At 68.3% G+C, this 55,685-nt stretch carries 53 protein-coding genes (2 of these 53 cut by a window edge); 29 read left to right on the forward strand and 24 right to left on the reverse strand.

The window, feature by feature from the left end:
• The 10 genes from ACPEH1_RS00225 to ACPEH1_RS00270 all read left to right on the forward strand — a co-directional run.
• Positions 1 to 605, forward strand: partial view of an ATP-binding cassette domain-containing protein gene (locus ACPEH1_RS00225; RefSeq protein WP_136006043.1) — the 3' portion only. 142 nt of this gene lie to the left of the window's left edge; 605 of the gene's 747 nt are visible here — the last part of the coding sequence; its start codon lies off the left edge, out of view; its stop codon occupies positions 603 to 605.
• Positions 602 to 1,786 (forward strand): ABC transporter permease, encoded by a 1,185-nt coding sequence (locus tag ACPEH1_RS00230; protein ID WP_017357116.1) that lies wholly within the window; start codon positions 602 to 604, stop codon positions 1,784 to 1,786. Before ACPEH1_RS00225 ends, ACPEH1_RS00230 begins: the two co-directional genes overlap by 4 nt.
• A 247-nt stretch (positions 1,787 to 2,033) precedes the next feature.
• A complete protein-coding gene (locus tag ACPEH1_RS00235) occupies positions 2,034 to 2,879 on the forward strand; it encodes a hypothetical protein (protein ID WP_423715033.1) in 846 nt (281 codons plus the stop codon).
• On the forward strand, positions 2,876 to 5,590 hold the full coding sequence (locus tag ACPEH1_RS00240; RefSeq protein ID WP_423715035.1) for a T6SS effector BTH_I2691 family protein: 2,715 nt from the start codon (positions 2,876 to 2,878) through the stop codon (positions 5,588 to 5,590). The genes ACPEH1_RS00235 and ACPEH1_RS00240 overlap by 4 nt, the downstream gene beginning before the upstream one ends.
• Before the next feature lie 118 nt (positions 5,591 to 5,708).
• On the forward strand, positions 5,709 to 6,587 hold the full coding sequence (locus ACPEH1_RS00245; RefSeq protein WP_423715036.1) for a DUF6708 domain-containing protein: 879 nt from the start codon (positions 5,709 to 5,711) through the stop codon (positions 6,585 to 6,587).
• Between the two features lie 40 nt (positions 6,588 to 6,627).
• Positions 6,628 to 7,623 carry a DUF6708 domain-containing protein gene (locus tag ACPEH1_RS00250; protein WP_423715037.1) on the forward strand — a complete coding sequence of 332 codons (996 nt, stop codon included), beginning with the start codon at positions 6,628 to 6,630 and terminating at the stop codon, positions 7,621 to 7,623.
• A gap of 40 nt (positions 7,624 to 7,663) precedes the next feature.
• Positions 7,664 to 8,659 carry a DUF6708 domain-containing protein gene (locus tag ACPEH1_RS00255; protein ID WP_423715038.1) on the forward strand — a complete coding sequence of 332 codons (996 nt, stop codon included), beginning with the start codon at positions 7,664 to 7,666 and terminating at the stop codon, positions 8,657 to 8,659.
• 40 nt (positions 8,660 to 8,699) lie between these two features.
• Entirely contained in the window at positions 8,700 to 9,695 is a 996-nt protein-coding gene (locus ACPEH1_RS00260; RefSeq protein ID WP_423715039.1) for a DUF6708 domain-containing protein, read from the forward strand.
• The gene (locus ACPEH1_RS00265; protein ID WP_423715040.1) at positions 9,692 to 9,901 is read left to right on the forward strand and encodes a hypothetical protein; all 210 of its coding nucleotides are present in this window, start codon (positions 9,692 to 9,694) and stop codon (positions 9,899 to 9,901) included. The genes ACPEH1_RS00260 and ACPEH1_RS00265 overlap by 4 nt, the downstream gene beginning before the upstream one ends.
• A 46-nt stretch (positions 9,902 to 9,947) precedes the next feature.
• Positions 9,948 to 10,895 carry a DUF6708 domain-containing protein gene (locus ACPEH1_RS00270; RefSeq protein WP_423715041.1) on the forward strand — a complete coding sequence of 316 codons (948 nt, stop codon included), beginning with the start codon at positions 9,948 to 9,950 and terminating at the stop codon, positions 10,893 to 10,895.
• A 100-nt stretch (positions 10,896 to 10,995) separates the two neighbouring features.
• Here the strand turns inward: ACPEH1_RS00270 and ACPEH1_RS00275 are convergent, their stop codons facing one another.
• The gene (locus ACPEH1_RS00275; protein ID WP_017355901.1) at positions 10,996 to 12,009 is read right to left on the reverse strand and encodes an energy transducer TonB; all 1,014 of its coding nucleotides are present in this window, start codon (positions 12,007 to 12,009) and stop codon (positions 10,996 to 10,998) included.
• Between the two features lie 186 nt (positions 12,010 to 12,195).
• Positions 12,196 to 12,807 (reverse strand): TIGR00645 family protein, encoded by a 612-nt coding sequence (locus tag ACPEH1_RS00280; protein WP_017355902.1) that lies wholly within the window; start codon positions 12,805 to 12,807, stop codon positions 12,196 to 12,198.
• 107 nt (positions 12,808 to 12,914) lie between these two features.
• Here ACPEH1_RS00280 and ACPEH1_RS00285 point away from each other — a divergent pair, with 107 nt between their 5' ends.
• From ACPEH1_RS00285 to ACPEH1_RS00300, 4 genes are all read left to right on the forward strand, one after another.
• The gene (locus tag ACPEH1_RS00285) at positions 12,915 to 13,604 is read left to right on the forward strand and encodes a glutathione S-transferase N-terminal domain-containing protein (RefSeq protein ID WP_423715043.1); all 690 of its coding nucleotides are present in this window, start codon (positions 12,915 to 12,917) and stop codon (positions 13,602 to 13,604) included.
• Positions 13,605 to 13,728: 124 nt separating this feature from the next.
• A complete protein-coding gene (locus tag ACPEH1_RS00290; protein ID WP_017355904.1) occupies positions 13,729 to 15,957 on the forward strand; it encodes a S9 family peptidase in 2,229 nt (742 codons plus the stop codon).
• 39 nt (positions 15,958 to 15,996) lie between these two features.
• Positions 15,997 to 16,542: a cytochrome c oxidase assembly factor Coa1 family protein gene (locus ACPEH1_RS00295; protein WP_166473559.1), complete on the forward strand. Its 546-nt coding sequence runs from the start codon at positions 15,997 to 15,999 to the stop codon at positions 16,540 to 16,542.
• An 80-nt stretch (positions 16,543 to 16,622) separates the two neighbouring features.
• Positions 16,623 to 18,425 (forward strand): DUF885 domain-containing protein, encoded by a 1,803-nt coding sequence (locus tag ACPEH1_RS00300; protein WP_423715044.1) that lies wholly within the window; start codon positions 16,623 to 16,625, stop codon positions 18,423 to 18,425.
• Between the two features lie 45 nt (positions 18,426 to 18,470).
• Here ACPEH1_RS00300 and ACPEH1_RS00305 read toward each other — a convergent pair whose 3' ends face one another.
• On the reverse strand, positions 18,471 to 18,929 hold the full coding sequence (locus ACPEH1_RS00305) for a hypothetical protein (RefSeq protein WP_423715045.1): 459 nt from the start codon (positions 18,927 to 18,929) through the stop codon (positions 18,471 to 18,473).
• Between the two features lie 205 nt (positions 18,930 to 19,134).
• Here ACPEH1_RS00305 and ACPEH1_RS00310 point away from each other — a divergent pair, with 205 nt between their 5' ends.
• The 4 genes from ACPEH1_RS00310 (at position 19,135) to ACPEH1_RS00325 (ending at position 21,761) form a co-directional block, all read left to right on the forward strand.
• On the forward strand, positions 19,135 to 19,383 hold the full coding sequence (locus ACPEH1_RS00310) for a hypothetical protein (RefSeq protein ID WP_017354360.1): 249 nt from the start codon (positions 19,135 to 19,137) through the stop codon (positions 19,381 to 19,383).
• Between the two features lie 139 nt (positions 19,384 to 19,522).
• The gene (locus tag ACPEH1_RS00315; RefSeq protein WP_313160179.1) at positions 19,523 to 20,440 is read left to right on the forward strand and encodes a bestrophin family protein; all 918 of its coding nucleotides are present in this window, start codon (positions 19,523 to 19,525) and stop codon (positions 20,438 to 20,440) included.
• Between the two features lie 27 nt (positions 20,441 to 20,467).
• Positions 20,468 to 21,457 (forward strand): porphobilinogen synthase, encoded by a 990-nt coding sequence (gene hemB, locus ACPEH1_RS00320; protein ID WP_017354362.1) that lies wholly within the window; start codon positions 20,468 to 20,470, stop codon positions 21,455 to 21,457.
• A 31-nt stretch (positions 21,458 to 21,488) separates the two neighbouring features.
• Complete coding sequence (locus ACPEH1_RS00325) at positions 21,489 to 21,761, forward strand: SHOCT domain-containing protein (protein WP_017354363.1); 273 nt, start codon at positions 21,489 to 21,491, stop codon at positions 21,759 to 21,761.
• Positions 21,762 to 21,800: 39 nt separating this feature from the next.
• On the opposite strand, the gene ACPEH1_RS00330 is transcribed toward ACPEH1_RS00325, so the two are convergent.
• Complete coding sequence (locus ACPEH1_RS00330; RefSeq protein ID WP_017354364.1) at positions 21,801 to 22,667, reverse strand: PD40 domain-containing protein; 867 nt, start codon at positions 22,665 to 22,667, stop codon at positions 21,801 to 21,803.
• A gap of 54 nt (positions 22,668 to 22,721) precedes the next feature.
• Here ACPEH1_RS00330 and aroE point away from each other — a divergent pair, with 54 nt between their 5' ends.
• The 3 genes from aroE to dinG all read left to right on the forward strand — a co-directional run bounded on the left by aroE (position 22,722) and on the right by dinG (position 26,151).
• The gene (gene aroE, locus ACPEH1_RS00335; protein WP_017354365.1) at positions 22,722 to 23,567 is read left to right on the forward strand and encodes a shikimate dehydrogenase; all 846 of its coding nucleotides are present in this window, start codon (positions 22,722 to 22,724) and stop codon (positions 23,565 to 23,567) included.
• Between the two features lie 18 nt (positions 23,568 to 23,585).
• Positions 23,586 to 23,921, forward strand: coding sequence for a hypothetical protein (locus tag ACPEH1_RS00340; RefSeq protein WP_312707787.1), 336 nt, complete (start codon positions 23,586 to 23,588; stop codon positions 23,919 to 23,921).
• A gap of 127 nt (positions 23,922 to 24,048) precedes the next feature.
• Positions 24,049 to 26,151, forward strand: coding sequence for an ATP-dependent DNA helicase DinG (gene dinG / locus ACPEH1_RS00345; protein ID WP_017354367.1), 2,103 nt, complete (start codon positions 24,049 to 24,051; stop codon positions 26,149 to 26,151).
• 100 nt (positions 26,152 to 26,251) lie between these two features.
• Here dinG and ilvD read toward each other — a convergent pair whose 3' ends face one another.
• A complete protein-coding gene (gene ilvD / locus ACPEH1_RS00350; RefSeq protein WP_017354368.1) occupies positions 26,252 to 28,090 on the reverse strand; it encodes a dihydroxy-acid dehydratase in 1,839 nt (612 codons plus the stop codon).
• Positions 28,091 to 28,305: 215 nt separating this feature from the next.
• On the opposite strand from ilvD, the gene ACPEH1_RS00355 reads away from it, so the two are divergent.
• The 3 genes from ACPEH1_RS00355 to ACPEH1_RS00365 are packed head-to-tail and all read left to right on the forward strand — an operon-like array spanning position 28,306 to position 30,719.
• Positions 28,306 to 28,869, forward strand: a complete 564-nt coding sequence (locus ACPEH1_RS00355) for a DUF1190 domain-containing protein (protein ID WP_017354369.1) — start codon at positions 28,306 to 28,308, stop codon at positions 28,867 to 28,869.
• Positions 28,870 to 28,872: 3 nt separating this feature from the next.
• The gene (locus ACPEH1_RS00360; protein ID WP_136006023.1) at positions 28,873 to 30,051 is read left to right on the forward strand and encodes a glutathionylspermidine synthase family protein; all 1,179 of its coding nucleotides are present in this window, start codon (positions 28,873 to 28,875) and stop codon (positions 30,049 to 30,051) included.
• Complete coding sequence (locus ACPEH1_RS00365; RefSeq protein WP_017354371.1) at positions 30,051 to 30,719, forward strand: hypothetical protein; 669 nt, start codon at positions 30,051 to 30,053, stop codon at positions 30,717 to 30,719. Before ACPEH1_RS00360 ends, ACPEH1_RS00365 begins: the two co-directional genes overlap by 1 nt.
• Positions 30,720 to 30,731: 12 nt before the next feature.
• On the opposite strand, the gene ACPEH1_RS00370 is transcribed toward ACPEH1_RS00365, so the two are convergent.
• The 9 genes from ACPEH1_RS00370 to ACPEH1_RS00410 all read right to left on the reverse strand — a co-directional run bounded on the left by ACPEH1_RS00370 (position 30,732) and on the right by ACPEH1_RS00410 (position 41,244).
• Entirely contained in the window at positions 30,732 to 32,030 is a 1,299-nt protein-coding gene (locus ACPEH1_RS00370; RefSeq protein WP_017354372.1) for a DUF58 domain-containing protein, read from the reverse strand.
• Positions 32,027 to 33,040, reverse strand: a complete 1,014-nt coding sequence (locus ACPEH1_RS00375; RefSeq protein WP_313241628.1) for a MoxR family ATPase — start codon at positions 33,038 to 33,040, stop codon at positions 32,027 to 32,029. The genes ACPEH1_RS00370 and ACPEH1_RS00375 overlap by 4 nt, the downstream gene beginning before the upstream one ends.
• Positions 33,037 to 34,200, reverse strand: a complete 1,164-nt coding sequence (locus ACPEH1_RS00380; protein WP_136006018.1) for a DUF4350 domain-containing protein — start codon at positions 34,198 to 34,200, stop codon at positions 33,037 to 33,039. Before ACPEH1_RS00380 ends, ACPEH1_RS00375 begins: the two co-directional genes overlap by 4 nt.
• Entirely contained in the window at positions 34,197 to 35,846 is a 1,650-nt protein-coding gene (locus ACPEH1_RS00385) for a DUF4129 domain-containing protein (RefSeq protein ID WP_423715048.1), read from the reverse strand. The genes ACPEH1_RS00380 and ACPEH1_RS00385 overlap by 4 nt, the downstream gene beginning before the upstream one ends.
• On the reverse strand, positions 35,836 to 36,828 hold the full coding sequence (locus tag ACPEH1_RS00390) for a stage II sporulation protein M (RefSeq protein WP_017354376.1): 993 nt from the start codon (positions 36,826 to 36,828) through the stop codon (positions 35,836 to 35,838). Before ACPEH1_RS00390 ends, ACPEH1_RS00385 begins: the two co-directional genes overlap by 11 nt.
• Complete coding sequence (locus tag ACPEH1_RS00395; RefSeq protein ID WP_017354377.1) at positions 36,825 to 37,514, reverse strand: RDD family protein; 690 nt, start codon at positions 37,512 to 37,514, stop codon at positions 36,825 to 36,827. The genes ACPEH1_RS00390 and ACPEH1_RS00395 overlap by 4 nt, the downstream gene beginning before the upstream one ends.
• A gap of 192 nt (positions 37,515 to 37,706) precedes the next feature.
• The gene (locus ACPEH1_RS00400; RefSeq protein WP_017354378.1) at positions 37,707 to 38,237 is read right to left on the reverse strand and encodes a gamma carbonic anhydrase family protein; all 531 of its coding nucleotides are present in this window, start codon (positions 38,235 to 38,237) and stop codon (positions 37,707 to 37,709) included.
• A gap of 91 nt (positions 38,238 to 38,328) precedes the next feature.
• The gene (gene mnmG, locus ACPEH1_RS00405; protein WP_017354379.1) at positions 38,329 to 40,218 is read right to left on the reverse strand and encodes a tRNA uridine-5-carboxymethylaminomethyl(34) synthesis enzyme MnmG; all 1,890 of its coding nucleotides are present in this window, start codon (positions 40,216 to 40,218) and stop codon (positions 38,329 to 38,331) included.
• Positions 40,219 to 40,713: 495 nt separating this feature from the next.
• Positions 40,714 to 41,244, reverse strand: coding sequence for a hypothetical protein (locus tag ACPEH1_RS00410; RefSeq protein ID WP_153165080.1), 531 nt, complete (start codon positions 41,242 to 41,244; stop codon positions 40,714 to 40,716).
• 146 nt (positions 41,245 to 41,390) lie between these two features.
• Between ACPEH1_RS00410 and ACPEH1_RS00415 the strand changes: the two genes are divergently transcribed.
• Both ACPEH1_RS00415 and ACPEH1_RS00420 read left to right on the forward strand, forming a co-directional pair.
• Positions 41,391 to 42,350 (forward strand): pyridoxal-phosphate dependent enzyme, encoded by a 960-nt coding sequence (locus ACPEH1_RS00415; protein ID WP_017355746.1) that lies wholly within the window; start codon positions 41,391 to 41,393, stop codon positions 42,348 to 42,350.
• Positions 42,335 to 42,955 carry a YdcF family protein gene (locus ACPEH1_RS00420; protein WP_017355745.1) on the forward strand — a complete coding sequence of 207 codons (621 nt, stop codon included), beginning with the start codon at positions 42,335 to 42,337 and terminating at the stop codon, positions 42,953 to 42,955. The genes ACPEH1_RS00415 and ACPEH1_RS00420 overlap by 16 nt, the downstream gene beginning before the upstream one ends.
• Before the next feature lie 33 nt (positions 42,956 to 42,988).
• On the opposite strand, the gene bioC is transcribed toward ACPEH1_RS00420, so the two are convergent.
• The 5 genes from bioC to bioB form a co-directional block, all read right to left on the reverse strand.
• Positions 42,989 to 43,873 carry a malonyl-ACP O-methyltransferase BioC gene (gene bioC / locus ACPEH1_RS00425; protein WP_166473551.1) on the reverse strand — a complete coding sequence of 295 codons (885 nt, stop codon included), beginning with the start codon at positions 43,871 to 43,873 and terminating at the stop codon, positions 42,989 to 42,991.
• A gap of 36 nt (positions 43,874 to 43,909) precedes the next feature.
• A complete protein-coding gene (locus ACPEH1_RS00430) occupies positions 43,910 to 44,692 on the reverse strand; it encodes an SDR family oxidoreductase (RefSeq protein ID WP_423715050.1) in 783 nt (260 codons plus the stop codon).
• Between the two features lie 58 nt (positions 44,693 to 44,750).
• Positions 44,751 to 45,512 carry a pimeloyl-ACP methyl ester esterase BioH gene (gene bioH, locus ACPEH1_RS00435; RefSeq protein WP_153165077.1) on the reverse strand — a complete coding sequence of 254 codons (762 nt, stop codon included), beginning with the start codon at positions 45,510 to 45,512 and terminating at the stop codon, positions 44,751 to 44,753.
• A gap of 16 nt (positions 45,513 to 45,528) precedes the next feature.
• Positions 45,529 to 46,731, reverse strand: coding sequence for an 8-amino-7-oxononanoate synthase (bioF, locus tag ACPEH1_RS00440; protein ID WP_017355741.1), 1,203 nt, complete (start codon positions 46,729 to 46,731; stop codon positions 45,529 to 45,531).
• Between the two features lie 95 nt (positions 46,732 to 46,826).
• Positions 46,827 to 47,861: a biotin synthase BioB gene (bioB, locus tag ACPEH1_RS00445; RefSeq protein WP_312708917.1), complete on the reverse strand. Its 1,035-nt coding sequence runs from the start codon at positions 47,859 to 47,861 to the stop codon at positions 46,827 to 46,829.
• Positions 47,862 to 47,931: 70 nt separating this feature from the next.
• On the opposite strand from bioB, the gene ACPEH1_RS00450 reads away from it, so the two are divergent.
• From ACPEH1_RS00450 to ACPEH1_RS00460, 3 genes are all read left to right on the forward strand, one after another.
• Positions 47,932 to 48,633 (forward strand): ComF family protein, encoded by a 702-nt coding sequence (locus ACPEH1_RS00450; RefSeq protein WP_423715052.1) that lies wholly within the window; start codon positions 47,932 to 47,934, stop codon positions 48,631 to 48,633.
• A gap of 62 nt (positions 48,634 to 48,695) precedes the next feature.
• Positions 48,696 to 49,244: an HdeD family acid-resistance protein gene (locus ACPEH1_RS00455; RefSeq protein ID WP_017355738.1), complete on the forward strand. Its 549-nt coding sequence runs from the start codon at positions 48,696 to 48,698 to the stop codon at positions 49,242 to 49,244.
• Positions 49,245 to 49,290: 46 nt separating this feature from the next.
• Positions 49,291 to 49,785: a SecDF P1 head subdomain-containing protein gene (locus ACPEH1_RS00460; RefSeq protein WP_136005996.1), complete on the forward strand. Its 495-nt coding sequence runs from the start codon at positions 49,291 to 49,293 to the stop codon at positions 49,783 to 49,785.
• Between the two features lie 23 nt (positions 49,786 to 49,808).
• Here the strand turns inward: ACPEH1_RS00460 and ACPEH1_RS00465 are convergent, their stop codons facing one another.
• The 5 genes in view from ACPEH1_RS00465 to ACPEH1_RS00485 are tightly spaced (at most 52 nt apart) and all read right to left on the reverse strand, a layout consistent with a single transcriptional unit that may run on beyond the window.
• A complete protein-coding gene (locus tag ACPEH1_RS00465; RefSeq protein ID WP_017355736.1) occupies positions 49,809 to 51,608 on the reverse strand; it encodes an MFS transporter in 1,800 nt (599 codons plus the stop codon).
• A gap of 52 nt (positions 51,609 to 51,660) precedes the next feature.
• Positions 51,661 to 52,776, reverse strand: coding sequence for an N-acetylglucosamine-6-phosphate deacetylase (locus ACPEH1_RS00470; RefSeq protein ID WP_017355735.1), 1,116 nt, complete (start codon positions 52,774 to 52,776; stop codon positions 51,661 to 51,663).
• Positions 52,773 to 53,549 carry a DeoR family transcriptional regulator gene (locus tag ACPEH1_RS00475; RefSeq protein WP_017355734.1) on the reverse strand — a complete coding sequence of 259 codons (777 nt, stop codon included), beginning with the start codon at positions 53,547 to 53,549 and terminating at the stop codon, positions 52,773 to 52,775. Before ACPEH1_RS00475 ends, ACPEH1_RS00470 begins: the two co-directional genes overlap by 4 nt.
• A gap of 34 nt (positions 53,550 to 53,583) precedes the next feature.
• Positions 53,584 to 54,879: a D-tagatose-bisphosphate aldolase, class II, non-catalytic subunit gene (locus tag ACPEH1_RS00480; RefSeq protein ID WP_423715053.1), complete on the reverse strand. Its 1,296-nt coding sequence runs from the start codon at positions 54,877 to 54,879 to the stop codon at positions 53,584 to 53,586.
• A gap of 20 nt (positions 54,880 to 54,899) precedes the next feature.
• On the reverse strand, positions 54,900 to 55,685 hold the 3' portion of the coding sequence (locus tag ACPEH1_RS00485; RefSeq protein ID WP_262072137.1) for an ROK family protein. 141 nt of this gene lie beyond the right edge of the window; the window shows 786 of its 927 coding nt (coding positions 142-927); the start codon falls outside the window, past its right edge; the stop codon is at positions 54,900 to 54,902.

A 55,685-nucleotide genomic window follows, 5' to 3' on the forward strand; every position in this document is an offset into this window, starting at 1 on the left:
TGCGCATGCTGTACACGCTGATGACGCCGGACCAGGGCCGGGTGATGGTCGATGGCATCGATGCGGCCAAGGACCCGGTGGCCGTGCGCCGCCAGCTGGGCGTGCTGCCCGATGCGCGCGGTGTCTACAAGCGTCTGACCGCCCGCGAGAACATCGCCTACTTCGGCCAGCTGCACGGCATGAGTGCCGCGCAGATCCGCGACCGCACCAGGGTGCTGTCGCAGGCGCTGGACATGGAAGACATCCTGGACCGTCAGACCGACGGTTTCTCGCAGGGCCAGCGCACCAAGACCGCCATCGCACGCGCGCTGGTACACGACCCCCGCAACGTCATCCTCGACGAACCCACCAACGGGCTGGATGTGATGACCACCCGGGCACTGCGCGGATTCCTGCGCGGCCTGCGCGAAGAGGGCCGCTGCGTGATCTTCTCCAGCCACATCATGCAGGAGGTGGCCGCGCTCTGCGATCACATTGTGATCATCGCCAAGGGGACGGTCATGGCGGCCGGCAGCGCCGATGAGCTGCGCGCACAGACCGGGGAAACCAACCTGGAAGATGCCTTCGTCAAGGCGATCGGTTCGGAAGAGGGGTTGCACGCATGAGTTCGTTTGCTACGTTGTGGATCGTGATGCGCAAGGAACTGCGCGACCTCTCGCGCGACCGTCGCACGCTTGCGCTGACCCTGCTGCTGGGACCGCTGCTGTACCCGCTGCTGTTCCTGGGCATGGGCAAACTGGCCGAAAGCCGGGTCAAATCGCAGATCGACAAACCGCTGGAGATCGCCACGATCGGTGCCGAACATGCCCCGAATCTGGTGCGATTCCTGGCGTCCCAGGGACTCAACACGGTGGCCGCACCGGACGACCTCACCACCGCCATCCGCGACCAGAAGATCGACGTCGCCCTGCGCATCTCGCCCGGATTCGCCAAGGACTGGCAGGAAGGCCGCCCGGCGCTGGTGGAGATCGTCAAGGACAGCACGCGTCGCAGTGCCGACATTCCCAGCTCGCGGCTGGAAGCCGCATTGGGCGGGTACAGCCAGCAGGTGGGCGCGTTGCGTCTGCTTGCCCGTGGTATCGATGCCCAGGTCGCACGACCGCTGGACATCGCCACCCAGGACATGGCCACAGCCGAAGCCAAGCGTGGTCTCCTGCTGTCGGTGCTGCTGCCGCTGCTGCTGATCATCACGTCATTCCTGGGCGGCGCCTACCTGGTGATGGACACCACCGCCGGTGAGCGCGAGCGGCAGTCGCTGGAGCCGTTGCTGGCCACGCCGGCATCGCGCAGCGCCATCGTCAGCGGCAAGATCACCGCCGCCTGCGCGGTGGGCATGGCCTCGCTGCTGCTCACGCTGCTCGCGTTCAAGCTCAGCGCGCAACTGTCCACCACCGGGCCCGGGCGCCAGCTCAACATGGGCTTTCTGCCGATGGTGCAGATGCTGCTGATCATGACGCCGATGCTGTTCATCGGCACCTCGCTGCTGACCTTCCTCTCGGCAGCGGCCAAGAGCATGAAGGAAGCGCAGAGCCACATGACCTGGCTGATGCTGCTGCCGATGCTGCCCAGCTATGCGTTGATGGTGTACCCGCTGAAGAGCGAGCTGTGGCAGTTCGCCGTGCCGTTCCTGGCGCAGAACCAGATGCTGCTCAAGATCATCCGCCAGGAAAGCATCAGTGCGCAGATGTGGGGCGTGTACCTGGCGGCCGGATTTGGCCTGGCGGCTGTGCTCTGGTTTGCGGCCGTGCGCCGCTACCACCAGGAGCGGTTGGCGATTTCGGGCTGACCGTGAAGGGCGCGGTGCGATGGCGGCAACGCCATCGCACCGGCCGCAATCATGTTCTGTACGTGCCGGTCGGCCCACAGCGGTGGTCCGGTTACGCTTGCAATAGGCGGCGTCGATTTGAGTCGCGCACTTGTCTCAATATCGCAATGATTGAAGTGTGACGTCCTCGAGCGGATGTCGGTTCTGGCTCTATTCTCCCGGACGTGCCGTTCCTAGCCTTGGAGGACGCCATCGACATCGCTCTTTCATGGACCTGGATTCTCCCGCCGCAGCTCCCATCGCGCTGTGGCACCGCGTGTTCCTCGCGCAGACCCACGCGCTGATCGATCCACGCCACGTCGCACCGTCCGAGTTCGCCGACCTTCCCACCCACGTACTTCAGCCGGAACGGCTGGCAGGTCGTGTGCGCCATCCGCCGCTGCTGGTCACGCTGGAGGCGCTCGCGCGGGACCGTCGGCTGCAACTGCTCGATCAGGCTGACGCGCATCTGCGCGAGTACGGCCGCCCGCTGTTCTGCGCGCTGCTGACCTGCGACGACGCTCCCGCCGTGCGTAGTCACCTGCAGCGCGTGATGCGGCTCGTGCAACCCGGCGTCGGGCCGGGATGGCTGCGCCTGCACGATCCCGGCGTGTTCCGCCACCTGCGCTGGTTGCTGACGCCGGCACAGATGGCCTGCGTCATGGGGCCGGTGGCAACGTGGCTCTGGCAGGAGCCGGTGAGCGTCACCTGGCGCGCACATGCGCGACCGGCGGTGCCGCCCACGCCACGCGTGCTGCTGCAACCGGGCCAGTGGCAGGATCTGGCCGAGGTGGGCGTGCTCAACCGCTGCCTGCGTGATCTGGCCGACGCTGGCGAAGGCGCGGGGGAGGGCGCGCTGCGTGCGCTCCTGGATGGCATCCAGGAGGCGCGCGCGGCGGGCCTGGGCGACCCGGCCGACCTGCGGCGGTATGCCTGCCAGCGTCTGCGCCACGGCAGCGGCTTCCAGCAGCGTCCGGAGGTGAGCAGGCGTCTGGCCCACGTCCGGGGGCGGGGCATGTCCTATGTCATGGCGTGCCAGTACGAACGTCGCGCCACCCTCGGGACGGCCGCATGACCGACCCGGTGAACGACCCCGCCTACTGCCCGAACTGCATCACTTTCGGCTTTCCCATCCTGCTGGCGCGCTACGCGGTGGCACGCGCCGATCAGGAGGTCCGCCGGCCCGCACCAGCCCTGGTGGCGCCGTTCGGGGCCGGTGTGCAGGAGATCGCGTTGCCGGCCGGTGACGCGCACTACACGCTGCGTCTGCTGCGCAGCGGCTACGTCTATGCCTACAACGAAGCACGCGACGAATGGCTGGCGTGGCAGGTCAACGAGCACGGTGACCTGTCCGCGTTCGACATCCGCGACGCTCACCCGCCGCCGCAGAGCGATGACGCCCCGGCGCGCTGCTCGCGGCATGGCAGCACGTTGTTCGCCAAGTGCATCGTTGTCCCGGATGCCGCCTTCGGCGCCGCGCTGTGGCTGGCGTTCAGCACCGCACCGTGGACGCCACGGGTGTGGCGGCGGCACCGGGATGCGACCTATCGGGCCCGCACCATGCGACGTATCGATGTCGGCCAGTGGGCGGCGTCGACCGCGGCCCAGCCGCACGTGGCTGCCCTGTACCAGACACTGGACCAGGTGGCCGAGTTCCACGCCGCGGTGGCCGACCGGCCGGTCCCGCACACGCCGGACCTGACCAACCTGCCGACCGTCACCGTGCTGCCCGGCGTCCAGGCATTTGAGCACAGCCTGTGCCAGCCCATTCACTACGGGCGCGCGCAGATCGATCTGCTGAGCGCGCAGGCTCGTCTGGCGGCGCGCCAGGTGACCCCCGGGCATGCGCTGGCCGTGGCCCCCGCGCTGGTGGCGCTGGACGACCCGGTCGGCATCATCGCCGACCTCAATCAGCTCGCCATCGCCCGGATACTGGAATGGGAGAACGAGCCCGAGCGGCAGGAAAAGCGCCAGTCGGCCGCCGCGATCTCCGCGCTGCAGGCGGCGATCCGCCAGGGCGCGCTCGAAGATGAAGCGCACCGGCGCGGACGCAACGCGCGGCTGGGCAGGGGCGTGGTAACCGTACTGGGCGGCAGCACCGCGTCGGATCAGCTGGCCCGACCCCTGCCTGCCTGGACCGACGACGTGTTCGCGGTCCAGGACGAGGCGGAGGTTGTCGCGCTTGGCCAGGCATCGTGGAAGAAGTACGGCAGGCACCTTCGCGACGACGACGGACACGCGCGGTGGCTCACGCAGACCTACGCCGTGGAGCAGCAGAGGTTCTACGAACAGAACATCGCGGCACTCGATGACGCCTACATCGCCTGGCTGTCCGCCACGCCCTTCAGACTCCATATGACGGGCCATTTCGACAGCGCCAACACCACCAGTGGCGTCCTCTACCAGGAAGTGGTGACCACGCTGCTGCGGGATGCGACTGCGCGCGGCAAGGTCTTCCGGTACGTGCTGGACTGCCTCACCCACGGCGATCCGCTCGACCCCAACGCGATCGTGCTGCGTGCCCAGATGTGGAATCAGGACACCTTGATCGCGGTGTGGAAGGACACCTTGGCCAGTACCTCCACCGCACCGGGCGCGCGCGACTGGCTGGTGGCCGCCAATGGAGTGTCCAACGCCCTCAAGAGCCTGCTGGACGCCGAAACGGCCGCCAAGCTCGGCGGCATGTTCCAAGGCATGGCCCGGCTGGTGGAGCAGATCTCCGGCCCGATATCGCGCATCATCGGCAACGAGATCGGCAGCATGATCGCCCATGATGTCGGCAAGCTACCCGCTCGCTGGCAGGTGGGGCTGCTCACGGCGCTGGCACAGGCGGCTTCGCCCGGGACCGAGCTGGTCGATCTGGTCGGGCACACCACGCCCAAACGGGCCCGCAAGGCGCTGGCGATGCAACTGGCGGCGCGCGCCGGTCTGAACAGTGCGCAGCAGGCCGCGGCGGCAGCGGCCGAAGTGATTGAGACCACCGACGTCGATATCCGCGATGGCAGGTTCCGGTTTGGCATGGTCGCGCTGGTGGACGCCGATCAGCTGACGCTGTTCAAGGCGCTCAACGCCAAGGCCGTCATCACCGGCCCGGGGCGCCAGGCCGAGCTGATGCGCACCCTGACCGTGCTGGACCTGCACGACGCGATGCGCGCCAGCCTGTCCAACCTGGGCAGCACTTCGCTCGGTTACGGCGTGGCCGGCCTGGTGCTGGCATCGGCCAGCCTGGGGCAGCTCCACAAACAGTTGGCCACCGCCTCGGCCGGCACGCGCGGGCTGCTCGCGGCCAACTTCAGCGCGGGTGTGGCGGCGCTGCTGGGTGATGCAGCGATGGTCATGGGCGAGGTCGGCACCAAGCTGCCGTGGTTCTCGCAGAAGCTGGCCGAGCCGATGGGCCGGTGGATGTTCAGGGCCGACACGAAGGCGGCGGTGGTGAAGGCGAGTGGGCGTTGGTTGAGTGGGGTGGCGGGTGTGGTGTTGGGGGGGGTGACCGTTTATGAGGGGTACAAAGACAGCAGGCTCTCCAAGCACTACGGACGCGCAACGATGATCTCTGGCCTCGCCGCAATCGGGTCGGCCGTACTTCTAACTACATCCTGGTCCGGTCCAATTGCCATTGTGCTGCTGCTGTTCGCTGCGTCCGTTGCCATCGCTGTTGCTTGGTTCAAACCGGATGAAGTGGAGCGCTGGCTGGACAAAGTCATGCATTTTGGAAAGAACGGAACTGGCACCTTCGAAAGCGTTGAAGTGCAATCTGACGCCTTGAAGCGCATTGGTCGACACTGACATGCTGTCCGGTTGGCACCCAATATTTACAACGGGGCGCTCGCTGCTCCGTAGCGAAGAGGAATCGCAGCTTCTGAAAGACTCGCCAGGAGCGCATGTTCCGGACGATGCATTTGGAATGATTGCCTTCAACTCGACATGTCTTGAATTCACGGACCGGACCTTCAAGGTGAAGGGGATGGCCGCAACAATGAATTTATCCACATGTTCGATTGCATTCTTTGCTTTTCTCGTCTGGATATCGATTGACTTCATACAGATGGACGATGATCTTGTTGAGAGCATGCTGAGTATTCTCATGATTGGGGTACCCCTCGTTGGTTTTCCCCTCTACTTCTGGCATGTCCACCTCCGCAAAGACCTCTTCCAATACACCCACTACCCGGTCCGCTTCAACCGCATCACCCGCAAGATCTATTTCTTCCGCCACAACGGTCCCGGTGGCGTGGTCGTCGTACCCTGGGGCTCGCCGTATGCGTTCTTCCACATCGGCCGAGGCACACAGGACCCCAGCCTGCGCGACCTGCGCTGCCATCTGCTCGACCGCCACCGCCAGGTGCAGCAGACCTTCACCATTGGCCACTTCTGGAACCATGACGACGATATCCGCGAGCAGTGGGCGCTGATCTGCCGCTACATGAAGGACGGCCCGGAACACTGTTTCGACGATCCACTGGACCGGGTGATCACCTTGTCGCCGAGGGGCACGCTGCGCAACTGCTGGATGCTGGTGTGCCTGATGATGGGCACTACGTTCTTTCCGCTACGCTACACGCTGATGCTGCCGATCTACGGCGCGTTGACGCTCAGTCGCTGGCTCACCTTCAAGACCTGCCGTGCGCCGGTGTTTCCGCCAGAGCTGGACGCCGAGTGCGCCGCTGCACCGGGTGATCCCTATGCATTGCCGGAACCGCGCTTCATGGCCGAGTTCGCCAGCGATCCGGCCATCTACGCACGGGCGCTGCAGCGGCATCGGGAGCGCATGTTGTGGCGGTGAATGTGTTCAGTTCCCTCACGCCAGACGATGGTGCATTGACGTGCTGACGGGCTGGTATCCCGTCTTCAGCTACGCCAGGACACTTGAGCAGATCGAGTTGGCGTTTGAACTTCATCAATTCGATCATGGCGAATTCTGTCCTGACGACGCAGTTGGAATGACGAGGCTGAACTCAACGTACCTTGAGTTTGTCGATCGAACTTTCAAGATCAAGGGGATGGCAGCCACGGCTATGTCTGCTGCCGGATCCATCTTCATGATTGCTGTGCTGGTGCAGGTCGCCATCACATCATTGGGTATGGAAGATGACGTCATCAGTTCTCTGATTGGAATCGCTGTGTTATCCGTGCCGGCGCTTGGCTTTCCGTTCTACTTCTGGCATGTCCACCTCCGAAAAGACCTCTTTCAATACACCCACTACCCGGTTCGCTTCAACCGCGTCACCCGCAAGGTCTACTTCTTCCGCCACAACGGTCCCGGTGGCGTGGTCGTCGTGCCTTGGGAATCGCCGCATACGTTCTTCCACATAGGCCGAGGCGGACAGGACCCCAATCTGCGCGATCTCCGCTGCCATCTGCTCGACCGCCACCGGCAGGTGCAGCAGACCTTCACCATTGGTCACTTCTGGAACCATGACGACGACATCCGCGAGCAGTGGGCGTTGATCTGCCGCTACATGAAGGACGGGCCGGAACACTGTTTCGACGATCCACTGGACCGCGTGATCACCCTCTCGCCAAAGGGCACGCTGCGCAACTGCTGGATGCTGGTGTGCCTGATGATGGGCACTACGTTCTTTCCGCTGCGCTACACGCTGATGTTTCCCATCTACGGCGCGTTGACGCTCAGCCGCTGGATCACCTTCAAGACCTGCCGTGCGCCGGTGTTTCCGCCTGAGCTGGAGGCCGAGTGCACCATTGCACCGGATGATCCCTATGCACTGCCGGAACCACGCTTCATGGCAGAGTTCGCCAGCGATCCGGCCATCTACGCACGGGCGCTGCAGCGGCATCGGGAGCGCATGTTGTGGCGTTGAATGTGTTCAGTTCCCTCACGCCAGACGATGGTCCATTGACGTGTTGACTGGCTGGAATCCCACTTTCAAGTATCACCGCGCATTGAGTCCGGATGAACTGGCACGGGAGCTACCCCAGAACGATACGCGCAATCTTTCACCGGACGACGCCTTGGGCCTGGTTCGATTCAACTCAACGTTCATGGAGTTTGTCGACAGGACGTTCAAATCCAAGGGGATGGTGGCTACTCTGTCAGCGATAGTCATCTCGTCGTTGCTACTCTTCGGGTTGTCGGCTCTTCTAGTCAAGGCCCACAAGATGCCGGGTGGATTGATTGCAGAAGCTATCCCCGTAGCCATCGTTGCAGCGGTTGTGCTCGGTGCTATGGCCATCTTCTGGACACTGCACTTGAAGAGGGATCTCTTCCAGTACACCCACTACCCGGTTCGCTTCAACCGCGTCACCCGCAAGGTCTACTTCTTCCGCCACAACGGTCCCGGTGGCGTGGTCGTCATGCCTTGGGGATCGCCGCATGCGTTCTTCCACATCGGCCGAGGCGGACAGGACCCCAGCCTGCGCGACCTGCGCTGCCATCTGCTCGACCGCCACCGCCAGGTGCAGCAGACCTTCACCATTGGCCACTTCTGGAACCATGACGACGATATCCGCGAGCAGTGGGCGCTGATCTGCCGCTACATGAAAGACGGGCCGGAACAGTGCTACGAAGATCCATTGGACCGTGTAATCACCCTCTCGCCGAAGGGCACGCTGCGCAACTGCTGGATGCTGGTGTGCCTGATGATGGGCACCACGCTGTTTCCGCTGCGCTATACGCTGATGTTTCCCATCTACGGCGCGTTGACGCTCAGCCGCTGGCTCACCTTCAAGACCTGCCGTGCGCCGGTGTTTCCGCCTGAGCTGGAGGCCGAGTGCACCATTGCAGAGGATGATCCGCACGCCTTGCCGGAACCACGCTTCATGGCCGAGTTCGCCAGCGATCCGGCCATCTACGCACGAGCGCTGCAGCGGCATCGGGAGCGCATGTTGTGGCGGTGAATGTGTTCAGTTCCCTCACGCCAGACGATGGTGCATTGACGTGCTGACGGGCTGGTATCCCGTCTTCAGCTACGCCAGGACACTTGAGCAGATCGAGTTGGCGCTTGAACTTCATCAATTCGATCATGGCGAATTCTGTCCTGACGACGCGGTTGGAATGACGAGGCTGAACTCAACGTACCTTGAGTTTGTCGATCGAACTTTCAAGATCAAGGGGATGGCAGCCACGGCTATGTCTGCTGCCGGATCCATCTTCATGATTGCTATGCTGGTGCAGGTCGCCATCACATCATTGGGTATGGAAGATGACGTCATCAGTTCTCTGATTGGAATCGCTGTGTTATCCGTGCCGGCGCTTGGCTTTCCGTTCTACTTCTGGCATGTCCACCTCCGAAAAGACCTCTTTCAGTACACTCACTACCCGGTCCGCTTCAACCGCATCACCCGCAAGATCTATTTCTTCCGCCACAACGGTCCCGGTGGCGTGGTCGTCGTACCCTGGGGCTCGCCGCATGCGTTTTTCCACATCGGCCGAGGCGGGCAGGACCCCAGCCTGCGGGATCTGCGCTGCCATCTGCTCGACCGTCACCGCCAGGTGCAGCAGACCTTCACCATTGGCCACTTCTGGAACCATGACGACGATATCCGCGAGCAGTGGGCGCTGATCTGCCGCTACATGAAGGACGGCCCGGAACACTGTTTCGACGATCCACTGGACCGCGTGATCACCCTCTCGCCAAAGGGCACGCTGCGCAACTGCTGGATGCTGGTGTGCCTGATGATGGGCACCACGCTGTTTCCGCTGCGCTATACGCTTATGTTTCCCATCTACGGCGCGTTGACGCTCAGCCGTTGGCTCACCTTCAAGACCTGCCGTGCGCCGGTGTTTCCGCCCGAGCTGGAGGCCGAGTGCGCCATTGCACCGGATGATCCCTATGCACTGCCGGAACCACGCTTCATGGCAGAGTTCGCCAGCGATCCGGCCATCTACGCACGGGCGCTGCAGCGGCATCGGGAGCGGATGTTGTGGCGGTGAATGTGTTCAGTTCCCTCACGCCAGACGATGGTGCATTGACTCTCATGATCGCAAGCGCTGTTGTAACCACAATTGCTGCCTTTTTGAAGCCAGACGAAATGGAGCGGTGGTTGGATCGAGTGATGCACTTTGGAAAAAACACCAATGGTGCATTTGAAAACCTGGCAGCTCAATCTGACGCGGCAAAGAAGTTGGGGCGTCTCTAGAATGCTAACTGGATGGAGCCCGCAGTTCTCCCGCCATCGTCGTCTCATGGAATCCGAGCTTATCGGCGCACTAAGCATTGAGAGTGCAGGAAATATCCTCCCTGATGATGCGCTTGGAATGATCTGCTTCAACTCGAGCTATATTGAGTTTGTTGATCGTTCATTCAAAGTAAAGGGCATGGCGTCAACGCTTTTGTTAATGGCGGGAGAGGTGTTCCTGGCGTGTGTCTACATCTACTTCATTGCGCATATGGACGGGCGAGTGAGTGACTATGGTGACTGGGCTGCACTGGCTACGTTCACGCTGGGGCTCGCGACGTGCGTCGCCCTCCTGTGGAATCTCCATCTCCGAAAAGACCTCTTCCAGTTCACCCACTACCCGGTCCGCTTCAACCGTATTACCCGCAAGATCTACTTCTTCCGCCACAACGGTCCCGGCGGCGTGATCGTCGTACCCTGGGGATCGCCGCATGCCTTCTTCCACATCGGCCGAGGCGGGCAGGACCCCAATCTGCGTGATCTCCGTTGCCATCTGCTCGACCGCCACCGCCAGGTGCAGCAGACCTTCACCATTGGCCACTTCTGGAACCATGACGACGATATCCGCGAGCAGTGGGCGTTGATCTGCCGCTACATGAAGGACGGCCCGGAACACTGTTTCGACGATCCACTGGACCGCGTGATCACCCTCTCGCCAAAGGGCACGCTGCGCAACTGCTGGATGCTGGTGTGCCTGATGATGGGCACCACGCTGTTTCCGCTGCGCTATACGCTGATGTTTCCCATCTACGGCGCCTTGACGCTCAGCCGCTGGATCACCTTCAAGACCTGCCGTGCGCCGGTGTTTCCGCCCGAGCTGGAGGCCGAGTGCGCCATTGCACCGGATGATCCCTATGCACTGCCGGAACCACGCTTCATGGCAGAGTTCGCCAGCGATCCGGCCATCTACGCACGGGCGCTGCAGCGGCATCGGGAGCGGATGCTGTGGCGGTGAAGGCAAGGCGGCTCGCGCCGATCGGCGCAGGGCATGCGGCAGGCGCTGGAACGAAGAAGCCCGGCGGGTGCCGGGCTTCTTCAGGGGTGCTGCGTGCCGATCAACCGCCTTCCGGGGCGAATGCCAGGGTGCGGCGGGTGGTGACCGGGGCGCCGACGGGTTCAAACTTCCAGCGCTTCACGGCGTTGAGTGCCTCGCGATCGAACACGCGCGCCGGGTTGGCACGGAGCACGCGGGCGTTGGTCACCGAGCCGTCGGTACCGACGGTGATTTCCACCAGGACTTCGCCCGAGGTGCCCGAGCGCAGTGCGTCGGCCGGGTAGCGCGGTGCCGGGGTGCTGACCGGACGCAGGCTCGGCGCAGCGGCCGGGGTGGCACGTGCGGCGGCGGCCTGCTGGGCGGCGGCCTGCTGCTGGCGCTGTTCGGCCTCGCGCCGTGCGGTGGCCTGGCGTTCGGCGTCCTGGCGGTCGGTATCGCGACGGGCAGCTTCCTGCTGGGCGGCGATCTGGCGTGCTGCTTCGGCTTCGCTGGCCTGCTGCTGGGCCTGGCGCTGCTGCTCCACCAACTGCTTGGCGCGGGTTTCGGCGTCCTTCTTGACCTTGTCGGTCTCTTCCTGGGTCCGCTTGAGCGCAGTCTGCATGCCGCCGGTGATGCCCTGCTTCAGACGCGGCAGCGCCGGTGCGGTGGCGTCGACCTTCTCGATCAGCGCGACCAGGCGCTGGGCTTCGTTGAAGTCTTCGCGGGTGAGGTTCTGTTCGGCCGCGATCAGCGTGTACGGCAGCAGGTCGGTCAGCGCGCTCTTCACCGATGCATCGTCCGGGGTCTTGTCGCGCAGCGCCAGGTAGTACTCCATCGCGTTGTCGCCCGCCGGGGCATACATGCGGTTCTCGCGCAGCGCCTTGCTGGCCAGTTCGCGCAGCTCTTCGGTGCCCAGCGACTGCACCTTGGCCGACACGGCCGGCGCGGCCGGTGCCGCTGCGGTGCCGGTGGCGGCGGGCGTGGCCGGTGCATCGGCGGGTTTCGGTTCGTCCTTGCCGGAGCAGGCGGCCAGCGCCAGCAGCAGGGTGACCGGCGCGAGCAGGCGCGTTTTGGCAAACGTGGTGACGTGCGACATCCAACTTCCCCTTGAATACGACGGTACGTAAGACCTGAAGCGGTCAGGCCGGCCGACGCCCCTGGACGTTTCCCGGCGTCCACGGCGCTGCTGCAGGTGTGCAATCTAGCATCACCGGGGCGGCGCAGGGGCCAGGCCGGTGGGACCAGCCGGCATCGTCGCCGATGCCGGCCGGGGGGCGCAACGTCAGTGCGCGTGGGCCTTGGACGACGAACCGGACATCAGCTTGTCGGTCCAGGCGATGCCGATCGCCGAGAGGATGAACACGCAGTGGATGATGGTCTGCCAGAGCACGCCGGCGCTGGTCATCGAGCTGCACTTGCTGGCACCGATGTTGGAAGCGGCCACGTTCATCAGTTCCGGCGGGCACAGCGGCAGACCGTCCAGGGCACCGGCGGCAATGAAGGTCTTGAGCAGGTGGATCGAGGAAATGCCGATGATCGACAGCGCCAGCTTGACCTTGAGCACGCTGGCGTTGACATGGCTCAGCCACTCCGGCTGGTCGGGATGGCCTTCCAGGCCCAGGCGTGACACGAAGGTCTCGTAGCCACCCACGATCACCATCACCAGCAGGTTGGAGATCATCACCACGTCGATCAGACCGAGCACGATCAGCATGATCTGCTGCTCGCCCAGGCTGTTGGCGTCGTGGATGAGGTGCCACAGTTCCTTCCCGAACAGGAATACGTAGACGCACTGGGCCAGGATCAGCCCCAGGTACAGCGGCAGCTGCAGCCAGCGCGAGGCGAAGATCAGGGACGACATGGGGCTGAGGCGGCGGGGCGGGGAGGGAGACATGCTGGAATGCTGCGTTGCGGGAGAGGCGGCAGCGTACCGGGCCGGATTGACCCTGCCAACCCAACTCACGCACTACACTCGGCCTTCGCCTTCGCCGAGCCCACGACATGATCGACCTGTACTACTGGCCCACCCCCAATGGCCACAAAGTCACGCTGATGCTGGAAGAAACCGGCCTGCCGTACCAGATCAAACCCGTCAACATCGGCGCCGGCGACCAGTTCAAACCCGATTTCCTGACCATTTCACCGAACAACAAGATGCCGGCCCTGGTCGACCACGAGCCGACGGACGGCGGTGCGCCGCAGAGCGTGTTCGAGTCCGGTGCCATCCTGCTGTACCTGGCCGAGAAGACCGGCCGCTTTTTGCCGGCCGACAGCCGGGGCCGCGTGGCGGTACTGGAATGGCTGTTCTGGCAGATGGCCGGGCTGGGGCCGATGAGCGGGCAGATGGGGCATTTCAATGTGTACGCCCCCGAGCGCATTCCCTACGCGATCGAACGCTACAACAACGAGGTGCGCCGCCTGCATGGGGTGATGGACAAGCGCCTGGCGGCCAGCGCCTACCTGGGCGGGGACAGCTACAGCATCGCCGACATGGCCAGCTGCCCCTGGATCGGCGCCTACGACACGCTGCCGGTGGACTTCGCCGCCTTCCCCCACCTGAAGCGCTGGCACGACGCCATCGCCGCGCGTCCGGCCACCCGGCGTGCCTTCGCGCTGCGTGCGCAGGTCAATCCCGATGCCGGCAAACCGCTGGGCGAGGAAGAACGCAGGCACCTGTTCGGCCCGCGTTGAGGCCGGGTCGCGGCGCGCGCGGGTCCAAGGTCATGCTGCCTTCCCGCGCCGGCTTGGTTAGGATGAGGCGTTCCCTGCCGCGTGCGCGCGGTGGGGAGTCGCCCAGACGCTGCCGGAACCCTCCATGCGCCACCTGTTTGCTTCGCTCGCCCTGATGCTCGCCACGACCTCGCTCGCTCACGCCGAAAAACTCACGCTGGAGGCCATCACCGGTCCGCTGCCGCTGTCCGGCCCGACCCTGATGAAGCCCAAAGTGGCCCCGGACGGGTCGCGCGTCAGCTTCCTGCGCGGCAAGGAGGCCGACCGCAACCAGCTGGACCTGTGGGCCTACGACATCGCCAGCGGACAGACCCGCCTGCTGGTGGATTCCAAGGTGGTGCTGCCCGGTGCCGAGACCCTGAGCGACGCCGAGAAGGCCCGCCGCGAGCGTCAGCGCATCGCCGCGATGACCGGCATTGTCGATTACCAGTGGTCGCCGGACGCGCGCACGCTGCTGTTCCCACTCGGCGGCGAACTCTACCTGTACGACCTGGGCAAGCAGGGCCAGGCCGCCGTGCGCCAGCTCACCCACGGCGAGGGCTTCGCCACCGACGCCAAGCTCTCACCCAAGGGCGGTTTCGTCAGCTTCGTGCGCGCGCGCAATCTGTGGGTGATCGACCTGGCCAGCGGCCGGCAGATCCAGCTCACCCGCGATGGCAGCGACACCATCGGCAATGGCGTGGCCGAGTTCGTCGCCGATGAAGAGATGGATCGCCACACCGGTTACTGGTGGGCGCCGGACGATTCGGCGATCGCCTTCGCACGCATCGACGAAAGCCCGGTGCCGGTGCAGAAGCGCTACGAGATGTATGCCGACCGTACCGAGATGATCGAGCAGCGCTACCCGGCCGCCGGCGACCACAATGTCACCGTGACGCTGGCCGTGATCGCACCGCAGGCCGGTGCCGCGCCGCGCTGGATCGACCTGGGGCGCAACCCGGACATCTACCTGGCCCGCGTGGACTGGCGCGATCCGCAGCGTCTCACCTTCCAGCGCCAGTCGCGCGACCAGAAGACCCTGGAGCTGATCCAGGCCGACCTGGCCTCCGGCCGCCAGCACACGCTGGTCACCGAAACCTCGCGCACCTGGGTACCGCTGCACAATGACCTGCGCTTCCTCAAGCAGGGCGGGTTCCTGTGGTCCTCTGAACGCAGTGGCTTTGAACACCTGTATCGCGTGTCCGAGGATGGCAGGACGGTCACCGCGCTGACCAGCGGCCCGTGGCCGGTCGATGAACTGCTGGCCGTGGACGAGGAGGCCGGCAAAGTCTATTTCCGTGCCGGCATCGACTCCGCCCGCGAGAGCCAGATCTATGCCGTGCCGCTGCAGGGCGGTGCACTGCAGCGCCTGTCGCAGGCTCCCGGCATGCACAGCGCCAGTTTCGCGCGCAACGCCAGCGTCTACGTGGACAGCTGGTCCAGCACCACCACACCGCCGCAGATCGCGCTGTTCCGCGCCAACGGCGAGAAAATCGCCACCCTGGTCGAGAACGACCTGTCCGATCCGGCCCATCCCTACGCGCGCTATCTGGATGCACAGCGCCCGGTCGAGTTCGGCACGCTCACCGCCGCCGACAACCGCACCGCGCTGCACTACAGCCTGATCAAGCCGACCGGCTTCGACCCGGCCAAGCGCTACCCGGTGGTGGTGTACGTGTACGGTGGACCGGCCAGCCAGACCGTCACCGACAGCTGGCCCGGGCGCGGCGACCACCTGTTCAACCAGTACCTGGCCCAGCAGGGCTATGTGGTGTTCTCGCTGGACAACCGCGGCACCCCGCGCCGCGGCCGAGATTTCGGCGGCGCGCTGTATGGCGTGCAGGGTACGGTGGAAGTGGACGATCAGCTGCGCGGCGTGGCCTGGCTGAAGCAGCAGCCCTGGGTGGACCCGGCGCGCATCGGTGTGCAGGGCTGGTCCAACGGCGGCTACATGACTCTGATGCTGCTGGCCAAGGCATCCGACACGTACGCCTGCGGCGTGGCGGGCGCACCGGTCACCGACTGGGGCCTGTACGACACCCACTACACCGAGCGTTACATGAACCTGCCCGGCAACAACGCCAAGGGTTACGAGGAGGCCCGCGTGCTGTCGCACATCGACGGCCTGCGCTCGCGCCTGCTGTTGATCCACGGCATGGCCGACGACAACGTGCTGTTCACCAACGCCACGGTGCTGATGAGCGCGCTGCAGAAGCGGGGCCAGCCGTTCGAGCTGATGACCTATCCGGGCGCCAAGCATGGGTTGTCGGGCAGCAACGCGCTGCACCGCTACCGCCTGGCCGAAGATTTCCTGGGGCGCTGCCTGGCGCCCTGATCGCGTTGCCCCGCCACCGGCTCGACAAGGAGTACGCCGATGACACCGTCGCCCCCGATTCCCCCCGCCATCGCACGACGCAACTGGTGGGCGCGCCACTGGCGCTGGGCCATGCCCGCGCTGGTTCTGCTGGTGGCGCTGGGTGCCGTGCTGGCGATCGGGTTCGCACTGGACCGCTGGTCGCAGTGGAGCCGGGGCAGCGAGCCGTACGTGGAGGCGATGCGCCGCGCGCGCTGCAGCATCGAGCTGGTGCAGGTGCTGGGGGAGCCGATCGACGACGGCTACCTGCCGGTGGGCACGCTGCAGCAGGGCAGCGACGGCAGCGGCCGGGCCGACCTGGTGCTGAAGGTGCGCGGCCCCCAGGCGCACGGCGACCTGTTCCTGGCCGGGCGCCGCCAGCAGGCGCAGTGGGACTACCCGGTGATGTACGTGCTGACCGGCGACACCCACACCATCGACCTGACGGCGCTGGATGACGCCGAGGCGGTGACCCGCTGCGAGCTGGCCGACTGCCGGGCGCAGGGCGACTGCCCGCCCGCGCCGGCGCATCCGCCCTCGGTCCCGCGGCAGGCGCTGGAGGCCTGAGCGGCGCATGACCTCCGGCCGATTGCCGCCCGTGCCCTGAGTGCGTAGGGTCGCAGGCATCTCTTCGCTGGAGTTCCCGCATGAAGCCGCTCGTCCTTGCCGTTGCGCTGGCCCTCTCCGTTCCCGCCGCCTTGGCCGCGCCGCCGGCGCTGGCCGCCGCGCCGGCCGCCGGCAAGGCACCCGCGAGCCCGGCCTGGGTGGTCCGCAGCAACACGCTCGCGCAGATCCTGCTCGATGCCCAGGGCCCGTTCCAGCCCGAGGAGACCGGCTTCTTCGGCGTGCCGGGGTACGACGACAAGGTGGCCGACTTCGGTCCGGACAACGGCGCGCGCTACCGCGCGGCAATGGCCAAGGCGCGCGCCGAGCTGCAGGGCAAGCTGGCCACCGAACGCGATCCCAACGTGCGCCAGGACCTGGCGATCATGATCGCCGCGGCCACCCAGAACATCGAAGGCAGCGAACTCAACGAGAAATATCTGCTGCCGTGGACGGACACGCCGCAGACGGTGTTCAGCGGCCTCAACCTGCTGCTGTCCGATCAGGTTCCCGCCGAGCGCCGCGCCAAGGCGCTGGACCGCCTGAAGCGCTACGCCGGCCTGGTGCCGGGCAGCCAGCCGGTCACCACGCTGTCGCGGCAGCGCTATGAAGAGCGCCTGGCCGACACGTCCCTGCTGCAGCCGACGAAGATCGAGGTCGAGCAGTCGCTGGCCAACGTGGACACCTACATCAGCGGCATCGAGCAGCTGTTCGGCAAGTACAACGTGGCGGGTGCCGATGAGGCGTTGAAGACCATCGCCACGCAGCTGCGCGAGTACCGCGACTGGACCCGCAGAGAGGTGCTGCCCAAGGCCCGCACGGATACCCGCCTGCCGGCGCCGTTGTACGCCTTCCAGCTCAAGCGCGTGGGCATCGACATCGCGCCGGCGCTGCTGGTGCAGCGCGCGCAGCTGGAGTTCATGGAAACCCGTTCGGCGATGCGCCAGCTGGCGCCGCTGGTGGTGCAGGCCAAGGGCCTGAAGGTGACCGACCCGACCGACCCGGTCGCGGTGGTGCGCGCGCTGAAGGGCGACAAGATCGCCGATGACCAGCTGGAGCACCATTACCGTGGCGTGATCGATGCCATCGACCCGATCATCCGTCGCGAGAAGATTGTCGATGTGCCGCAGCGGCCGATGCAGATGCGGCTGGGGTCGGCGGCCGAGAGCGCCGCTTCGCCGGCGCCGCACTTCCTGCCCGCACCGCTGGTCGGCAACACCGGTCAGCAGGGCACCTTCGTGCTGCCGCTGGGCAATCCCGCCGCCGGCGACAAGGCGGCGCAGTACGACGACTTCAACTTCGGCTCGGCCGCATGGACGCTGAGCGCGCATGAAGGCCGGCCGGGCCACGAACTGCAGTTCACCGCGATGGTCGAGCGCGGCATTTCGCTGGCGCGCACCATGTTCGCGTTCAACTCGGTCAACGTCGAAGGCTGGGCGCTGTATGCCGAAGCGGAGATGGTGCCGTATGAACCGCTGGACGGGCAGCTGATCGCCCTGCAGTTCCGCCTGCTGCGCGCCGCACGCGCGATGCTCGATCCGATGCTCAACCTGGGGCTCACCGATCGCGCCAACGCCGAACGCGTGTTGATCGACGAGGTGGGGCTGTCCAAGGCGATGGCCACCCAGGAACTGGACCGCTACACCGTGCGCGCGCCCGGCCAGGCCGGCAGCTATTTCTACGGTTACACACGGATCCTGGAGCTGCGCATGCAGACCGAGCTGGCGCTGGGCAACCGCTTCGACCGGCTGGCGTTCAACAACTTCCTGCTCGACCAGGGCCTGCTGCCGCCGGACCAGCTCACCGACGCGGTCAATGAGGTGTTCGTGCCCAAGCACCGCCAATGACCCTGCGGGTGACGCCGGCCGCTGGCCGGCATCCCCGGGGGCGCATTACTTCTGCGGTGTGATCGTCTGCGCCGGCAGGCGGGCCGCCGGCGGCGGATTGGGTACCCAGATGGCCACGCCGGCCGCGCGCTTCTGCGTGGTCGGAATGCCGATACCCATGCCGCCGCCCACGTGCGAGCCGTAGCTGCCCGCACCCACGGACATGCCTACCGGCGAGCCGCTGGAGCCCACGCCCATCAGGATCACGCCGTTGGCGCCGAGCGCGGCCGCTTCGCGCTTGAGTCGCATCACGGCCGCGTCGGTCTGGCCCTGCGTACCGAAACCGACCGCGCTGGACGACTCCAGCTGGGCGATCTCGACCGACCCGGCCGGTGGCGTCGAATAGATCTGCACGGTGGCCGGGTCGACCGGCGCGCGCGCCTGGCCCAGCATCACCTTGGACGTACTGGCGCAGCCGGCCACGGACAGCAGCAGGCCCAGCAGTGCGATGGATCGGATGTTCATGGCATCACCCCTGATGGTATGGGCCGGTCGGCCTGTGGCGCGATCATCCGGGCTGGCAACTGAATCGGTGCCAACCTCGTGACCCGCACGCTAGCACCGTCGGGGTGACGCCGTCGCAACGGTTCCCTGGTCGGTGCGGCCCACGCGCGCGCAGGCCGGGCTTTAGGCTATGGTGGGCCAGGCAACCATCACAAGGAATCGCGGCATGGGATTGATCAGTCTGTTGTGGGGCATCCTGGCGCTGCTGTGGATGATCCTGGCGCTGATTCCGCTGCTGGGCTGGGGCAACTGGTTCCTGATTCCCTTCGCCGCGGTGGGGGCGATCATCGCCGCCATCGGCATCCTGTTCACGCATCCAAGCAAGCGCGGCCGGGCCTGGGCCGGGCTGGTCCTGAACGGCATCGTGGTGGTGGTGGCGATCCTGCGGCTGGGGCTGGGCGGCGGCATCGTCTGAGCCGGGTCCGCGTCGCCTGCGGCGGTGCGACAGACGGTCGCACCGTCATGGGCCCCGGCGCGCATCGGCGTAGAATGCCCGCTGCCGCCCTGGCTGCTGCCGGCGGCGCTACGCCCGTCCGGGCGCTTTTCCTGCACCGATGATCATTCGCCCTCGTCCCCACGGCTGGCAACTGCTGTACATCCTGCGCGGCTCCATCGTTCCGGCGGTGGCGCCCAAGGTGCTGACCATCCTGTTGCTGGCGGTGGCCGCGGCCACTCTGGCCGAGGTGTGGCATCCGCCGGGCATCGAGCGCGTCTCGGTGGCCCCGTTCACCCTGCTTGGCCTGGTGCTGTCGATCTTCCTCAGCTTCCGCAACAACGCCTGTTTCGAGCGGTGGTGGGAAGGGCGCAAGCTGTGGGGCCAGCTGGTCTATGAATCGCGCAGCCTGGCGCGACTGTGCACCGCGCTGCTGGCCGACGACGCGCCGCGCCGCGATCGCATCTGCCGCCTGGGCATTGGTTTCGCACACGCCCTGGCCGCCAGACTGCGCGGGCGCGATGTCGCGTTGGCCGCGTTGCCTTGGGTAGCCGAGGCCGACCAGACGCGTTTCGGCGAGCGCCTGAACGCCCCCGATCAACTGCTGGCGATGATCGCCGCCGACCTGGCCGAGCCGCTGCGTGCCGGCCGTCTGGACCCGATCCTCTACGCCCGCTTCGAGACCCGCCTGCACGCGATGTCGAGCATCCAGGCCGGTTGTGAGCGCATTCTGTCCACGCCGCTGCCATTCGCCTACACATTGCTGCTGCATCGCTGCGCATGGATGTTCTGCGTGCTGCTGCCCTTCGGCCTGGCCAGTTCGCTGGGCTGGGCCACGCCGGTGGTGTCGGCGGTGCTGGCCTATGCCTTCTTCGGTCTGGATCAGCTCGGCGAGGAGATGGAAGAGCCGTTCGGGCTGGAGCCCAACGACCTGCCACTGGATGCGCTGGTGCGCACCATTGAAATCGACCTGCTCGACAGCCTCGGGGTGCAGCCGCTGCCCGAGCCGCTGCAACCGCGGCAGTACCTGCTGCAGTAACCCCGCATTCCGCCCCCGGAGCACTTCATGGCCCACCCCGACTATCGCCCCCGCCGCATGCGTCACGACGAATTCTCGCGCCGGCTGATGCGCGAGAACACGCTGACCACCGACGACCTGATCTACCCGGTGTTCGTGCACGAACTGGATGGCCGCGCGCCGGTGGCCTCGATGCCGGGCGTGGAGCGTCTGTCCATCGACGAACTGCTCAAGGTCGCCGAAGAGGCGCTGGAACTGGGCATTCCGGTGATCGATCTGTTCCCGGTGATCGACCCGGCCGGCAAGTCGCTGGATGCGGCCGCCGCGTGGGACGACAACGGCCTGGCCCAGCGCGCCATCCGTGCACTGAAATCGCGCTTCCCGGAGCTGGGCGTGATGACCGACATCGCGCTGGACCCGTACACCACCCACGGCCAGGACGGCATCATCGACGGCAACGGCTACGTGCTCAACGACATCACCGTCGAGGCGCTGGTCAGGCAGTCGCTGTCGCATGCGGCCGCTGGCGTGGACATCGTGTCTCCGTCGGACATGATGGACGGCCGCATCGGCGCCATCCGCCGCGCGCTGGATGCCGACAATCATGTCAACGTGCGCATCATGGCCTACTCGGCCAAATACGCCTCGGCGTTCTATGGCCCGTTCCGTGATGCGGTGGGCAGCTCGGCCAGCCTCGGCAAGGCCGACAAGAAGACCTACCAGATGGACCCCGCCAACGGCGACGAGGCGATGCGCGAGATCGCGCTGGACCTGGAGGAGGGGGCGGACATGGTGATGGTCAAGCCGGGCATGCCGTACCTGGATCTGGTGCGCCGGGTGAAGCAGCAGTTCGGCGTGCCGACCTTCGCTTACCAGGTCAGTGGCGAGTACGCGATGATGAAGGCCGCCTTCGCCAACGGCTGGCTGGACGAGCGCGCCTGCGTGCTCGAATCGCTGATCGGCTTCAAGCGGGCCGGCGCCGATGGCGTGCTGACCTATTTCGCCCCGCAGGTGGCGCGTTGGCTGCGCGAACGCTGACAATACGCGTCGACACGCGAACAGGACGACGATGATGCAGACGATGGGGTGGGTGCAGTGGATCACCTGGGGCACGGGCGTACTCGCCTTCGCGGTGGTGATCGGCCTGGTGATCGGCGGCGTGCGTCGAGCCGCCCGACGGGCGCCCGAGCAGCCATCGGCCGCCGCGCGCGTGGCCCGCGAAGCGCAGCTTTCACCGGCCCTGCAGGCACGACTGGCCGCGTTGAACCAGCGCAAGGACAACGGCGAGATCAGTGAAGCCGAGTACGAACGGCTGCGTGCAGACCTGTTGCAGCAGCCATAGCGGCAGCGTGGGCCGGCCGCAGGTCGGCTGCTCCGCCCCTCACCGGCACCCGGCTACCGACGGTGTCCGGATCCGATACAGATCCACTCCGCCCGCCCGGGGCGCCCGCGCCTGACCCGCCAGCACCAGCTCGGATGGCTTGGACGCATCCACCACCGGCGCGCCGGTCTGGCCCTCGGCGGTGTTGAACGACAGCGTCAGCGGCACCGCGGCCTGGCGGTGATCGCAGCCCACCAGCCACACCTGCGACTGGCCCTCGGCCACGCGGGTGATGGCCAGCGCACCGTCGTTGCCCAGCCATTCGCCACCCAGTTCGTCGGCTGGGCCATTGAGCGGGGCTGGCAACGCGGTCACCGCAGCGAAACCGTTGCCCTGCACCGCCGCCTGGAACAGATCGAACCCGCCGCGGGTGCCGGCGCCATCGCGCGCGAACAACAGGGCCTGCCCATCCGGGCGCAGTGCCGGGCGACGCTCGTTGGCCCGGGTGTTGATCGTGACCGGCAGCGCCATCACCGGCCCGAAACCGCCGTTGGCCTGTACCGCCACGGTGTACAGATCGACGCCGCCGCGCCCGCCGGGCCGGTTGGAGGCGAAGTACAGCCAGCGCCCGTCGTGGCTGAAGTAGGGATCGATTTCATCGCTGCCGGTGTTGAGCGCCAGCGGGGTGGGGTCCTGCCAGCGCCCGTCGCGCAGCACGGCCTGCCAGAGGTCCCAGCCCCCGGCGCCGCCGCTGCGGTCCGACGCCCATACGATGCGCTGCCCGTCCGGCGCGACGGTGGCCTGGGCCTCGTTGGCCTTGGTCGAAACCACGCCCATGCCTTCGATGCCGAACTCGGAAAGCGCCATCGCACCCGGTACGAAGAGTAAACTCAGGCTCAGCGCGAGCAGTGACAGGGGAGTGCGCATCGTCGCTTCCGTTGGGGTTTGCGTTCCAATCCAGGCCCGGAGTTTAAGACACCCATGACCGCCCGTTACGCCGTATTCGGCCAGCCCATCGCCCATTCGCAGTCGCCGCACATCCATGCCGCCTTCGCGCGCCAGGAAGGCATCGCGCTGGACTACCGCGCCATCGAGGCGTCGCCGGCCGGGTTCACCGCCGCGCTGGAGGCATTCGCCGCCGATGGCGGTGTGGGCGCCAACATCACCGCTCCGCTCAAGGAAGCGGCGTTCGCGCTGTGCCAGACCTTCACCTCGCGGGCCAAGCTGGCCGGCTCGGTCAACACGCTGCTGCGCAAGGGCGATTACTGGCACGGCGACACCACCGACGGCGTCGGCCTGGTCCGCGACCTCACCGAACGCCATGAGCTGGACCTGCGCGGCCGCCGCGTGCTGCTGCTCGGTGCCGGCGGCTCGGCGCGCAGCGTGGCGCCGGCCCTGCTCGATGCCGGCATCCGCGAGCTGGTGGTGGTGAACCGCACCACCGAGCGCGCCGACGCGCTGGTCGATGCCATCGGCGAACCGGGGCGCGCGCTGAGCCGCTACTGGGACGACCTGCGCGACCTGGGCGACTTCGAGCTGATCGTCAACGCCACCTCGGCCGGCCGCGACCGCGAGGCGAAGTTCGAGCTGCCGCTGTCGCTGGTCAACAGCATGACCACCGCGGTTGACCTCAATTACGGCGACGCGGCCATCGCCTTCCTGGCCTGGGCGCGTGCGGCGCAGTGCCGCAACACCGTCGATGGCCTTGGCATGCTGGTGGAGCAGGCCGCGGCCAGCTTCCAGCAGTGGCACGAGGTGCGCCCGCAGACCGACGCCGTGTATGCCGAGCTGCGCACCACGCTGGCGCCGCTGGCCGGGCAGGACTGACCGGGAATGGATACCGGGATGTTGATGACGATGCTGAGTCTGGTGGGCGTACGCCTGCCGATCCTGATCGCGCTGGGCGTGGCCCTGGTGTGGGTGGTGGACAGCCCGCGCGGCGCGGTCCGCACCGCGGCGCTGTCCGGGCTGGGCATCCTGGCAGCCACCTGCATCCTCGGCATGGTGGTGTCGCTGCTGCCGGTGTGGTGGATACAGCAGAACCAATACGAGAACCTGCAGTCGCTCAGCCTGTGGCTGGGCGTCGCCCACTTCGGCCTGTCGCTGGCCGAGGCATTCGGCCTGGTGCTGGTGGTCTGGGCGATGACCCGCGCGCTGCGCCAGCGCGGCACGGCCGGCTGACCCTGCGTGCGTGGCGCCGCCGGCTGTGCCGGCGTGCGCCGCGTCGCGGAACTGAACCAATGCCGGCCACGGCCATGCCCTGGGCATGAGAAAATACCGGACGTGATTCAGGCAGGACCCTCCCGGCGTGACCGAAAAAGTTGAAGCCCCGCGCGCGCTGAACGACGAGCTCAAAACCGTCATCCGCGATGCCTACGCCAAGCTGCAGGCCAATACCCCCGGCTTCAGCACCCGGCGTTCGCAGAGCCAGATGATCGGCGTGGTCTCGCGTGCGCTGTCGCACAGCGGCGGCGTTGGCGTGGTCGAAGCGCCCACCGGCGTGGGCAAGTCGCTGGGCTACCTGACCGCCGGCGTGCCGATCGCACTGGCCACGAAGAAGAAGCTGGTGATCAGCACCGGCACCGTGGCGCTGCAGTCGCAGCTGTTCGAGCGCGACATTCCCAATTTCCTCAAGGCCACCGGCATTGAAGCCACCGTGGCGCTGGCCAAGGGACGCACCCGCTACCTGTGCACGCGCAACGCCGCTGAGGCGCATGGCGATGGCGCGCAGGAAGGCATGTTCGAGGACGAGCAGCCGCTGTTCGATCGCCCGCTGGCACCGATCGAGATGGATCTGGCGCAGTCGCTGAGCAAGGCCTTCCTCGAAGGTCGCTGGAACGGTGACCTGGACAACGCGCCGGAAACGATCAGCAACACCCTGCGCTCGCGCATCACCACGCCGGCGTCGGGCTGTGCCGGGCGCAAGTGCGCGTACTCGGCGCAGTGCGCGGTGCTGCGCTCGCGCAACACGGTGCGTGAGGCGCAGATCGTGGTCACCAATCACGCGCTGCTGCTGTCGGCGCTGTCGATCGGCGACAGCGACAACGGCCAGCCGCTGATCGCCCCGCCCGGCGACATGCTGCTGGTGCTCGACGAAGGCCATCACATCGGCAATGTCGCCATCGATCAGGGCGCGGCCAGCCTGGCGATGGACGAGATGGCCAAGCGCACCGGCCGGCTGCAGATCGTGATCGCGGCGGCCTACCGCGCCGTGGACAAGGACAAGCTGGGCAATCTGCTGCCCAACGAAGCGATCGAGGTGGCGGCGCGCGTCAGCAAGCAGCTCAAGGCCTTCCGCGATGTGGTCGGACGCAGCTGGCAACCTGATCCGTCGGCGCAGGAGCCGATGTGGCGTGCCCCGAACGGACGCCTGCCGGACATCTGGATGGCCGACATCGAGGCGCTCGCCGACGACACCCGCGCGCTGTTCAACTGGGCCCATGCCGCGCATGCGCAGGTGGCCAAGGGCAAGCCAGAGGATGCCGCGCGCGAGCGCCTGCAGCGCACGCTGGGCATGGCGTTGGAAATGATCGAGCAGCAGCACAACCTGTGGGCGGCCTGGCGCCGCGAGGACAAGGACGGCCAGCCACCGACCGCACGCTGGGTCACGCTGTCGCGCGACGGCGACCTGATCCTGCACGGCTCGCCGGTGTCGGCGGCCAACGTACTGCGCAAGCTGCTGTGGGACGAGGTGGATTCGGTGGTGATGACCTCCGCTACCCTCACCGGCGGTGGCGACTTCCAGGCGCTGGCGATCGACAACGGCATCCCCGCCGAGGCGGAGATGGTGTCGCTGGCCTCGCCATTCGACCTGCCCAACCAGGCCGAGCTGATCGTGCCGGCATTCCCGGTGACGCCCGACGACCGCGAGCGCCACCCCAAAGAGGTGGCCAAATACCTGGTCAGCGAACTGGATTGGGGCAAGGGCAGCATCGTGCTGTTCACCTCGCGCTGGAAGATGGAGAAGGTCGCCGAGCTGATGCCGGCCGCCGAGCGCAAGCGGGTGCTGGTGCAGGGCGAAAGCGCCAAGCAGAAGATGATCGATGAGCACCTGCGGCGCACGGCGGCGGGCGAGGGTTCGGTGCTGTTCGGCCTGAACTCGTTCGGCGAAGGCCTGGATCTGCCCGGCGAGGCGTGCACCACCGTGGTGATCACCCAGGTACCGTTCGCGGTGCCGACCGACCCGCAGACCTCCACGCTCGGCGAGTGGTTCGAAAGCCGCGGGCTGAACGCCTTCAACCTGATCGCCATCCCCCACGCGCTGCGCACGTTGACCCAGTTCGCCGGCCGCCTGATCCGTACTTCGACCGACACCGGCCGCGTGATCATCCTCGACTCGCGGCTGCTGACCCGTCGATACGGCAAGCGCATCATCGACGCGCTGCCGCCGTTCAAGCGGGTGATCGGGTAACACGCGGCGCTTCGCGCGCACCGGTCCGGCGGCGCAGAAGGCGGCGTGCGTCGCGCGGGCGGGGGTCAGGGCCGGGCGGACCTTCTCGACGCAGCCGGGCTCAGTCCTCCAGCTTCGCCAGATCCCGCACCGCGCCCTTGTCGGCACTGGTGGCCAGCAGCGCATACGCCTTCAGCGCGCCGGTGACCTTGCGCGGGCGCGCCTCGCGCGGTTTCCAGCCCAGCGCGTCCTGTTCGGCGCGGCGTGCCGCCAGCGTGGCGTCATCCACCCGCAGATCGATGCGCCGTGCGGGGATGTCGATGCGGATGCGGTCGCCGTCGCGGACCAGGCCGATGGTGCCGCCCGAGGCTGCTTCCGGTGAGGCGTGCCCGATGGACAGGCCCGAGGTGCCGCCGGAGAAGCGGCCGTCGGTGAGCAGGGCGCACTGCTTGCCCAGCCCCTTGGATTTCAGGTAGCTGGTCGGGTACAGCATCTCCTGCATGCCCGGGCCACCGCGTGGGCCTTCGTAGCGGATCACCACCACGTCGCCGGCCATCACTTCATCGGCGAGGATGCCGCGCACGGCGTCGTCCTGGCTTTCGAACACGCGCGCGTTGCCTTCGAACACGTGGATGGATTCATCCACGCCGGCGGTCTTCACCACGCAGCCATCCACGGCCAGGTTGCCGCGCAGCACCGCCAGCCCGCCTTCGGCGGAGTAGGCATTGGCGACATCGCGGATGCAGCCTTCGGCACGGTCCACGTCCAGTGTCGGCCAGCGCGTGGCCTGGCTGAAGGCGACCTGGGTCGGGATGCCGGCGGGACCGGCGCGGAAGAAGTCGTGGACCGTCGCATCGTCGCTCACGGCGACATCCCAGCGTGCGATCGCCTCGGCCAGCGTGCGGCTGTGTACGGTGGGTACGTCGGTATGCAGCAGTCCGCCGCGGGCGAGTTCGCCGAGGATGCCGTACACGCCGCCGGCGCGATGCACGTCTTCCATGTGGTACTTCGGCGTGTTCGGCGCGACCTTGCACAGCTGCGGCACGCGCCGCGACAGCGCATCGATGGCATGCAGATCGAAGTCCACCTCCGCCTCCTGCGCCGCGGCCAGCAGATGCAGGATGGTGTTGGTCGAGCCGCCCATCGCGATGTCCAGCGTCATCGCGTTCTCGAAGGCGGCACGCGTGGCGATGCCGCGCGGCAGCGCGCGCGCATCCTCGCCGCCGTACCAGCGGTGGCACAGTTCCACGATCAGGCGCCCGGCGCGGCGGAACAGCTGCTCGCGGTCGGCATGCGTGGCCAGGGTCGAGCCGTTGCCCGGCAGCGACAGGCCCAGCGCTTCGGTCAGGCAGTTCATCGAGTTGGCGGTGAACATGCCCGAGCACGAGCCGCAGGTGGGGCAGGCGCTGCGCTCGTACTCGGCCACCTTCTCGTCGCTGGCGCTTTCATCGGCTGCGATCACCATCGCATCCACCAGGTCCAGCTTGTGCTCGGACAGCCGCGTCTTGCCGGCTTCCATCGGCCCGCCGGAGACGAACACCACCGGGATGTCCAGGCGCAGCGCGGCCATCAGCATGCCGGGGGTGATCTTGTCGCAGTTGGAGATGCACACCAGCGCATCGGCGCAGTGCGCGTTGACCATGTACTCCACCGAGTCGGCGATGATCTCGCGGCTGGGCAGCGAGTACAGCATGCCGTCGTGGCCCATCGCGATGCCATCGTCCACCGCGATCGTATTGAACTCCTTGGCCACGCCGCCCACCTGCTCGATCTCGCGCGCCACCAGCTGGCCGAGATCCTTCAGGTGGACGTGCCCGGGCACGAACTGGGTGAACGAGTTGGCGATGGCGATGATCGGCTTGTGGAAGTCGCCATCGGTCATGCCGGTGGCGCGCCACAGGGCGCGGGCCCCGGCCATGTTGCGGCCGGCGGTGGACGTGCGGGAGCGGTATTCAGGCATGGGGGCTGGCAGGATCTGGCGGGCGGTGGGGGCGCGTTTCGCCTCGATTCTGCCCAAAAATTGCGGTTGCGTTTGCAACCACCTGCCCCCGGCAGGCGACCGCTCCGATAGGCTGCATCCTGAAATGCCGTTCATCTTTTCGGCTTTGCCGATTTCGGTTGTTCGCGGCGATGAGGCATCATGGAGCGGATAACCGCACGAGGGGGCATGACGCCATGAAACGTTCCAGGACCACCGCGCTGCTGCTGATGAGCGCCGCGCCGCTGCTGTTCACCGCCTGCCAGAAGGACGAGGCCGTCCAGGTGCAGGAAGGGTTGTACACCTCGGTGCAGGCCTGCACCGACGCCACCGGCGACCCGTCCAGCTGCCGCGCGGCTTTTGCCGAGGCACAGAAGCAGTCGGCCGATGCCGCGCCGAAGTACGCCTCGCGCGAGGCCTGCGAGGCCGACTACAACGCCGAGCAGTGCGTGGAACAGAAGACCTCGACCGGCCACTCGTTCATCGGCCCGATGATGATGGGCTTCTTCATGTCGCAGATGCTCAGCAACCGCGGCGCCGGTCTGGCGCAGCAGCCCTCGGCGGCCCCGGCCTACCAGGACAAGGCCAAGGGCTGGGCGCGTCCGGCCCCGGGCGGCAGCGGCGGGCTGAATACCGCCAGCGGCATCGGTGCCGGCAAGGCGGGCCTGGCCCCGGTCAGCGCCACCCCGAACCGCGCGGTGACCGCCAGCCGTGGCGGCTTCGGCAGCACCAGCAGCAACCGCAGCAGCGTCGGCGGCTGATCGATGCAGCGCGTCCGTATTGCCGAGCGCAGCCAATGGCGCGCCCGGGCCGAGGAGTCGGGGTTCGCCTTCCACACCATCGATGGCCTGCCGTACTGGGATGAGAGCGCGTACTACGCCTTCACCCTGCGCCAGATCGAGCAGGACATCGAAGACCCCAGCGCCGAGCTGCATGCGATGGCGATGGACCTGGTCGAGGACGTGGTGGGCAGCCAGCAGTTGATGGAACAGCTGGCGATCCCGCCGGCGTTCCGCGACTGGATCGCCGACAGCTGGCGTCGGCGCGAGCCGCACCTGTACGGTCGGCTCGACTTCGCGTACGACGGCACCGGTCCGGCCAAGCTCTACGAGCTCAATTACGACACCCCGACCTCGCTGTTCGAGGCGTCGTTCTTCCAGTGGCAATGGCTGGAAGACCAGCGCAACCAGAACCGTCTGCCGCCGCACGCCGATCAGTTCAACGCCATCCACGAGGCGCTGGTCGAGCGCTTCGCCGCGCTGTCGGCGCAGCTGCCGCCGCCGCTGTACTTCAGTGCCGTGGGTGCCTCGGTCGAAGACCAGGGCACGGTGGCCTACCTGCGCGACTGTGCGGCCCAGGCCGGGCTGCGTGGCGAGTCCATCGCGATCGAGGACATCGGCCTGTCCGAGGACGGGCGCTTCACCGCGCTGGACGACACGGTGATCGGCAGCCTGTTCAAGCTGTACCCGCTGGAAGACCTGATGACCGAATCGTTCGGCCAGGCGCTGCCCGGCTCGGGCGTGCAGCTGCTGGAACCGGCGTGGAAGGCGATCCTCAGCAACAAGGGCGTGCTGCCGTTGCTGTGGGAGCGCCATCGCGGCCACCCCAACCTGCTGGCCGCCGACTTCGACGACGGCAGCGCACTGCCGGCCGGCTGGGTGCGCAAGCCGCTGTTCTCGCGCGAAGGCGCCAACGTGGCCATGCACCTGGCCGATGGCAGCTGGCAGGAAAGCGAAGGCCCGTACACCGGTCCGGCGATCCGCCAGGCCGCCCATCCGCTCACTGCGTTCGAGGGTGGCTATCCGCTGGTTGGCAGCTGGATCGTGGGCGACCAGGCCTGTGGCATGGGCATCCGCGAAGACAACAGCCGCATCACCCGCGACAGCGCCCGCTTCGTCCCGCACGCGATCATCGACGAAGCGCCAACCCGCATCTTCGTCTGATGGCGGTGGCGCGCAACCGCAGCCTGCGCCCCGGGCCAGTGGCGGGGCGCCACCTGGACGACGGGCATGGCCTGTGGCGCTACGCCGACCGCATCGCCGTGCGCTGCCACCGGTGTGCCGCGCCCGGCTGGGTGGTCAGGGGATCCAGGACGGCCGGCTTCCGCTGCCTGTCCTGCAGTCTGGTGCTCGAAGAAGGAAACGCCTGCGGCTGCGGCTGCTGTGGCGCCGGGACGTGGGTGGGGCCGGTGCGCTACAGCGGGCGGCGGCCCTGCGGCTACTGCGGGCACCAATGGCTGCACGCGCAGGCGCATCGCGCGGTGGCCTCCCCGCCCCTGCAGGCGCTTCCGGTTGCCTGCGCCCAATGCGGGCGCAGCAGCGATGTCAGTGTGAGCGTGCAGCCGGTGCGCGATGCCGAATCGAATGACCCGTACTTCGGCATGCCGCTGCTGCTGGTCGAGCGCACCCGCGCCGGGCTGCTCTGGGCCTACAACCAGGCGCATCTGCAGGCGTTGCACGACTATGCCGGTGCCATGCTGCGCGAGCGCGCCGGTGTCACCAATGGCTCGATGTTCTCGCGCCTGCCGCACTGGATGAAGCTGGCCCGCAACCGCGCGCTGCTGCAGAAAGCCACCGCGCGCCTGATCGCCAAGGCCAACGCCATCCGCTAGGTACCGACCGCCCTAGAGCAACCCGTCGCGCTTGACCGCCAGATACCGCTCCACCAGCGCGCCAGGCAGCGCATCCGCAGTCACATCCAGCACCATCACCCGATGGCTGCGCAGCGCCTCATGCGCTTCATTGCGCTGTTGCAGGTAGCGCGCGATGGCGCCGGCCCGGATGGCGTCCTCCATGCTCTCCACCGGCTCGGCGAGCGCATCATCCAGTTCCCGCTCGCGCAGGCTGGCCACGCACACCAGGTGCTGGCGCTGCAGCAGGCGCACGGCCGCCAGCAGGTCTTCGATGTCTTCATCGCGCACGTTGGTGACCAGCATCACCAGCGAGCGGCGGCGCTGGCGCAGGCTCAGCTCGGTGGCCGCGGCCAGATAGTCGGTCGCTACCGGGCGTGCCTGCAGGTCGTGGCTGGCGCGCAGCAGCGTATCGATCGCGCCCATGCCGCGTTGCGGCGCGACCCAGCGCTGGTCGCCGCCACTGGCGAGCAGCCCTACGCCGTCGCCCTGGCGCAGCGCCAGGTAGGACACCACCAGCGCCGCGTTGAGGACATGATCGAAGTGCGACAGACCGCCCTCGCTGGCCATCATGCGACGACCGGTATCGATCATCAGCACCATCTGCTGGTTCTTCTCGTCCTGGTACTCGCGCGAGATCAGCTTGCGCGCGCGCGAAGTCGCCTTCCAGTCGATCTGCCGCAGGCTGTCGCCGACGCGGTACTCGCGCATCTGGTGGAAATCGGTACCTTCACCACGGCGGCGCTTCAGGTGCGCCCCGACCAGTCGCGAGGCCTGTTCGGCGCTGAACAGCGCGAAGCGGGTCAACGGCACAAAGTTGGGGTACACCCTCACCGCCAGCGTTGACGGCAGGGTGCGCCGTTGCCGCCACAGACGCCACGGCGCGTGCACGCGCAGGTGTACGCCGTCGAACAGGAAGCGGCCGCGCGCCGTCGGGGTCAGCGTGTAGTCCACGCTGCTGGCCACCATCGGCTTGAGCGACAACGCGCGCGGCAGGCCCTTCACGGCCCACGCGCCAGGAACCAGATCGAACACGTCCACGCGCTGGCGCAGGCTCGATTCCAGCCGCAGCGTGACGCTGCGGTCCACGTTCAGCGCCAGCGCTTCGGGCAGTGCGCGCTGCACGCTCGGAGAGGGCTGCCGCCACAGGCGCACCAGGTCGATCAGCGCGAGCCCGGCGATGCCGGCGGCGAGCATCCACCAGACGCGCACGGGCCACAGCCCGAACGCGACCGGCAGCCCGCACAGGCCCCAGCCGCACAGCAGTGCCAGCAGCGGCGGGGCCGGCCTCATTTGCGCGGCGCTTCCACCTTGGCCAGCAGCGCGCCCAGCGCGTCGTCGGCGGACTGGCCTTCGATCTGCAGTTCGGGGGCCAGCGCGATGCGGTGGCGCAGGGCGGGCTTGGTGATGTCGCGGACATCATCGGGGGTGACGAAATCGCGACCGGACAGCACTGCCTGTGCACGCGCGGCACGCACCAGCGCGATGCTGCCGCGCGGGCCTGCACCCAGCGCGATGCCCGGCCATTGGCGCGTGGCGGCAACGATGCGCACCGCATAGTCGATCACTTCGGGGTCCACGGTGATCGCTGCGGTGGCCCGCTGCAGTTCCACCACATCGGCCGCGCCGAGCACGCGCGGCACCTGCGACAGATCGAAGTCGCCAGCGCTGCGGCCGGTGGTGATCGCATCGACCATGCGCTTCTCGTCTTCCAGCGCCGGGTAGTCGATGATCACCTTGAGCAGAAAGCGGTCCAGCTGCGCCTCGGGCAGGGGATAGGTGCCCTCCTGCTCCACCGGGTTCTGCGTGGCCAGGGCCAGGAACGGCGGCGACAGCGGGAACGCCTTGCCCTCGATGGTGACCTGGCCTTCCTGCATCACTTCCAGCAGGGCCGACTGGGTCTTTGCCGGCGCGCGGTTGATTTCATCGGCCAGCAGCAGGTTGGTGAACACCGGGCCGCGGCGGATCTTGAAGCTCTCGGTCTTCGGGTCGTACACCGCATGGCCGCTGACGTCGCTGGGCATCAGGTCCGGGGTGAACTGCACGCGTCCGTAATCCAGCTCCAGTGCCTGGGCCAGCGCGCGTACCAGCAGGGTCTTGCCCAGGCCCGGTACGCCTTCGATCAGCACGTGGCCGCCGGCCAGCAACGCGATCAGGATCTGGTCGAGCACGTCGGACTGGCCGATGAACGCGCGGCCGACCGCCTCGCGCACGGCGTCGACGCGGTCGATCAGCGACGTGCCGGACACGGAGGCAGGTGAGGCATCGAGAGACGGTGGCGTGGAAGCGATGGGATCGGTCATAGCAGGTTTCTCATCTGGATCAGCAGGCGGATGCGGTCGCGCAGGCCGGCGACGTCGTGGGCAGCGGGCGGCTGCAGGGCAATGCGGACGCGGTCGTGCGACCACTGCAGCAGGGTGGCGATGGCGTGGATCCGGGCGTCGCCCCCCAGCGCCGCGGCGGTCGGTGCACGTCGGCGCAGGCGGTTGAGGAAGGCCTGCCGCACGGCGTCGTACAGCAGCGGTGCCTTGCCGTAGCGGAGCAGGTGCTCGCCGCTGGCGCGGACATGTTCGAGCAGCGAGCGGCGTTCGACTGCAGGCGAGGGCAGCAGGCTGCCCATGCGTTGCGCGCGCAGCCACAGCCAGCCCAGCAGCGCCAGCAGCAACGGCACCCACACCGGCCAGCCATCATGGAACACGCGCTGCCACAGCGAGGGCGGGCGCGTGCCATATACCAGCCATACCGTGCCCTTGCCGTAGTTGGGCGCGAGCACGTAGCGGGCAAGATCGCGATGGGCCTTGTCGTGGAGGCCGTCCACGCCCGGTGCCGCGCTGTTCTTCATGAAGTTCAGGTCGGCGAGCACATCCACGGTGCCGGCGGCACGGCGCAGCCGGACGAACACGTGGCCGTGCTCCTCATCGCGCCACGCCTGTGCCACACGGATGCCGGTCGGTGGATCGACATCGAAGCGGCGGCTGTCGCAGAACTCGACGTGGTTGACATCGTCGGCCACATGGAATGGCGCGCACGCGTTGCGTCGCGACGTCCCGTCGACGCCGAGCATATCCAGCAGCGGGCCATTGTCCGCTGTGTCGTCCGCCGCGTCGTCGGCGGTGAGCGGGGTCGTGCGGACGATCAGGTGACCGCCGCGCTCCACCCAGTCCAGCAGCGCGCGCGCCGTGGTCGGCGGCAGCGCGGCACTGTCCTGCAGCAGCACCACAGTGTCGTGCGGCTGCAGTGCCATCGCCGTCAGGTCCAGGCGCGGTCGCGCATTCGCCTCCAGGCCGTCGGCGCGCAGCGCCTGGCCGAGCACGTACAGCGGGTTGTAGCGGGCTTCGCCCTGCGGCGGCAGCGTCTCCACGCGGGTCACGCGCTCATGCGTGCGCAGGAACAGGATGGTCAGCGGCACTGCCACGACCAGCAGCAGGGCCACCGCCAGCAGCCAGCGCAGACGCGTCCTCATGCCTGCCACCGGAACTGCTCGCGCAGGCTGCCGGCGAGCGCATCGAACTCGGCGTCATCGGGCAGGCGGCCGGCGTACGCCGCGTACTGCCAGACCCGCACGACGCGGGCGAACGCTGTGCGGTCGCCTTCGTCGGGCATGCGTCGGGCCGCGCGCAGGCACTGCGCTTCGGTGGCGCCGGGCGGCAGGCTGACCTGCGCACGCTCGCTCATGCTCTCCACGCTGGCCCGGTACAGCAGCGCCAGAGCCTGGCGCGGCCGTCCCTGCTGCCACAGTGCGCGCGCGCGCGTTGCCACATCCGGCGGCACCACGTCGGGCAGGGTGATCGCGTCCTCCTGCACGGGCGTTGCCTCCTTCTCGCGCCGCCGACGGCCGCTGCCGCGCAGCCACGGCAGCCAGCGTCGTGTAGTCAACAGCAGAATCACCACCAGCACGCCCACGAACGCCCACAGACCCCATTCGGCGATCTGCGCCGACCACTGTGCCGCCGTTTTCGTGCGCGCGCTGCGTTCGGTCGGACGGGCATCCAGTTCCTTCTTCTTCTTTTTGTCCGCAGCGTCGTCGGGAATGCGCCGCCATTCGGTGACGGTGCGGGTCGGATGCTGCAGCGGATCCTCGTAGGCGCGCTCCACGGCCTGGCGGAAGCCGGCGGTGTCCACCGGATCGTTGCCGAAGATCGATGGTGCGTCGCGCGGCGGGGTCTGCCCGCCCTCACGGCGCTTCTGGATGCGCTCGCGGATCTGCGCCTCCTGTACGTCGGCATCGCCGCCGGTGGTGTCCGTATCGGGCGCGGTGTCGTCGACCGTGTTGGCGGGGGGTGCCTGCTGGGCATGCAGCACGCCGGCCGGCCAGGCAAGCACCAGCGCCAGCATCAGCAGCGGCGCGGCCTGGCGCAGGCGTTCGCGCAGACGTCGGAAGGCGATCTCCACATCCCACGCTTCCATCTCGGTGCGGCGGTTGAGATACAGCCCGAAGCCGGCGCCCACATGGAACGGGCCGATCAGCGTGGCGGCTGCCCAGCACAGCAGGTTGAAGCAGAGTTTCGCCCAGGCTGGCGTGTCTTCACCCACCATCGCCCATGCCGCACGCCACGAATCGGGCAGCTGTTCGAACGGCACCAGCATGAACACCCCGGCGATCGCGCCGACCACCAGAACCACCTCGAACGTCATCGCCACCAGGGTCAGCATCAGGCTGTGGCCGAGCGTGCCATTGAGGATTGCGCGGCGTCGGTCGCGGCGATGCACCGGGTCGGCGCCTTCAAGCAGGTTGACCGGCAGCATCACCGTGCGCATCGGACTCGGCCGGCGCCAGCCCAGGTAACCCCAGAAGCCCTGCCAGCCCCAGTGCCGCTGTGCGCGCAGCGTATCGAGCGTTCCGGGTGTTTCGCCGAACACGCCGCGGGAGATCACGTACAGCGCCACGCGCTCGAACAGGGGCTTGAGCCACCACATCGCCAGCCACGCCAGCGCGAAGGCATCGGCCCACCAGGCCAGGGTGTTGAGCGCCACGAACACCGGCAGCGCCAGCAACAGCCAGGGCGTCCAGATCGCCACGGCATGCCGGCGCACCAACGCCGTGCCCAGTTCCATCGCCTCCCAGCCCGAGCGCGCACGCAGGACCACGTTGAGCTGGTCAATCCGCACGCGCACCTCCGCGTCCGCCGCGCCAGAGCCACAGCAGCACCAGCGTCCACAACACCGCGGCCACGCTGTACTTGCCCCAGGCCGGCACGTCGGCGATGGATGACCAGAACGCCTCGATGAAGGCGGCCACGAGCAGCATCGCCGCCACGCCCAGGCAGAGCCGGGCACCGATCACGCCACCCTCGACCAGCGCGTCGATGCGCCGTCGGCGGCCGGGCGCCAGCAGTTTCATGCCCAGCTGCAGACCGGCGCCACCGGCGATGACGATCGCGGTGAGTTCGAACGCGCCGTGGCCGACCACGAAGCGCCAGAAGGGATCACCGTGGCCGACGTGCTGCAGGTGGCCGGCGACCGCGCCGATGGTCAGGCCATTGAACAGCAGCACCAGCAGGGTGCCGACGCCGGCCAGCAGGCCGCTGGCGAAGGTGCGCAGACCGATGCTGATGTTGTTCATGATGTAGTAGCCGAACATCATCCAGTCCGTACCGCTGTCGCGCCCCAGGTGTGGCGATGAGGGGTCGTACATGCGCTCCATGCGGGCGATCTCGTCGTTGCCCATCAGCAGATGGATCAGCTCGGGGTGCCATTGCAGCGCCGCGAAGGTGCCCACCAGCGGGATCACGAATACGGCGGTGGCCACCCACATCGCACGGGCCTGGCTGCGTACCAGCTGCGGGAAGTCGGCGAACAGGAATTCCACCGCACGTCGCCAGCGTGGTGCGGGCGTGCGGTAGAGCACGCCGTGCCCCTGCTGCATGAGCGACTGCAGGCGCGCCACCAGCTGCGGGCTGTAGCCGCGCCTGCGCGCCAGTGCCAACTGCTGACAGAGGCGACGGTAGCGCTGCGGCATGTCCGCATCGTCCAGGCCATCAGGGTCGGGGGTACGCCGCGCCCGGCGCGGATCGCGGCCGCGGATCGCCAGCCAGCGCTCCAGCGCCTGCCATTCGGGCTGATACCGGGCGACGAACTGTTCCTGCTTCATCGGCGGCCCAGCAGCCAGTTGGCCATCGCATACAGGCGCAGCACGCCCACCTGGCCGTGGCCGCCGCTCAATGGCGTGAGCAGCCCGGCCAGTTCCTGCTGGCGCGGGCCGGGCAGGCGCGGTGCGCGTTCAGCGAAGGCGATCAAGGCAGCCTGTTCGGCCGGCTGCAGCGGCTGCGGCGGCGGCAGCACGCTGTCGATGGCCAGGGTCCCGCCATCTGCCGGCGCGCCGATGTGGATCACCACAGTGCGCGCCACCATGTCGCCCAGCCGCCGGCCATGCGCGTCGAACAGGCATGACAGCAGGCCCAGCGCGTAGCCGAACGGCAGCATGTCCACGGTGCGCAGGAGATTGCGGGTTATGGCGGCCATCCAGCCCACCGGTGCGCCGTCCTGCGCGACCACGCGCAGGCCCATCGCGCGCTTGCCGATGGTCTGGCCCCACAGCGCTTCCTGCACGATGGTGTAGGCCCAGAACATCAAAAACAGCAGCCCGAGGTACAGGCCCTGGCCGAAGTCGCCAAGGAAGGCCAGTGGAACGCTCATCACCGACAACGCGCCGAAGCGGATGGCGAAGTCGATGGCCCAGGCCAGCGCGCGCGGCAACGGGCCGGCGGCCGGCAGGTGCAGCGGCACGCCTTCGGGCGTGATCACTTCACGGTAGGTGTCCAGCATCGGTACGCTCATCGGCGCGCGCACCGGTGGGGCATGGCTCGACAGTGGTGGAAGGCGGAATGCCGGAATCCTCTCCGGTCGGCTGCCTGCACGGGCATGCGGTTCTCGACTGCGTCCTGGTCGGCTGAGGACTTTACCGTGCGCGACCGCCGATGCCCAGCGATGGCCAGGACAGCGAACGCAAGCCGACAGCGTGCGTCGCGATCAGGCCAGATACTTGTCCTTCAACCGCACGTAGTGATCGGCCGAGTAGTGCAGCGCCTCGATCTCTTTGTCGCGCAGCGGGCGTGCCAGGCGGGCCGGATTGCCGAGCCACAGCTCGCCCTCGCCGACCACCTTGCCCGGCCCGAGCACCGCACCGGCACCCAGGAAGCCGTGGGGCTTCACTTCGGCGCCGTCGAGAATGCACGCGCCCATGCCGATGAGGCTGTAGTCGCCGATGGTGCAGGCATGGATGATGGTGCCGTGGCCGACCGTGACACCTTCGCCGATCAGCGTCGGGTAGCCCCCCATGTTGAACGGACTGTGGTGGCTGACATGGATGATCGTGCCGTCCTGGATGTTGCTGCGCGCGCCGATGCGCACGTAATTGACGTCACCCCGGATCACCGTGCCCGGCCACACCGAGACGTCATCGCCCAGCACGACATCGCCGATCAGGGTGCAGGCCGGGTCGATGTAGCAGCGCTCGCCGAGCACCGGCAGTGTGTCGAGGAAGGGGCGGATCGGGCTCACATGGTCTCCAGGCAATCGCACGCCACGGTGGGTGCATCGGCATGATACCGCGTGGCCTTTCCGCTCCCGGCGTGTGCACGCCGGTGGTGCATCACGCCACGCGGCTGCGGCGTGCGCGCTCCAGGTGCACCAGCAGCAGCGAGATGGCCGCCGGGGTCATGCCGGGGATGCGCTGGGCCTGGCCGATGGTCTGCGGGCGCACGCGCTCGAGCTTCTGCTGCACCTCGGCCGACAGCCCACGCACGCCGGCATAGTCGAAATCGCTGGCGATCGCGGTGTTTTCGTGGCGCTGCTGGCGCTCGATCTCCTCGCGCTGGCGGTCCAGGTAGCCGGCGTACTTCACCCCGATCTCGACCTGCTCGGCCACTTTGGGGTCGTCCACGGCCGGGCCGAGCGAGGGCACCTGCATGAGCGTGGCGTAATCCAGTTCGGGGCGCTTGATCAGGTCGAGCACGTTGGTCTCGCGGCTGACTGCCACGCCCAGGGTGGTTTCAACCTCGCGGCCCAGCGCATTGCCCGGGGTTGCCCACAGCGCCCGCAGGCGTGCCGACTCGCGGGCCACGGCCTCCTGTTTGGCCTGGAACGCCGCCCAGCGGCGGTCGTCCACCACGCCCAGTTCGCGGCCGATGCCGGTCAGGCGCACGTCGGCGTTGTCTTCGCGCAGCTGCAGGCGGTACTCGGCGCGGCTGGTGAACATGCGGTACGGCTCGGTCGTGCCGTGGGTGATCAGATCATCCACCAGCACGCCCAGGTAGGCTTCGTCGCGGCGCGGGCACCAGCCCGCTTCGTCGCGGCAGGCGCGCGCGGCGTTGAGGCCGGCGAGCAGGCCCTGCGCGGCTGCCTCCTCGTAGCCGGTGGTGCCGTTGATCTGGCCGGCGAAGAACAGGCCGGACACGCTCTTGGTTTCCAGGGTGTTGTTCAGGCCGCGCGGATCGAAGAAGTCGTACTCGATCGCGTAGCCGGGCCGGGTGATGTGCGCGTTCTCGAAGCCGGCGATGCTGCGCACCAGGTCCAGCTGCACGTCGAACGGCAGCGAGGTGGAGATGCCGTTGGGATAGATCTCCACCACATCCAGCCCTTCGGGCTCGACGAAGATCTGGTGGCTGGCCTTTTCGGCAAAGCGCACCACTTTGTCCTCGATGGAGGGGCAGTAGCGCGGGCCGATGCCCTCGATCTGACCGCTGTACAGCGGCGAGCGGTGCAGTGCGCTGCGGATGATCTCGTGGGTGCGCTCGCTGGTGTGGGTGATCCAGCAGCTGACCTGGGCCGGGTGATCGGCTGCATCGCCCAGGAAGGACATCACCGGACGCGGGGTGTCGCCAGGCTGTTCGGCCATCACCGAATAGTCCAGCGAACGGCCGTCGATGCGCGGCGGGGTGCCGGTCTTGAGCCGGTCCACCACGAACGGGCGTTCGCGCAGGCGCGCGGCCAGGGTGGTGGCCGGCGGATCGCCCATGCGGCCGGCGGCGTACTGGGTCTGACCCACGTGGATCTTGCCGGCCAGGAAGGTGCCGGCGGTCAGCACCACCGCCTTGGCATGGAAGCGCAGGCCAGTCTGGGTGATGGCGCCGCGGACCGCATCGCCCTCGATCACCAGGTCGTCCACGGCCGCCTGGAACACGGTCAGGTTCGGCTGCGCTTCGACCATCCGGCGCACCGCCATGCGGTACAGGTTGCGGTCGGCCTGGCAGCGCGTGGCGCGCACGGCAGGGCCTTTGGAGGCGTTGAGGGTGCGCCACTGGATGCCGGCGCGGTCGGCGGCATGCGCCATCGCCCCGCCGAGGGCGTCGATCTCTTTGACCAGGTGACCCTTGCCGATGCCGCCAATGGCCGGGTTGCAGCTCATCGCACCGATGGTTTCCACATTGTGGGTCAGCAGCAGGGTGCGGGCCCCGCTGCGCGCGGCCGCCAGCGCGGCCTCAGTGCCGGCATGGCCGCCGCCGATGACGATGACGTCGTGATGATGGAAGGAATCGGACATGGCGATGGGGCTCGGGGGGACGGGGCCGAAGGGCCTTGGATTCCCCCCCGGGGAGGGGGACGGGTGGCGATTTTAGCGCCAATCGGGCTCGGGTCGAAAAATTACCCTCAAGTTGGCACGCAATCTGCAGATAACCCAATAGCACCCATCGTGGCACGCGCCACTGGCACGACAGACCGGAATTGGAACAGGGGCTGGTCTACGCGCACGCTGGGGAAGCGAAGGGGCCGGTAGTCGGGGGACTGCCGGCCCTGTTTTTTCAGCCTGCGGCCCAGCGCCGGTCTCCCCGAACGACAGAAGGCCCCGCACGAGCGGGGCCTTCTGCGTTTTGGGTGCCGACATCCGACAGGGCCGGAACAGGGGGGATCCAGATGTTCCTGTCGGATATCGACGTAGAGCTTGATGTGACGCGTTGTGTCGCTTTTGTCACTTTGCGACGGCGACCGTCACCACCCGGCTAGATTGAACCGCCCGGTGCGTGAAAATCAAGTCAGCTCAGCGCTCATTTGTGCGCTGGTTCGCATTGTTGAGCGTTCGCCACGGGGAACCGTTCATTCTTTGCCCCGCAGGACGCGGCGCCTGCGCCGGACGGGCCTGGGCCGGCATCGACGGGCGCTGCTGCGGCGCGGGCCGCTGCTGCGGGGGACGACCCAGCGAGTCCATGTTGCGCCAGGGGGAGCCACCGTTGTTGTCCGGGCGCGGCCGATCCGGGCGCGGCGGGCGGTCCGGCCGCGGGCCATTGCCGTGGTCGGGACGCGGCGGCGGGCGGTGGTTGTGCGGCGGGCGGTAGTTCGGATACGGCCGGTACACGGGGTAGCCGTAGCCGCCGCCGTAGCCGTAATAGCCGTAGCCGCCACCGTAGTAGCCGCTGCCATAGCCGTACGGATAACCGGCCGGGTAGCGGTATTCCACCGACGGTGCACCGTGGTAGTAGCCACTGCCGGCGCCACCGCCGACATAGTCGTAGGTCGCGCAGCCGGACAGGGCCAACATCAGGCCACCGGCAAGGATCAGGCGCATCTTCATGATCGGGTCCCCCCAAGGGTATGAGGCCAGCTTCGGCCTGCGGCATTGAATCGGCCCTTAATCCCGCCCGATCCGGATGAATGGCCGCCATGTTGGCATGTACGGGGGAGGCGATGCCAACCGGGGCCATACGTTAATCTTGCGTCATGAGCGATTCACCCTTGCCCTGTGTCGACGACGTGCTGGCCGCCGCCGCGCGCATTGCCCCACATGCCCGTGTGACCCCGGTGCTGCGGTCGCGCACGCTGGATGCGATGAGCGGTGCCGAGCTGGCGTTCAAGGGCGAGCACCTGCAGCGCGGGGGGGCCTTCAAGTTCCGTGGCGCCTGCAATGCGGTCTGGGCGATGGACGACGCACAGGCGGCGCGTGGCGTGGTCACCCATTCATCGGGCAACCACGGCGCCGCGCTGGCGCTGGCGGCCCGTACGCGCGGGATCGCCTGCCATGTGGTGGTGCCCGAGGGTGCGGTGGCCGCCAAGCTGGCCAACATCGTCCGCCACGGGGCCACCCTGTGGCGCTGCGAGGCCTCCATCGCCGCCCGTGAAGCAATGTGCGCGCAGGTGCAGGCCGAGACGGGCGGCACGCTGGTGCATCCCTATACCCACAGCCACGTGATCGCCGGGCAGGGCACTGCCGCGCTGGAACTGCTGCACGGCCACGGTCCGTTCGACACCCTGGTGGTGCCGGTGGGCGGCGGTGGCCTGGCGGCGGGCACCGTGCTGGCCATGCAGGCGCTGGCGCCCACCGCGCGGCTGGTGCTGGCCGAACCCGAGGGGGCGGCCGACACCGCGCGTTCGCTGGCCGCCGGCGAACGCCGCGTGGACATCACCCCGGACACCGTCTGCGACGGCCTGCGCGGCACCCTGGGCCAGCCCAACTTCGCGCTGCTGCAGCCTGCGGCGTCGGTGCTCACGGTGCGTGACGCCGACACCGTGGCGGCGATGCGGCTGATCTGGCAGGTGCTCAAGCAGGTGGTGGAGCCGTCGTCGGCGATCGCCCTGGCGGCCATTCTGGGCGCACCGGAACGCTTTGCCGGGCAACGGGTGGGCGTGGTGCTGTCCGGCGGCAATGTGGATCTTGACGCCCTGCCGTGGAGCGCGGCATGAGCCGCCGTGGCCGGGTGGGCCGGGTGGGCATCCTGGGCTGGCTGTGGCGCCTGTGCATCCTGCTGGTGGCCTGGCTGCTTGGGGTGACGGCCTGGATCGTCTGGATCGGTGAGCGTGACCAGGCCGCGCAGGCCGACGCCATCATCGTGCTGGGTGCGGCGGCGTACGACGCCAAGCCGTCACCGGTGTTTGAAGAGCGCATCCGCCACGGCCTGGACCTGTACCAGAAGGGGTACGCGCCACTGCTGATCTTCACCGGCGGCTACGGCGGCAGCGGCGCGCGCTTCTCCGAGTCGCAGGTGGCACGCCGCTATGCGCTCAAGCAGGGGGTGCCGGACGAGGTGATCCTGATCGAAACCGCCTCGCGGACCACCCGCCAGAACCTGATCGAGGCCCGCCGCCTGATGCAGCAACGCAAGCTGCACCGGGTCATCATCGTCAGCGATCCGCTGCACATGGCGCGCGCGCTGCGGCTGTGCAAGGAACTGGGCATTGATGCGCTGGCGTCCTCCACGCCGAGCACCCGTTTCCGCAGCTTCCACACCAGCTGGCGCTTCCTGGCGCAGGAAATCTATTTCTTCCACCGCGACCTGTTCCCGTCGTAACGCGCACCCGCGCCGGTGGGGCCGAGCCTGCGGTCAGGTGGGCCTGCGGCGGATCGGGATCGCCGACACCGGCACGCTGGCGATGTCGTGCCCGCGCTCGCGGATCGGCGCGCCCGGGTCGGGTGCCCAGGCGTGGGCGTAGATCACTTCCCAGCTGCTGGGCAGCTTGCCATCCTCGCGCCGCAGCGGCTCATAGGCGGCGCGGGCGGCATCGAAGCGGCCCCGCCCGGTCAAAGTGTGGCGGCGGTCGTGGCGGGCGTTGGTGGCGCCGATCGCCTGCAGTTCGCGCATCAGCGCGGGCAGGTCGTCATAGGTCAGGGTGAACAGATCGCGGTCCAGCACCGGATCGCGGAAACCGGCCATCATCAGCGCATCGCCGAACTGGGCAATGGGCGCGAACCGGCTGACATGCGGCACCGCATCGGCCTGCGCGAACGCGTCGCGCAGCTCGATCAGGGTCTCCGGGCCGAACGTGGAGCACACCAGCAGTCCACCAGGCTTGAGTACGCGGCGGAACCCGGCGAATACCGCCGGCAGATCGTCCACCCACTGCAGGCACAGGTTGCTGTAGATCAGGTCCACGCTCTGGTCCTGCAGCGGCAGCGCCTGCGCATCGGCGCAGACGCGTGCGAACGGCTTCCACCAACCCGCCTGCTTCTTCGCTTCGCGCAGCATCGGCTCGGCCAGATCCAGTGCAATCACCTGCGCCTTGGGCCAGCGCTTCTTCATCGTCGCGCTGGCATGGCCGGTCCCGCTGCCGATGTCCAGCACCACCTGAGGCTGGCGCTCGCCCAGGTAATCCAGCGATTCCAGCAGGCGCTTGGCCACCTCGCGCTGCAACGCTGCGGCGGCGTCGTAGCGGCTGGCGGCACGCGAGAACGCGCGGCGGACGTGGTGGGGATCGAAACTGGACGTCATGGAAGGCTCACTGCATAAACGGGGGTGGGACGGAAGTCAGAAGGTGCCGGGGTAGGCACCGCCATCGATGAGCAGGTTCTGCCCGGTGATGTAGCCGGCATGCGCGCTGCACAGGAAGGCGCAGGTGGCGCCGAACTCGTCGGCGCTGCCGAAGCTTCCGGCGGGAATATGGGTACGCTTGCGCTCGGCCAGCTGGCCGGCATCGATGCCCTGCTGCTGTGCCAGGTAGGCGAAGTTGCCGCGCAGGCGATCGGTGTCGAACTGGCCTGGCAGCAGGTTGTTGATCGTGACGCCGTGGGCGACGGTGCGGCGCGCGATGCCGGCCACGACACCGGTCAGCCCCGAGCGGGCACCGTTGGACAGGCCCAGCACGTCGATGGGCGCCTTCACCGAGGAGGAGGTGATGTTGACGATGCGCCCGAAGCCGCGCTCGATCATGCCATCCACGGTCAGGCGGATCAGGTCGATGGGCGCCAGCATGTTGGCGTCCAGCGCGGCCAGCCAGTCCTCGCGGGCGAACTGGCGGAAATCGCCGGCGGGCGGTCCGCCGGCGTTGTTGACCAGGATGTCCACCTGCGGGCAGGCCGCCAACGCGGCCTGGCGACCTTCGGGTGTGGTGATGTCGGCGACCACGGCCACCACCTGGCGTGCGCCGGGCAGGGCCAGCAGTTCCAGACGCGCCCGTTCCAGCGCAGCCTCACCGCGCGCGGCGATCACCACGTTGACGCCTTCGCGCACCAGGGCCCGCGCGCAGCCCAGCCCGAGGCCTTTGCTCGCGGCGCAGACCAGGGCCCAGCGGCCGGCTATTCCAAGATCCATCGTCAGTCTCGCGGGAAAGGGCGGAAAGGCATTTTCGGCGATGCGTGGCGGTGATGGCTCAGCCCAGGCCGGAAACAAAGTGTTGCAGGTGGCGGGCAACCTCGTCGGCATGGCCCAGGAACGGGGCATGGCCGCCGTGGGCGATGGTGTGCATCTCTGCCGCCGGCGTCAGCGCGGCCGCTGCCTGCATCGTGCGCGCCGCCACCAGCCGGTCGCGTTGCCCGGCCAGCCACAGGCTGGGCGTGCGCAGGGTCGGCAGGGCGCCGCGCAGGTCACTGGCTTCCAGCAGCCGCAGGCCGTCGTTCAGCGCGTGCGGCGCGGGTTCGCCACGTGCCACCAGCATCTCGCGCAGCGTGCGCAGTTCCTGCTTGGCATGCTCGGAGCCCATTGCATCCAGGGCCAGGAAGCGTTCCAGGGTGCCACGATAGTCGCGGGCCAGGTCCTGGCCGAACTGTTCGAACACGCTCGCCTCGACGGCGTCGGGCCAGTCCACCGCGCGCACGAAGCACGGCGTCGCGGCGATCATCACCAGCGCGCGCACCTGCGGCAGCGTGGCCGCCGCATGCAGCGCGAACAGACCGCCGAGCGACCATCCGCACCACACTGCCGGCGGCGTGGCGGCAGCGATCGCGTTGACCACGTAGGGCAGCCGCAGGGGCGTGGCGTCGTCGCGGCTGGCGCCGTGGCCGGGAAGGTCGACCAGATGCAGCTGGAAGCGGTCGGCGAGCCGCTCGACCAGCGGCGCGAACACGCCACCATGAAGGGCCCAGCCGTGGATCAGCACCAGTGCCGGTCCCTGTCCCACCACCTCGATCTGCATGCTTACCGCCTCTGCCTCATGCCGACAGGGCCTGCTGGTGCAGAACGCTGTCGCGTGCATGGGCGATGGCGTCGATCAGCGCGCGCACCTGGGCCGGGGTGTGCAGTGCCGACAACGTCACGCGCAGCCGCGCCTTGCCTTCGGGCACCGTCGGCGGGCGGATCGCGGTGACCAGGAAACCGGAGGTCTCCAAGGCGGCCGACATCGCCATCACGGTGGCCTCGGCACCGCACAGCAACGGCTGGATCGGCGTATCGGAGGCCATCAGGTCCAGCCCGTGCTGGCGCGCGCCGGCGCGGAACACGCCCACCAGTTCGGCCAGCTTCTCGCGGCGCCAGTCGTCACGACGGGCCAGCTTCACCGCGGCCAGCGTGGCGGCCGCCTGCGCCGGCGGGACGGCCGTGGTGTAGATGTAAGGACGCGCGGTTTCGGCCAGGTGCTGGATCATCGCCTCGTCGCCGAGCACCACCGCACCGCTGCCGCCCAGCGCCTTGCCGAACGTGGCCAGCTGCAGCGGCACATCGTCCACGCCCAACCCGGCCTCGGCCACGCAGCCGCGGCCGTGTTGACCGATCACGCCCACGCCGTGCGCATCGTCCACGTACAGCATTGCGCCCTGCATCCGTGCCACCAGCGAGAGGGAGCGCAGCGGGGCAAGGTCGCCATCCATGCTGAACACGCCATCGGTGGCCAGCATCGCCGCGCCTTCCGGCGCATGTTTGAGCTGGCGCATCGCGCCTTCGGCATCCAGGTGCGGGTAGCGGCGCAGGCGGCAGCCGGCCAGGCGCGTCGCATCGAGCAGGCTGGCATGGTTCAACCGGTCCTGCACGCAGACATCGTCTTCTTCGCTGAGCAGCGCCTGCTGCACGGCCAGGTTGGCGGCGAAACCGCTGCCAAACAGCAGCGCGCGCGGGTAGCCCAGCCACTCGGCCATCTCGCGTTCGAGCGCGTCATGCAGTGCGTGGTGGCCACAGACCAGGTGCGAGGCGGTGGCGCCGGCACCCTCGCGCGCAGCGGCGTCCTGCAGCGCGCTGACCACGCCGAACTGCTGGGACAGGCCCAGGTAGTCGTTGCTGCAGAAGCCGGTGAGCCACTGGCCATCGATCTCCAGCCGCACGCCGTCGCGCCGGGTCACCGTGCGACGCACGCGGATGCGTCCCTGGGCGTCGCGGAGCTTGCGCTGGGCCTGGATGCGGTCGTGCAGGTCGGGACGGGCCATGAGCGTGGTGGGCATGGGCGGCTGGGAAGATCCGTAGCGTACCCGGTTGCCGGGCCTGGCGCTGCCTGGCCCGGCCGGGCGGCCGATCGGCCGGCTCAGGCGGCCCGCCCGCAGCCGCCCGACGTGGTGATCCCGGCGTGGACCGTGCCCGGGCGATCGAGGTCGGCGGCGTCCACCCGGACCGGCATCGGGCGCAGGCCCAGCCGCTCGAACAGGGCCAGGTCGCGCTCAGTATCGGGATTGCCGGTGGTCAGCAGCTTCTCGCCGTAGAAGATCGAGTTGGCTCCGGCCAGGAAACACAGCGCCTGCAGCTCATCGCTCATCGCCTCGCGCCCGGCCGACAGCCGCACCATCGCGCGCGGCATGGCGATGCGGGCCACGGCAATCATCCGCACGAACTCGAACGGGTCCAGTTCGGCGGTGCCATGCAGCGGCGTGCCGGCCACCTGCACCAGCCGGTTGATCGGTACCGAGTCCGGGTGCGCCGGCAGGTTGGCCAGCGCCAGCAGCAGGCCGGCGCGGTGCTCGCGGGATTCGCCCATGCCGACAATGCCGCCGCAGCAGGTCTTCAGCCCGGCCTCGCGCACGTGCTCCAGCGTGTCCAGGCGGTCCTGGTACTGGCGCGTGTGGATGATCGAATCATAGAAGTCCGGCGCGGTGTCCAGATTGTGGTTGTAATAGTCCAGCCCGGCGTCGCGCAGGGCGGCCGCCTGGTCGCCGCTGAGCATGCCCAGGGTGGCGCAGGTCTCCAGGCCCAGCGCCTTCACCTCGCGGATCATCGCCGCCACCTTGGGAATGTCGCGCGCCTTGGGCGAGCGCCACGCGGCGCCCATGCAGAAGCGCGAGGCGCCGGCGGCTTTGGCCTGCCGGGCCCTGGCAACCACGTCCTCGGTGGCCATCAGCTTCTGCGCATCCACCCCCGTGCTGTAACGCTGCGCCTGCGGGCAGTAGGCGCAGTCTTCCGGGCAGCCGCCGGTCTTGACCGAGAGCAGCGTGGAGACCTGGACTTCAGCCGGATCAAAGTGCGCGCGGTGCACGCTGGCGGCCTGGTGCAGCAACGCGGGCAGCGGCAGGGCGAACAGGGCCAGCAGTTCGTCGCGGTGCCAGTCGTGGCGGATGACGGAAGGCATGGGCAAGTCCTGACAGATAGTGGAACGAAAGGGCGGCAGTCTGGTGAGCGGACCGGCAACTGTCAACTACATGGACATTAGAAAAGTTTACGGAGCATGGACGTGGCTGGGCCATCAGCTCCTGCCCCTGCGCTGCCTGCTGTGCGAGGCGCCCGGTGCGGATGGGCTGGATCTCTGCGCGGCCTGCCATGCCGGCCTGCCCTGGAACGATGCTGCCTGCCCGCTGTGCGCGCTGCCCTTGCCGGACGGCGAATGCACCGCGCGCTGCGGCGCCTGCCTGCGCACGCCCCCGCGCCAGCATGGCGCTGCCGCTACGTTTTTGTACGCCGCCCCGGTGGATGGACTGCTGCGCCGTTTCAAGTTCCACCATGACCTGGCGGCCGGCAGGCTGCTGTCGCAGCTGATGCTGCAGCGCGTACCGGCGTTCGTGGACGGCCCGCTGGCGCCGGTGCCGCTGCATCGGCAGCGGTTGCGCGCACGCGGCTACGACCAGGCGCTGGAACTGGCGCGACCGCTGGCGCGCGCGTTGGATCTGCCGCTGTGGCAGGGCGTGCAGCGCACCCGCCCGACCGCCCCGCAATCGGACCTGGAGGCCGATGCCCGCCGCCGCAATCTGCGGAACGCCTTCGGCGTGACCGGGCCCGCGCCGGCACGGTTGACCCTCGTTGACGACGTAATGACCACCGGCGCCACGCTGGATGCGGCCGCCAGCGCGCTGCAGGGCGCCGGCGGCACGCAGCTGCGGGTCTGGGTATGCGCACGCGTGCCGTGAGCAGGGCTTTCATGACCCGGCGCTAAGATGCCCATTCACCCTTCACACGGAGTGCGCTGCCGATGACTACCCCTCTTTCGCCGGTGCTGTCGCTGGTGGGCCGCAGCTGGTGGATCGTGCTGCTGTACGGCGTGGTGGCCGTGGTGTTCGGACTGATCGCGATCCTGCAGCCCCTGTCGGCCGCGACCGCGCTGGCATGGGCGATAGGCGTGATGGCGCTGGTGGAGGGCCTGATCAGCCTGTTCGCGGTGTTCGGCAACAGCGGCGTGCCGCGTGGCTGGCTGCTGCTCTATGCGGTGGTATCGCTCGGCTTCGGCGTGCTGGCGGTGCTCAATCCGCTGGCCACCGCCAGTGTGCTGATCCTGCTGCTGGCGGTCTGGCTGATCGTGGCCGGGCTGTACCGCATCGTGTTCGCCATCCGCGTGCGCAGGCACATCCGGGGCGAGTGGCTGCTGATCCTCAGCGGGCTGCTGGCCATCGTGCTGGGCGCGCTCATGGTGGCCAATCCCATCGCGGGCGTGGCTGTCACCACGCTGTGGATCGGCATCGGCAGCCTGATCTACGGCGTGCTGCAGATCGTGGTGGCCTTCCGCTTGCGACGGCTGCGCTGAGCCTGCATCCGGGCCACAATGCGCCAACAACCTCGAGGGAATGGCGATGCGCAAGGGATGGCGTTGGGGGCTGTTGTTGGGCGCGCTGGTGATGTCGGGGTGCAGCCAAGCGCCGTCGTCCGACGGGACGTTCACCCGGCCGGGCGCCCCGCCACGCAGCGGGGTGCGCATTGAAATGCGCGAGGCCGATACCGTGGCGCAGGCGGGCAGCGTGCCCGCGCGGACGCTGGATGGCACCCCCATCCATCTGGTTGGACCGCCGGTCATCACCGCGTCTGCCATTGCCAGTGTGCGCCAGGAGGTCGGACCCAATGGCCTGGCCACGCTTTACTACACTTTCACCGACGCGGCCGAACCGCGCATCCAGCGCGCGTCCGAGCGCCTGGTCGGACGCGTGATGGCGGTGAGCGTGGACGGTGACATCGTCAGCGTGGCGCATGTGAGCGCGCCGTTCGGCAAGTACATGCAGACCACCGGCCTGGCGCCGGACGATGCCGCACGCCTGGTGGAACGCATGACCGGCACGCCGGCCACACCCTGACCGGGTGTGGCGACGTGCTGCGATCAGCGGAAGTTGGCCTCGATCTGTTCCAGCGACTTGCCCTTGGTTTCCGGTAGCCAGAAGGCGGCGATCAGGAAGTACAGCAGGGTGCAGCCGGCCCAGAAGAAGAACATGCTGGCATAGCCGTGGTGGCCGACGGTGGGCAGGAAGATGGCCGCGATCACTGTGGACACGAACTGGTTGATCAACAGCGCGATGCTCATGCCGTTGGAGCGGATGCGGGTCGGCATCAGCTCGGACAGAGCCAGCCACACACACACGCCGGGGCCCACCGCGAAGAACGCCACGAACAGCAGGATGCAGCTGGCGACCAGCCAGCCGTGGGTGGGCGAGGGCACCGGGCCGATCATGGCGCGTTCGATCACCAGCGGTGCCTGCGCGGCCTGGGCGGGGTCCGGGAACGGATTGAGGTGCAGCCGGCGGAAGAACGCGCCGATCACACTGTCGTCCGACACCGCGTCGTTGCGACGGATCTCCAGCGTCGCATCGATCGGGTTGTCGCTGCGCAGCGCGCGCACGTTGCTGAAGCCGCCGTAGGCGTAGGACACGGTGAGCTGCTGCGGGCCAGCAGCGGCGCCGCCCTCCAGGCGCTGCCACTGTGCGGCATCCAGCGGCAGCGACAAGGTACTGCCTGCCACCTGCTGCTGCAGCAGCGGCTGCACATCCAGGCGGCCGCGTTCGCTCTGCACGAACAGCAGTGCGGCGGCCAGCAGCGCCACGGTGATGCCGCCGCTGCCCAGCATCAGCAGGAACTTGCGGCCCTTGCGGTCCACCAGCACGAGGGCGACCACGGTCATCACCGCGTTGAGCAGTTTGATCGCCACGTCGGCCCAGTTGGCCACCGCGCCGGGCAGGCCGGCCTGGTTGAGGATGTTCACCGCGTAGGCCAGCACCGAGTTGATGCCGGTGGCCTGGGTGAAGGCCAGCACCAGGCAGGCCAGCACGAACGGCCACACGTAACGGCGGCTCAGCAGCGGGTCGCGCGCGCCGGTGCCACGGCTGCGCACGGCCTCCGGGGCCTGCATGCGCTGCAGGGTCGGTTCGACCTCGGCGGCGGCAACGGTACGCTGCAGCGCGCGCCGCGCCGCGTCGACACGCCCGCGGCGCACCAGCCAGCGCGGCGATTCGCTGATCAGCAGCACGCCGGCGGTGAACACCAGCCCGGGCAGCAGGCAGCTCCAGAAGATGGTGCGCCAGGCATGGTCCTTGACATCGAACAGCAGCCGCTGCTGTTCCTCGCCTGGCAGGTGGCGCACGGCCGCGGCCGCTGCGTCCACCGAATGCGCGTGGTACAGGCCGATCACCGCCGCCAGCACCAGGCCGACGGTCAGCAGCAGCTGGAACATCGCCGCGCCGCGCCCGCGTCGCTCCGGGCTGAGCACCTCGGCCAGGTACAGCGGCACCACCACGCCGATCAGGCCGCCGCTGATGCCCTGCAGCAGGCGGCCCATCAGCAGCGCTGCATACCCGTCCGACAGCGCCATCACCGGAATGCTGGCGGTGAACAGCAGGCCGGCCAGGAACATCGCCCCGCGCCGCCCGATCAGGTCGGCGACCATGCCGGCGAACAGCGAGGACAGCACGCTGCCCAGCAGCACGGCGGCCACCACGAAGCCCAGCTGCTGGGTGGTCAGGTGCCAGCTCGCGGTTGCGGTGGCTTCCAGATACGGCAGGGCGCCGGCGATGATGCCGATGTCGATGCCGTAGAGCAGGCCGCCCATGCCGCCGATGAACAACAGATAGCGTATCGGCCAGCGCGGGGCGTCGGCGTACACGGGCTGGGCTGCGGAAACGTCGTTCATCGGGCCGGTCCTGTCCTGCGTTGCATGCGCCGCGACGGCGCGGGGTCGGCGCTCAGTCGAGCGCGATGTCTTGGCCTTCCACCGTCACGGCGCGCACGCGCAGGTCGCGGTCGAGGATCACCAGGTCGGCCCAGGCGCCGACGGCGATGCGGCCACGATCGGTGAGGCCGAGATAGTCGGCCGGGTAGCGCGATACCCGGTTGGAGGCGTCGGCAAGGTCCAGCCCCAGTGACACCAGATTGCGCAGCGCCTGGTCCATCGTCAGCGCACTGCCGGCCAGCGAACCGGTGGACAGTCGCACGCAGCCCAGGCACTTGTGCACGCGCTGTACGCCCAGCGCGTACTCGCCGTCGGGCATGCCGGTGGCCGCCGTGGCGTCGGTCACGCAATACAGGCGCGGAATCGCGCGCAGCGCGGTACGGATCGCGCCGGGATGCACGTGCTGCAGGTCGGGGATCAGCTCGGCGTACTGCGCATGCGCCAGGGCGGCGGTGGCGATGCCGGGCTGATAGTGGTCCACGCCGGTCATGCCGTTGAACAGATGGGTGAAGCCGGCCGCGCCCGCCTCCAGTGCGGCCACGCCATCGGCATAGCTGCCGGCACTGTGGCCGAGCTGCACGCGGATGCCGAGCGCGTTCAGCGCAGGAATCAGCGCGAGATGCTGGCCGATCTCCGGGGCGAGGGTGAGCACGTGGATGGGGGCAATCGCATGCAGGCGGCGCACGTCCTGCAGCGTGGCTTCGACCACCAGGGGCGGTTGCGCGCCGAGCCGCTCGGCACTGATGAAGGGGCCCTCCAGATGCACGCCCAGGACCCGTGCCATGCCCGGTGCCCGCGTGCCGATCGCACCGGCCAGGCCCTGCAGCGCCTGCACGATGTCGTCCTCGTGCGCGGTCATGGTGGTGCCCAGCATCGCCGTGGTGCCGTGGCGGGCATGCGCCCGCGCGACGGTGCAGGCGCTGTCGCCGCCCTGCATGATGTCCACACCGGCGCCGCCATGCACGTGCAGGTCGATGAAGCCGGGCAGGATCAGCGGAACCTCGTCGTCATCGCGCGGATCGCGGTGCGCGGTGTCGATGGCGCGTACACGCTGGTCGATGTGGAGGTCGCCACGCACCCAACCGGTGTCGGTGAGCATGCGGCCGTGCAGGGTGCGGGGGTCGGTCAAGGGGGCGACTCGGCGATGATCACTTCGACGCCCAGCCGCTGCAGCCCGTCCAGGTACTCGCTGTCGATGCTGGCGTCGGTGATGATGGTGTGGACCTGGTCCAGCCGCGCGATGCGGTGCAGGCTGACGCGGCCGAACTTGGAGGCGTCGGTCAGCACCACGATGCGGCGCGCGCGCTCGACCATGCGGTGGTTGAGGCTGGCTTCGGCCTCGTGGTGGGTGGTCAGGCCGAACTGCAGGTCCAGGCCATCCACACCGAGGAACAGGGTGTCGAAACTGTAGGTGTTCAGACTGGCCTCGGCCTGGCTGCCCTGCAGCGACAGCGACTGCTTGCGCAGCAGTCCGCCGGTCAGCAGCAGCTCCACGCCCGGCGCATTGGCCAGCTCCCAGGCGATGTTCAGTCCGTTGGTCATCACCGTGACGTCGCGGTGCCCGCGCAGGTGGCGCGCCAGCGTCATGGTGGTCGAGCCGGAGTCGATGATGATGTTGTCGCCCGGTTTGACCAGCCGCGCGGCGTGTACGCCGATGCTGTCCTTCAGCGGCAGGTTGAGCGCATCCTTCTCGTGGATGTCCTGCTCCTGCGGCGGCGTGCGCACCAGCGTGGCACCGCCATGCGTGCGCGTGGCCAACCCCTGCGATTCGATGTGGGTCAGGTCGGCACGGATGGTCACCGCCGACACGCCAAAGCGGCCCACCAGCTCGCTGACCTGCACGTTGCCGTGGTCGACCAGCAACTGCAGGATCTGTTGGCGGCGCTGGCGTGTGTTTCGCATGGGGGCGGTTCCGTCCGGAAAGGAAAGCCGAAGCTTACCGTTCCGAAAGCGCCTTGTTGCGATTGCAGGCCCGGGCGTACTCGGCCAGACGCAACGCAACCTTGTGCTGGATCAACGCCAGCGGCTCGGCGCGCAGGGCGCCGGCTTCGATCGCCTTCTGCTGTTCCGGCAGGAACTGGCTGAGCAGGGTCTGCGGCGGCACGTGTGTGGTCAGGTTGGTCACCAGCGTGTCCAGCGCGGCCTGGACCGCCGGTTCTCCCCAGTAGTAGCGGCTGCGGTCGCTCAGCGAATACGCGCGCAGCAGGCGTAGTTCGTGTTCGTCGCCGTGGTAGTAGCTGCGCCAGCTGGCGGGCTTGTCGACCATGCAGCGGTCGAGCACCTCGATCAGGTTCGAACGCTGTGCGGGCGGCAGCAGTGCGTCCTCGATCATCGCCAGTGCGAACACCGCCTCGCGGAACGCATAGGTGGCAGCCGGGCCGACTTTGAGGATGGCGAAGTGGTCGCGCACCAGCGCGTGCAATCCCGCCTCGGTCTGGTAGTCGGTGGAGTGGGCTTCAAACACGATGCGCGGCTGCTGCTCGACGAAGGCCGACAGGTCCGCGGCGGCGGCCGGATCGTAGTAGTGCACGCTGCTGTGGTCGAAATCCACGCCTGGCTGCACCACCATCGCGATCACCCGCTCCCATGCCGGCAGCAGGTCCGGCGCGGCGAAGGCCTCGCGGTGGATCGCCAGCGTGGTGGCCGCCGCGGCCGGCGTGGTGACCTGCAGGCCGCCGGCCAGCGACGCTTCGCCGCCGGGGACCGGCACTTCGGTGCCGATCACGTAGACGGGCGGTGGCAGGCCGTGCTCGGCTGCGGTGCGCTCGGCGATGCGCGCCAGCTCGGCCGAGCGCGCCGCCACGATCGCGTCCGGCAGCGGCACCGGGTCATCGGCGCAGGACATGCTGCAGTCCAGATGGATCTTGTGGAAGCCGGCCGCCACGTACGCGGCAATCAGCGCGCGGGCATGGGCCATCGCGGTCTCGGCCGGGCCCTTCTGCCAGGCATTCGGGCCGAGGTGGTCGCCGCCGAGGATCAGGCGCGCGGCGGGGAAGCCTGCGCGGGCGGCCAGGGCAAGCACGTAATCGCGGTACTGCGGCGGGGTCATCCCGGTGTAGCCACCGAACTGGTCGACCTGGTTGGAGGTCGCTTCGATCAGCAGCAGGGTGTCGTGGCGCTGCGCGACCTGCATCGCGGCCAGCAGCACCTGTTCGTTGCTGCAGCAAACGCTGTACAGCCCGACGGGGTGGCCCTGGCGGTGGGCGGCGATCAGCGATTGGACGGCGGACATGGCAACTCCGGAGGCGGTATTCAGGGGGAAGGGTGGTGCTGGCGGGCGAGCAGGGCCGCGCCACGCGCGCCGCCGGCATCGCCGAAGGCCGGCGGCAGGATCGGGGGCACGCGCACCCCGGCGAACAGGTACGGGGCAATGGCGGCGGGCAGGTCCCGATAGAGCTGCTCCAGCTTCGACAGCCCGCCGCCCAGCACGATCACGTGCGGATCCAGTGCCAGGATCAGGCTGGCGAAGCTGTAACCGAGCAGGTCGCGGTGGATCGCCAGCGCCTTCTGCGCGACGGCATCGCCGGTCTGCGCGGACGCGACCACCGCGCTGGCGTCGAGGTCGTCCCCGCCGCAGCGCGCATGGATCATCGCCAGGCCGCTGCCGGAGACGTACCGCTCCAGGCAGCCACGCAGGCCGCAGCCGCAGTCCAGCAGTGGCAGGTCATGGCGATGCTGCAGCGTGGCCGGGAGGCTCCAGTGGCCCCACTCGCCGGCAATGCCGTTGCTGCCGGCGACCAGATGCCCGTCCAGGCAGTAGCCACCGCCCGCGCCGGTGCCGAGGATCACCCCGAACATGCTGCGGTAGCCCGCGGCGGCGCCGTCATGTGCTTCGGACAGCGCGAAGCACTGCAGGTCGTTGCCGAGCACCAGCGGCCGCTGCAGGCGCGCCTGCAGGTCCACGCCAACGGTGCGCCCGGTCAGGCCCGGCACGTTGGCACTGAGCTGGCGGCCGCTGTCGCGGTCGCGCACGCCGGGCAGGCCGATGCCGACGGCCACGCCGGGCCGGCCGAGCGCCGCATCGGCGGCCGTGACCAG

It is taken from the genome of Stenotrophomonas sp. NPDC077421, from assembly GCF_049545505.1.
Taxonomy (GTDB): Bacteria; Pseudomonadota; Gammaproteobacteria; order Xanthomonadales; family Xanthomonadaceae; genus Stenotrophomonas; species Stenotrophomonas nematodicola.

What these genes read in the sequence shown, in the direction of transcription:
- ACPEH1_RS00230 (WP_017357116.1), top strand. Translation starts at nt 602, where the DNA reads ATGAGTTCGTTTGCTACGTTGTGGATCGTGATGCGCAAGGAACTGCGC.
- ACPEH1_RS00235 (WP_423715033.1), top strand. Translation starts at nt 2,034, where the DNA reads ATGGACCTGGATTCTCCCGCCGCAGCTCCCATCGCGCTGTGGCACCGC.
- ACPEH1_RS00240 (WP_423715035.1), top strand. Translation starts at nt 2,876, where the DNA reads ATGACCGACCCGGTGAACGACCCCGCCTACTGCCCGAACTGCATCACT.
- ACPEH1_RS00245 (WP_423715036.1), top strand. Translation starts at nt 5,709, where the DNA reads ATGATTGCCTTCAACTCGACATGTCTTGAATTCACGGACCGGACCTTC.
- ACPEH1_RS00270 (WP_423715041.1), top strand. Translation starts at nt 9,948, where the DNA reads ATGGAATCCGAGCTTATCGGCGCACTAAGCATTGAGAGTGCAGGAAAT.
- ACPEH1_RS00275 (WP_017355901.1), bottom strand. Translation starts at nt 12,009, where the DNA reads ATGTCGCACGTCACCACGTTTGCCAAAACGCGCCTGCTCGCGCCGGTC.
- ACPEH1_RS00280 (WP_017355902.1), bottom strand. Translation starts at nt 12,807, where the DNA reads ATGTCTCCCTCCCCGCCCCGCCGCCTCAGCCCCATGTCGTCCCTGATC.
- ACPEH1_RS00285 (WP_423715043.1), top strand. Translation starts at nt 12,915, where the DNA reads ATGATCGACCTGTACTACTGGCCCACCCCCAATGGCCACAAAGTCACG.
- ACPEH1_RS00290 (WP_017355904.1), top strand. Translation starts at nt 13,729, where the DNA reads ATGCGCCACCTGTTTGCTTCGCTCGCCCTGATGCTCGCCACGACCTCG.
- ACPEH1_RS00295 (WP_166473559.1), top strand. Translation starts at nt 15,997, where the DNA reads ATGACACCGTCGCCCCCGATTCCCCCCGCCATCGCACGACGCAACTGG.
- ACPEH1_RS00300 (WP_423715044.1), top strand. Translation starts at nt 16,623, where the DNA reads ATGAAGCCGCTCGTCCTTGCCGTTGCGCTGGCCCTCTCCGTTCCCGCC.
- ACPEH1_RS00305 (WP_423715045.1), bottom strand. Translation starts at nt 18,929, where the DNA reads ATGAACATCCGATCCATCGCACTGCTGGGCCTGCTGCTGTCCGTGGCC.
- ACPEH1_RS00310 (WP_017354360.1), top strand. Translation starts at nt 19,135, where the DNA reads ATGGGATTGATCAGTCTGTTGTGGGGCATCCTGGCGCTGCTGTGGATG.
- ACPEH1_RS00315 (WP_313160179.1), top strand. Translation starts at nt 19,523, where the DNA reads ATGATCATTCGCCCTCGTCCCCACGGCTGGCAACTGCTGTACATCCTG.
- hemB (WP_017354362.1), top strand. Translation starts at nt 20,468, where the DNA reads ATGGCCCACCCCGACTATCGCCCCCGCCGCATGCGTCACGACGAATTC.
- ACPEH1_RS00325 (WP_017354363.1), top strand. Translation starts at nt 21,489, where the DNA reads ATGATGCAGACGATGGGGTGGGTGCAGTGGATCACCTGGGGCACGGGC.
- ACPEH1_RS00330 (WP_017354364.1), bottom strand. Translation starts at nt 22,667, where the DNA reads ATGCGCACTCCCCTGTCACTGCTCGCGCTGAGCCTGAGTTTACTCTTC.
- aroE (WP_017354365.1), top strand. Translation starts at nt 22,722, where the DNA reads ATGACCGCCCGTTACGCCGTATTCGGCCAGCCCATCGCCCATTCGCAG.
- ACPEH1_RS00340 (WP_312707787.1), top strand. Translation starts at nt 23,586, where the DNA reads ATGTTGATGACGATGCTGAGTCTGGTGGGCGTACGCCTGCCGATCCTG.
- ilvD (WP_017354368.1), bottom strand. Translation starts at nt 28,090, where the DNA reads ATGCCTGAATACCGCTCCCGCACGTCCACCGCCGGCCGCAACATGGCC.
- ACPEH1_RS00355 (WP_017354369.1), top strand. Translation starts at nt 28,306, where the DNA reads ATGAAACGTTCCAGGACCACCGCGCTGCTGCTGATGAGCGCCGCGCCG.
- ACPEH1_RS00360 (WP_136006023.1), top strand. Translation starts at nt 28,873, where the DNA reads ATGCAGCGCGTCCGTATTGCCGAGCGCAGCCAATGGCGCGCCCGGGCC.
- ACPEH1_RS00365 (WP_017354371.1), top strand. Translation starts at nt 30,051, where the DNA reads ATGGCGGTGGCGCGCAACCGCAGCCTGCGCCCCGGGCCAGTGGCGGGG.
- ACPEH1_RS00370 (WP_017354372.1), bottom strand. Translation starts at nt 32,030, where the DNA reads ATGAGGCCGGCCCCGCCGCTGCTGGCACTGCTGTGCGGCTGGGGCCTG.
- ACPEH1_RS00375 (WP_313241628.1), bottom strand. Translation starts at nt 33,040, where the DNA reads ATGACCGATCCCATCGCTTCCACGCCACCGTCTCTCGATGCCTCACCT.
- ACPEH1_RS00380 (WP_136006018.1), bottom strand. Translation starts at nt 34,200, where the DNA reads ATGAGGACGCGTCTGCGCTGGCTGCTGGCGGTGGCCCTGCTGCTGGTC.
- ACPEH1_RS00390 (WP_017354376.1), bottom strand. Translation starts at nt 36,828, where the DNA reads ATGAAGCAGGAACAGTTCGTCGCCCGGTATCAGCCCGAATGGCAGGCG.
- ACPEH1_RS00395 (WP_017354377.1), bottom strand. Translation starts at nt 37,514, where the DNA reads ATGAGCGTACCGATGCTGGACACCTACCGTGAAGTGATCACGCCCGAA.
- mnmG (WP_017354379.1), bottom strand. Translation starts at nt 40,218, where the DNA reads ATGTCCGATTCCTTCCATCATCACGACGTCATCGTCATCGGCGGCGGC.
- ACPEH1_RS00410 (WP_153165080.1), bottom strand. Translation starts at nt 41,244, where the DNA reads ATGAAGATGCGCCTGATCCTTGCCGGTGGCCTGATGTTGGCCCTGTCC.
- ACPEH1_RS00415 (WP_017355746.1), top strand. Translation starts at nt 41,391, where the DNA reads ATGAGCGATTCACCCTTGCCCTGTGTCGACGACGTGCTGGCCGCCGCC.
- bioC (WP_166473551.1), bottom strand. Translation starts at nt 43,873, where the DNA reads ATGACGTCCAGTTTCGATCCCCACCACGTCCGCCGCGCGTTCTCGCGT.
- ACPEH1_RS00430 (WP_423715050.1), bottom strand. Translation starts at nt 44,692, where the DNA reads ATGGATCTTGGAATAGCCGGCCGCTGGGCCCTGGTCTGCGCCGCGAGC.
- bioH (WP_153165077.1), bottom strand. Translation starts at nt 45,512, where the DNA reads ATGCAGATCGAGGTGGTGGGACAGGGACCGGCACTGGTGCTGATCCAC.
- bioF (WP_017355741.1), bottom strand. Translation starts at nt 46,731, where the DNA reads ATGGCCCGTCCCGACCTGCACGACCGCATCCAGGCCCAGCGCAAGCTC.
- bioB (WP_312708917.1), bottom strand. Translation starts at nt 47,861, where the DNA reads ATGCCTTCCGTCATCCGCCACGACTGGCACCGCGACGAACTGCTGGCC.
- ACPEH1_RS00450 (WP_423715052.1), top strand. Translation starts at nt 47,932, where the DNA reads ATGGACATTAGAAAAGTTTACGGAGCATGGACGTGGCTGGGCCATCAG.
- ACPEH1_RS00455 (WP_017355738.1), top strand. Translation starts at nt 48,696, where the DNA reads ATGACTACCCCTCTTTCGCCGGTGCTGTCGCTGGTGGGCCGCAGCTGG.
- ACPEH1_RS00460 (WP_136005996.1), top strand. Translation starts at nt 49,291, where the DNA reads ATGCGCAAGGGATGGCGTTGGGGGCTGTTGTTGGGCGCGCTGGTGATG.
- ACPEH1_RS00465 (WP_017355736.1), bottom strand. Translation starts at nt 51,608, where the DNA reads ATGAACGACGTTTCCGCAGCCCAGCCCGTGTACGCCGACGCCCCGCGC.
- ACPEH1_RS00475 (WP_017355734.1), bottom strand. Translation starts at nt 53,549, where the DNA reads ATGCGAAACACACGCCAGCGCCGCCAACAGATCCTGCAGTTGCTGGTC.
- ACPEH1_RS00480 (WP_423715053.1), bottom strand. Translation starts at nt 54,879, where the DNA reads ATGTCCGCCGTCCAATCGCTGATCGCCGCCCACCGCCAGGGCCACCCC.